Annotated in this window: 56 protein-coding genes and 1 riboswitch (2 of these 57 cut by a window edge); of the genes, 32 read left to right on the top strand and 24 right to left on the bottom strand. The window is 57.9% G+C overall.

Features of this window, described 5'->3' with window-relative positions:
- On the top strand, positions 1-1,189 hold the 3' portion of the coding sequence (locus tag AC1V0D_RS15335; RefSeq protein WP_033736842.1) for an MFS transporter. The gene continues 152 nt to the left of window position 1, outside the view; only the last 1,189 of its 1,341 coding nucleotides appear in the window; its start codon lies beyond the left edge, outside the window; it ends in the stop codon at positions 1,187-1,189.
- A gap of 551 nt (positions 1,190-1,740) precedes the next feature.
- Here AC1V0D_RS15335 and AC1V0D_RS15330 read toward each other — a convergent pair.
- Positions 1,741-2,691: a hydroxyacid dehydrogenase gene (locus AC1V0D_RS15330; protein WP_482907711.1), complete on the bottom strand. Its 951-nt coding sequence runs from the start codon at positions 2,689-2,691 to the stop codon at positions 1,741-1,743.
- Positions 2,691-3,383, bottom strand: a complete 693-nt coding sequence (locus AC1V0D_RS15325) for an RraA family protein (RefSeq protein ID WP_046102875.1) — start codon at positions 3,381-3,383, stop codon at positions 2,691-2,693. The genes AC1V0D_RS15330 and AC1V0D_RS15325 overlap by 1 nt, the downstream gene beginning before the upstream one ends.
- A 172-nt stretch (positions 3,384-3,555) precedes the next feature.
- On the opposite strand from AC1V0D_RS15325, the gene AC1V0D_RS15320 reads away from it, so the two are divergent.
- The 5 genes from AC1V0D_RS15320 (at position 3,556) to AC1V0D_RS15300 (ending at position 8,157) form a co-directional block, all read left to right on the top strand.
- Positions 3,556-4,266, top strand: coding sequence for an IclR family transcriptional regulator (locus AC1V0D_RS15320; RefSeq protein WP_009093107.1), 711 nt, complete (start codon positions 3,556-3,558; stop codon positions 4,264-4,266).
- A 337-nt stretch (positions 4,267-4,603) separates the two neighbouring features.
- Positions 4,604-5,587: a DUF1852 domain-containing protein gene (locus tag AC1V0D_RS15315; protein WP_482907710.1), complete on the top strand. Its 984-nt coding sequence runs from the start codon at positions 4,604-4,606 to the stop codon at positions 5,585-5,587.
- A 23-nt stretch (positions 5,588-5,610) separates the two neighbouring features.
- Positions 5,611-6,642 carry a methionine synthase gene (locus AC1V0D_RS15310; RefSeq protein WP_009093105.1) on the top strand — a complete coding sequence of 344 codons (1,032 nt, stop codon included), beginning with the start codon at positions 5,611-5,613 and terminating at the stop codon, positions 6,640-6,642.
- Between the two features lie 306 nt (positions 6,643-6,948).
- The gene (locus AC1V0D_RS15305) at positions 6,949-7,578 is read left to right on the top strand and encodes a LysE family translocator (protein WP_009093104.1); all 630 of its coding nucleotides are present in this window, start codon (positions 6,949-6,951) and stop codon (positions 7,576-7,578) included.
- Positions 7,579-7,719: 141 nt separating this feature from the next.
- The gene (locus AC1V0D_RS15300; RefSeq protein ID WP_046102879.1) at positions 7,720-8,157 is read left to right on the top strand and encodes a GFA family protein; all 438 of its coding nucleotides are present in this window, start codon (positions 7,720-7,722) and stop codon (positions 8,155-8,157) included.
- 42 nt (positions 8,158-8,199) lie between these two features.
- On the opposite strand, the gene AC1V0D_RS15295 is transcribed toward AC1V0D_RS15300, so the two are convergent.
- Positions 8,200-8,754 carry a P-loop NTPase family protein gene (locus tag AC1V0D_RS15295; RefSeq protein WP_482907709.1) on the bottom strand — a complete coding sequence of 185 codons (555 nt, stop codon included), beginning with the start codon at positions 8,752-8,754 and terminating at the stop codon, positions 8,200-8,202.
- Positions 8,755-8,971: 217 nt separating this feature from the next.
- On the opposite strand from AC1V0D_RS15295, the gene AC1V0D_RS15290 reads away from it, so the two are divergent.
- The 6 genes from AC1V0D_RS15290 to AC1V0D_RS15265 all read left to right on the top strand — a co-directional run bounded on the left by AC1V0D_RS15290 (position 8,972) and on the right by AC1V0D_RS15265 (position 13,646).
- Entirely contained in the window at positions 8,972-10,090 is a 1,119-nt protein-coding gene (locus tag AC1V0D_RS15290; protein ID WP_482907708.1) for an alkene reductase, read from the top strand.
- 16 nt (positions 10,091-10,106) lie between these two features.
- Positions 10,107-10,424 carry an ArsR/SmtB family transcription factor gene (locus tag AC1V0D_RS15285; protein ID WP_482907707.1) on the top strand — a complete coding sequence of 106 codons (318 nt, stop codon included), beginning with the start codon at positions 10,107-10,109 and terminating at the stop codon, positions 10,422-10,424.
- 107 nt (positions 10,425-10,531) lie between these two features.
- A riboswitch (TPP riboswitch) is annotated at positions 10,532-10,652 on the top strand.
- Positions 10,653-10,736: 84 nt separating this feature from the next.
- Positions 10,737-11,720: an FAD-dependent oxidoreductase gene (locus AC1V0D_RS15280; protein WP_482907706.1), complete on the top strand. Its 984-nt coding sequence runs from the start codon at positions 10,737-10,739 to the stop codon at positions 11,718-11,720.
- Complete coding sequence (gene thiS / locus AC1V0D_RS15275) at positions 11,710-11,907, top strand: sulfur carrier protein ThiS (RefSeq protein WP_140923545.1); 198 nt, start codon at positions 11,710-11,712, stop codon at positions 11,905-11,907. Before AC1V0D_RS15280 ends, thiS begins: the two co-directional genes overlap by 11 nt.
- Positions 11,908-11,909: 2 nt before the next feature.
- Positions 11,910-12,668: a thiazole synthase gene (locus AC1V0D_RS15270; RefSeq protein WP_140923543.1), complete on the top strand. Its 759-nt coding sequence runs from the start codon at positions 11,910-11,912 to the stop codon at positions 12,666-12,668.
- A gap of 9 nt (positions 12,669-12,677) precedes the next feature.
- A complete protein-coding gene (locus AC1V0D_RS15265; RefSeq protein WP_140923541.1) occupies positions 12,678-13,646 on the top strand; it encodes a HesA/MoeB/ThiF family protein in 969 nt (322 codons plus the stop codon).
- An 8-nt stretch (positions 13,647-13,654) separates the two neighbouring features.
- Here the strand turns inward: AC1V0D_RS15265 and AC1V0D_RS15260 are convergent, their stop codons facing one another.
- Together AC1V0D_RS15260 and AC1V0D_RS15255 are read right to left on the bottom strand one after the other, a co-directional pair.
- On the bottom strand, positions 13,655-14,068 hold the full coding sequence (locus AC1V0D_RS15260) for an ASCH domain-containing protein (protein WP_009093094.1): 414 nt from the start codon (positions 14,066-14,068) through the stop codon (positions 13,655-13,657).
- Positions 14,069-14,301: 233 nt separating this feature from the next.
- On the bottom strand, positions 14,302-14,844 hold the full coding sequence (locus AC1V0D_RS15255; protein ID WP_009093093.1) for a DsbA family protein: 543 nt from the start codon (positions 14,842-14,844) through the stop codon (positions 14,302-14,304).
- A 318-nt stretch (positions 14,845-15,162) separates the two neighbouring features.
- On the opposite strand from AC1V0D_RS15255, the gene AC1V0D_RS15250 reads away from it, so the two are divergent.
- From AC1V0D_RS15250 to AC1V0D_RS15225, 6 genes are all read left to right on the top strand, one after another.
- Positions 15,163-15,432 carry a hypothetical protein gene (locus AC1V0D_RS15250; protein ID WP_046102883.1) on the top strand — a complete coding sequence of 90 codons (270 nt, stop codon included), beginning with the start codon at positions 15,163-15,165 and terminating at the stop codon, positions 15,430-15,432.
- 454 nt (positions 15,433-15,886) lie between these two features.
- A complete protein-coding gene (locus AC1V0D_RS15245; RefSeq protein ID WP_482907705.1) occupies positions 15,887-16,477 on the top strand; it encodes a fimbrial protein in 591 nt (196 codons plus the stop codon).
- Positions 16,478-16,531: 54 nt separating this feature from the next.
- Positions 16,532-17,200, top strand: coding sequence for a fimbrial biogenesis chaperone (locus AC1V0D_RS15240; protein ID WP_482907704.1), 669 nt, complete (start codon positions 16,532-16,534; stop codon positions 17,198-17,200).
- 141 nt (positions 17,201-17,341) lie between these two features.
- Entirely contained in the window at positions 17,342-19,786 is a 2,445-nt protein-coding gene (locus tag AC1V0D_RS15235; RefSeq protein WP_482907738.1) for a fimbria/pilus outer membrane usher protein, read from the top strand.
- Positions 19,787-19,802: 16 nt separating this feature from the next.
- The gene (locus AC1V0D_RS15230) at positions 19,803-20,912 is read left to right on the top strand and encodes a fimbrial protein (RefSeq protein ID WP_482907703.1); all 1,110 of its coding nucleotides are present in this window, start codon (positions 19,803-19,805) and stop codon (positions 20,910-20,912) included.
- Between the two features lie 190 nt (positions 20,913-21,102).
- On the top strand, positions 21,103-21,630 hold the full coding sequence (locus tag AC1V0D_RS15225; protein ID WP_009093087.1) for a sterol desaturase family protein: 528 nt from the start codon (positions 21,103-21,105) through the stop codon (positions 21,628-21,630).
- On the opposite strand, the gene crtB is transcribed toward AC1V0D_RS15225, so the two are convergent.
- The 6 genes from crtB to AC1V0D_RS15195 form a co-directional block, all read right to left on the bottom strand.
- Positions 21,569-22,498, bottom strand: coding sequence for a 15-cis-phytoene synthase CrtB (gene crtB / locus AC1V0D_RS15220; RefSeq protein ID WP_046102888.1), 930 nt, complete (start codon positions 22,496-22,498; stop codon positions 21,569-21,571). The two genes, AC1V0D_RS15225 and crtB, sit on opposite strands and share 62 nt — an antisense overlap.
- The gene (locus AC1V0D_RS15215) at positions 22,495-23,973 is read right to left on the bottom strand and encodes a phytoene desaturase (protein ID WP_046102889.1); all 1,479 of its coding nucleotides are present in this window, start codon (positions 23,971-23,973) and stop codon (positions 22,495-22,497) included. The genes crtB and AC1V0D_RS15215 overlap by 4 nt, the downstream gene beginning before the upstream one ends.
- On the bottom strand, positions 23,970-25,130 hold the full coding sequence (crtY, locus tag AC1V0D_RS15210) for a lycopene beta-cyclase CrtY (RefSeq protein ID WP_482907702.1): 1,161 nt from the start codon (positions 25,128-25,130) through the stop codon (positions 23,970-23,972). Before crtY ends, AC1V0D_RS15215 begins: the two co-directional genes overlap by 4 nt.
- Complete coding sequence (locus AC1V0D_RS15205) at positions 25,117-26,409, bottom strand: glycosyltransferase (RefSeq protein ID WP_009093082.1); 1,293 nt, start codon at positions 26,407-26,409, stop codon at positions 25,117-25,119. Before AC1V0D_RS15205 ends, crtY begins: the two co-directional genes overlap by 14 nt.
- A gap of 9 nt (positions 26,410-26,418) precedes the next feature.
- Entirely contained in the window at positions 26,419-27,327 is a 909-nt protein-coding gene (locus AC1V0D_RS15200; protein WP_009093081.1) for a polyprenyl synthetase family protein, read from the bottom strand.
- Positions 27,328-27,547: 220 nt separating this feature from the next.
- Positions 27,548-28,078: a YtfJ family protein gene (locus AC1V0D_RS15195; RefSeq protein WP_482907701.1), complete on the bottom strand. Its 531-nt coding sequence runs from the start codon at positions 28,076-28,078 to the stop codon at positions 27,548-27,550.
- 171 nt (positions 28,079-28,249) lie between these two features.
- On the opposite strand from AC1V0D_RS15195, the gene AC1V0D_RS15190 reads away from it, so the two are divergent.
- Complete coding sequence (locus AC1V0D_RS15190; protein ID WP_009093079.1) at positions 28,250-28,477, top strand: hypothetical protein; 228 nt, start codon at positions 28,250-28,252, stop codon at positions 28,475-28,477.
- 94 nt (positions 28,478-28,571) lie between these two features.
- Here the strand turns inward: AC1V0D_RS15190 and AC1V0D_RS15185 are convergent, their stop codons facing one another.
- The 3 genes from AC1V0D_RS15185 to AC1V0D_RS15175 form a co-directional block, all read right to left on the bottom strand.
- Positions 28,572-29,249 carry a pirin family protein gene (locus tag AC1V0D_RS15185; RefSeq protein ID WP_482907700.1) on the bottom strand — a complete coding sequence of 226 codons (678 nt, stop codon included), beginning with the start codon at positions 29,247-29,249 and terminating at the stop codon, positions 28,572-28,574.
- A 126-nt stretch (positions 29,250-29,375) separates the two neighbouring features.
- Positions 29,376-31,106, bottom strand: a complete 1,731-nt coding sequence (locus AC1V0D_RS15180; RefSeq protein ID WP_482907699.1) for a DUF2534 family protein — start codon at positions 31,104-31,106, stop codon at positions 29,376-29,378.
- 69 nt (positions 31,107-31,175) lie between these two features.
- Complete coding sequence (locus tag AC1V0D_RS15175) at positions 31,176-31,568, bottom strand: DUF2946 domain-containing protein (RefSeq protein ID WP_033736836.1); 393 nt, start codon at positions 31,566-31,568, stop codon at positions 31,176-31,178.
- Between the two features lie 221 nt (positions 31,569-31,789).
- Here AC1V0D_RS15175 and AC1V0D_RS15170 point away from each other — a divergent pair, with 221 nt between their 5' ends.
- Together AC1V0D_RS15170 and AC1V0D_RS15165 are read left to right on the top strand one after the other, a co-directional pair.
- On the top strand, positions 31,790-32,728 hold the full coding sequence (locus AC1V0D_RS15170; protein WP_482907698.1) for a D-2-hydroxyacid dehydrogenase: 939 nt from the start codon (positions 31,790-31,792) through the stop codon (positions 32,726-32,728).
- 205 nt (positions 32,729-32,933) lie between these two features.
- Entirely contained in the window at positions 32,934-33,857 is a 924-nt protein-coding gene (locus AC1V0D_RS15165) for an Rpn family recombination-promoting nuclease/putative transposase (RefSeq protein ID WP_482907697.1), read from the top strand.
- Positions 33,858-33,978: 121 nt separating this feature from the next.
- On the opposite strand, the gene glsB is transcribed toward AC1V0D_RS15165, so the two are convergent.
- From glsB to fucO, 5 genes are all read right to left on the bottom strand, one after another.
- Entirely contained in the window at positions 33,979-34,944 is a 966-nt protein-coding gene (gene glsB, locus AC1V0D_RS15160) for a glutaminase B (protein WP_482907737.1), read from the bottom strand.
- Positions 34,945-34,996: 52 nt separating this feature from the next.
- Entirely contained in the window at positions 34,997-36,196 is a 1,200-nt protein-coding gene (locus tag AC1V0D_RS15155; RefSeq protein ID WP_111207313.1) for a CynX/NimT family MFS transporter, read from the bottom strand.
- Positions 36,197-36,366: 170 nt separating this feature from the next.
- Positions 36,367-36,537, bottom strand: coding sequence for a YdgH/BhsA/McbA family protein (locus AC1V0D_RS15150; RefSeq protein ID WP_167428668.1), 171 nt, complete (start codon positions 36,535-36,537; stop codon positions 36,367-36,369).
- A 103-nt stretch (positions 36,538-36,640) separates the two neighbouring features.
- Positions 36,641-36,814 carry a GhoT/OrtT family toxin gene (locus tag AC1V0D_RS15145; protein WP_009093071.1) on the bottom strand — a complete coding sequence of 58 codons (174 nt, stop codon included), beginning with the start codon at positions 36,812-36,814 and terminating at the stop codon, positions 36,641-36,643.
- A gap of 304 nt (positions 36,815-37,118) precedes the next feature.
- Complete coding sequence (gene fucO / locus AC1V0D_RS15140; RefSeq protein WP_482907696.1) at positions 37,119-38,267, bottom strand: lactaldehyde reductase; 1,149 nt, start codon at positions 38,265-38,267, stop codon at positions 37,119-37,121.
- 264 nt (positions 38,268-38,531) lie between these two features.
- Between fucO and AC1V0D_RS15135 the strand changes: the two genes are divergently transcribed.
- Positions 38,532-40,172: a dihydroxyacetone kinase subunit DhaK gene (locus AC1V0D_RS15135; RefSeq protein ID WP_482907695.1), complete on the top strand. Its 1,641-nt coding sequence runs from the start codon at positions 38,532-38,534 to the stop codon at positions 40,170-40,172.
- A gap of 110 nt (positions 40,173-40,282) precedes the next feature.
- Complete coding sequence (locus tag AC1V0D_RS15130; protein ID WP_482907694.1) at positions 40,283-40,831, top strand: YbhB/YbcL family Raf kinase inhibitor-like protein; 549 nt, start codon at positions 40,283-40,285, stop codon at positions 40,829-40,831.
- Between the two features lie 51 nt (positions 40,832-40,882).
- Here AC1V0D_RS15130 and AC1V0D_RS15125 read toward each other — a convergent pair whose 3' ends face one another.
- Complete coding sequence (locus AC1V0D_RS15125) at positions 40,883-41,749, bottom strand: alpha/beta fold hydrolase (protein WP_009093067.1); 867 nt, start codon at positions 41,747-41,749, stop codon at positions 40,883-40,885.
- 178 nt (positions 41,750-41,927) lie between these two features.
- On the opposite strand from AC1V0D_RS15125, the gene AC1V0D_RS15120 reads away from it, so the two are divergent.
- On the top strand, positions 41,928-42,518 hold the full coding sequence (locus AC1V0D_RS15120) for a CGNR zinc finger domain-containing protein (protein WP_140029233.1): 591 nt from the start codon (positions 41,928-41,930) through the stop codon (positions 42,516-42,518).
- 85 nt (positions 42,519-42,603) lie between these two features.
- Here AC1V0D_RS15120 and proP read toward each other — a convergent pair whose 3' ends face one another.
- On the bottom strand, positions 42,604-44,070 hold the full coding sequence (proP, locus tag AC1V0D_RS15115) for a glycine betaine/L-proline transporter ProP (protein ID WP_482907693.1): 1,467 nt from the start codon (positions 44,068-44,070) through the stop codon (positions 42,604-42,606).
- A 464-nt stretch (positions 44,071-44,534) separates the two neighbouring features.
- Between proP and AC1V0D_RS15110 the strand changes: the two genes are divergently transcribed.
- The 6 genes from AC1V0D_RS15110 (at position 44,535) to AC1V0D_RS15085 (ending at position 49,154) form a co-directional block, all read left to right on the top strand.
- Entirely contained in the window at positions 44,535-45,554 is a 1,020-nt protein-coding gene (locus tag AC1V0D_RS15110; protein WP_482907692.1) for an isopenicillin N synthase family dioxygenase, read from the top strand.
- 21 nt (positions 45,555-45,575) lie between these two features.
- Entirely contained in the window at positions 45,576-46,379 is an 804-nt protein-coding gene (locus tag AC1V0D_RS15105; RefSeq protein WP_033736835.1) for a MetQ/NlpA family ABC transporter substrate-binding protein, read from the top strand.
- A complete protein-coding gene (locus AC1V0D_RS15100) occupies positions 46,372-47,160 on the top strand; it encodes a methionine ABC transporter ATP-binding protein (RefSeq protein ID WP_482907691.1) in 789 nt (262 codons plus the stop codon). Before AC1V0D_RS15105 ends, AC1V0D_RS15100 begins: the two co-directional genes overlap by 8 nt.
- Positions 47,148-47,816 carry a methionine ABC transporter permease gene (locus AC1V0D_RS15095; RefSeq protein WP_336794160.1) on the top strand — a complete coding sequence of 223 codons (669 nt, stop codon included), beginning with the start codon at positions 47,148-47,150 and terminating at the stop codon, positions 47,814-47,816. Before AC1V0D_RS15100 ends, AC1V0D_RS15095 begins: the two co-directional genes overlap by 13 nt.
- A gap of 136 nt (positions 47,817-47,952) precedes the next feature.
- The gene (locus tag AC1V0D_RS15090; RefSeq protein ID WP_482907690.1) at positions 47,953-48,549 is read left to right on the top strand and encodes an NAD(P)H-dependent oxidoreductase; all 597 of its coding nucleotides are present in this window, start codon (positions 47,953-47,955) and stop codon (positions 48,547-48,549) included.
- The gene (locus AC1V0D_RS15085) at positions 48,546-49,154 is read left to right on the top strand and encodes a TetR/AcrR family transcriptional regulator (protein ID WP_482907689.1); all 609 of its coding nucleotides are present in this window, start codon (positions 48,546-48,548) and stop codon (positions 49,152-49,154) included. Before AC1V0D_RS15090 ends, AC1V0D_RS15085 begins: the two co-directional genes overlap by 4 nt.
- Before the next feature lie 81 nt (positions 49,155-49,235).
- Here the strand turns inward: AC1V0D_RS15085 and malG are convergent, their stop codons facing one another.
- From malG to malE, 3 genes are all read right to left on the bottom strand, one after another.
- Entirely contained in the window at positions 49,236-50,126 is an 891-nt protein-coding gene (gene malG / locus AC1V0D_RS15080; protein ID WP_009093054.1) for a maltose ABC transporter permease MalG, read from the bottom strand.
- Positions 50,127-50,232: 106 nt separating this feature from the next.
- Positions 50,233-51,759, bottom strand: coding sequence for a maltose ABC transporter permease MalF (gene malF, locus AC1V0D_RS15075; RefSeq protein WP_482907688.1), 1,527 nt, complete (start codon positions 51,757-51,759; stop codon positions 50,233-50,235).
- Between the two features lie 56 nt (positions 51,760-51,815).
- Positions 51,816-53,006 (bottom strand): maltose/maltodextrin ABC transporter substrate-binding protein MalE, encoded by a 1,191-nt coding sequence (malE, locus tag AC1V0D_RS15070; protein WP_482907687.1) that lies wholly within the window; start codon positions 53,004-53,006, stop codon positions 51,816-51,818.
- 362 nt (positions 53,007-53,368) lie between these two features.
- Here malE and malK point away from each other — a divergent pair, with 362 nt between their 5' ends.
- Entirely contained in the window at positions 53,369-54,478 is a 1,110-nt protein-coding gene (gene malK, locus AC1V0D_RS15065; protein ID WP_482907686.1) for a maltose/maltodextrin ABC transporter ATP-binding protein MalK, read from the top strand.
- A gap of 42 nt (positions 54,479-54,520) precedes the next feature.
- Positions 54,521-55,691: the 5' portion of a maltoporin gene (locus AC1V0D_RS15060; protein WP_009093047.1), read on the top strand. 131 nt of this gene lie beyond the right edge of the window; only the first 1,171 of its 1,302 coding nucleotides appear in the window; it begins with the start codon at positions 54,521-54,523; the stop codon falls past the right edge of the window.

Below are 55,691 nucleotides of genomic sequence, written 5' to 3'. Positions count from 1 at the left end.
GAACGAAGATCTGGGGTTGTCGAAAGCGGTGTTTGGCCTGGCGAGCAGCCTGTTTTTCGTCGGCTACTTCCTGTTTGAAGTCCCCAGCAACCTTGCGATGCAGAAGATTGGTGCAAAGATCTGGATCTCGCGCATCATGGTCTCCTGGGGCATCATCTCGGTCTGTACGGCCTTCGTCGAAAGCGCCAATACGCTCTATGTTCTGCGCTTCTTACTGGGTGCCGCTGAGGCAGGATTCTTCCCGGGCGTCATTCTTTATCTGACCTACTGGATCCCCGGCAAATACCGTGCACGCGTCATCGCGACCTTCATGGTCGCTATCCCTGCCGCGAACTTTATCGGCTCACCTATCTCAGGTCTGATTCTGTCACTCGATGGCTGGCTGGGCATGCGTGGCTGGCACTGGCTGTTCATCCTGGAAGGCATTCCGGCCGTGGTGCTGGGTGTGGCCGCTTTCTTCATGCTGAGCAACCGCCCCTCTGATGCCAGCTGGCTGAATCAGGAGCAGAAAGCCTGGCTGAATACCACGCTGGAAGCGGAAAACGCGAAGAAAAAAGCGATTGGACACATCTCCCTGTGGAAGCTGCTGCGCCATAAACATATCTGGGTGATGGCGCTGATTTATGCAGGTGCCTCGGCGGCAGGTTCAACGCTGAGCGTCTGGTCTCCGCAGTTGCTGAAATCTTTCGGTCTGGACAACTTCACAACCGGTTTAGTAAATGCGATCCCTTACGGTCTGGCTTCTGTTCTGATGATTGTCTGGGGCAGAAGCTCTGACCGCAGCGGCGAACGTCGCTGGCACACCGCGCTGACGCTGTTTTTAATCGCAGGCGGTCTGCTCTCTGCATTCCTGACCAACACGTTGACCGGCAGCGTCGTGATTCTGTCGCTGGTGCTGATTGGTGCTTACTCAATGAAAGGGCCTTTCTGGGCGCTGGCTTCGGGCTGGATGTCATCCACGACGGCTGCGGCGGGTCTGGCTGCTATCGGGGCAATGGCTAACCTGATTGGCGGAGGATTGATGGTTAACGTTTACGGCATCATCAATCAGGCCACCGGCAGTCACACCCTGGCAATGCTGCCACTGGCTGTGCTCTGCAGCGTCGGCGGCATCGCCGTGCTGGTTATGGGACGCACCAAAAAATTAAACATTGAAGTTGAGAATACCGCTTCACCCGTCAGTAAATAACGTTGTCAGCCCGGAGACGCTGCTCGCCGTGTCTCCGGGCTTCTCCCTTCACTCATCCTCCTGCCGCCTCTTTTTCCTGATCGATCTCTTTGTGTGCAACACCCCCTCGCTTACTCAACAGCCATGTTAACTCGCCCATCTTTTCACTGAGCCACGCCTGGCACTTCTGTAAGCCTGTAGCGGGCTGTCATCCCCTCTGAATGCCATCTGACGAAAGCGGGCCGTATGCAGGGGCTCACCCTCGGCTGGAGGAAGAGTGGTGTAAGGAGCGCTGGTTCAGCCAGAAGGGAGGTGCTGACAGTGAGTCTGGCCCTGCAGGGACAGGTGACGCTATCTGCGGGTGTTTAAAGCTGGAGTGCCGCGATGCGGCATCTGAATGCTGAGCGCGTCTGTCAGTGCATGGCAGGCCACAGGGAGGGCAGAGGGAAAGTTTCAGAGGACAGGGCGGTAAAGCGGCAAGGGCATAGCCTGAAAGCCAGGCAAAAGAGAGAACGCATAAAAAAACCGGCTAAACGGCCCAGGCGCCTGTTTAGCCGATCAGGAAAAGCCGATCAGGAAACCGGACTTTCGTCTTTCACCGGTTCTGCCAGCACGTTCAGCACGTTTGTGGCTGCCACGGTGCCCATTTTCACGTAGGAGTTATCACTGACGCCACCAATGTGTGGCGACAGAATCACGTTGTCGACATTCTGCCAGATATGCGGGGCGGTCAGCGGTTCTGTGGCAAAGCTATCCAGCGCCGCCGAGGCGATCGTGCCGTCATTCAGTGCCGCGATCAGGGCGTCATCATCGATCAGCCCCCCGCGAGCCGTATTCACCAGAATGGCGCCTTTTTTACACAACGCCAGCGACTCTGCGTTGATCATCTTTTGTGTCTGTTCCGTCAGCGGGCAGTGCAATGAAATCACATCTGACTGACGCAGCAGATCGTCCAGCGAGGAGGAGACACACTCATCCGGGAAAGTGCGCGCATAGGGATCATAGGCCAGGACGTTCATGCCAAAAGCGCGGCCGATTCGGGCCACGCGACCCCCTATCGCCCCCAGACCCACCAGCCCGAGGGTTCTGCCCTCCAGCTCCACGGATTTGTGGGTCGATTTATCCCAGTGTCCCTGACGCATGCGTTGATCCAGAGGGATCACCGATTTAGCGCAGGCCAGGATCAGCGCCCAGGCGTGCTCTGACACGGCAGCCGCGTTGGCACCCGGAGCCGACTGAACACTGATATGACGCTCAGCGGCGGCTTTCTGATCGATGACATCGATGCCACTGCCGTGTTTGGAGATAACGCGCAGAGCGGGGGCGGCGTCCATGATGCGGGCGTTAATCTTGCCGTAGCGGACGATGATCCCCACCGGGTTGTGCTGCTGGCAGAGCTGAACCAGGGTCTCTTCACCCGGCTGTTTGCCTGCATACACAATGGTGAAATCGTCGAGCAGGCTCACTGCCTGCGGTGCCAGATCGCTGGCGGTGACCAGAATGACAGGAGAAGAGGTCGTCATTACAGCACCTCCCCGTCAACCAGCATGCCAGCCGTAAGCAGCGCTTTCTCTAACCAGGGCGCGCGGAGATCACCATCGCGAATGGCGGCGATGCGGCTGGTTTCGAAATCCAGTTTTTTCTGCGCCAGTTCGATCAGGGCCGGAACGGCTTCACGAGGCAGCACAACCACGCCATCGATGTCGCCAATCACCAGATCGCCCGGCTGAATTGCTGCGCCTGCTACTGAAACAGGGAAGTTAACCCGTCCCGCCACCGATTTGGTCGGGCCGCACGGGTTCAGGCCCGCGGCAAATACCGGGAAGCCATTGGTGCTCAGTGCATCGGCATCACGAACCGCGCCATCGATAATAATCCCGGCAATGCCAGAGGCCTGCGCCTGAGTAGACATAATTTCGCCGATTAATGCGCAGCTGATGTCGCCTTTGCCATCAACCACAATCACATCGCCCGGCTGGGCAATAGCCAGTGCGGCGTGGATAGCGAGGTTGTCACCCGGTCTGACTTCAACGGTGATAGCGGGGCCGGCAACTTTCATGGTGTGGGAAAGCGGTTTTACGCGTCCGTGCAGCGTTCCGCGTCGCCCGGCAACATCTGCCAGTATCGCGGCCTGAAACTGAGCAGCCTGTTTTACGAGCTCTGGCGCGATACGGGTAATGTCGCGATTGATGAAGGTATTATCTGCATGTGGCATAGATCATCCTCTTTCGTTTTACCAGGTACAACTTTGTTGTACAATATAAAACTACTATATCTATGTTAATTTGGATCACACCAGTGTTAAGCATTCATTTGTGATGTAAATACGATGTGAATCACAAATTACAGGGTAAACTGCCTGCCGTCGCAAACAGGAGAACCTGCTAATGGGGAATGAAGGCGTAATTGCCGTAGAAAAAGCGCTGGCGCTACTGGATTGTTTCAGGCCTGGCGAAGAGTCACTCACGCTGACCGCGCTGGCCCAGCTTTCCGGGTATCACAAAACGACGGTTTATCGCCTGATGAACTCACTGGAACGCATGAATTACGTTATCCGGCGCGACAACGGGGTTTATACCCTGGGACCGAGACTGCTCTATCTGGGCAAGCTCTATGAACAATCCTTTCATCTTGCCACTATCGTCCAGCCTGAGCTTCATGCCCTGGCGACGGCCACGGGTGAAAGCGCCACCTGGTATGTCATCGAGAAGGATCAGCGACTCTGTCTGTTCCGCGCGGAACCGTCAGAAGGCTTGCGGGAAACGCGTCTGCCCGGAACGTTTCTGCCGCTGGACAATTCAGCCATCGGAAAGGTGCTCCGCTGCTGGGGACGCAGAGAACCGCTGTTTGAGACTCAGCCGGAACTTCCGTTGTTTACCTCCGGTATCCGCGATCCGCATATCGCGTCCTTGTCACTTCCGGTGTTTGGTGAGGGCGACAATATGCTCGCGGCCCTGGCCCTGACCGGGCCCGCTTCACGCCTGACAGAGGCGAAGCGCGACGGTGGTCTGGGTAAACTGATGAAAGAGGCGGCGCACAGGCTTTCCCTGAAATCGGGTGCGCGAAAAGCATTCTGCGATGATTTTTATAAGATCTAGCGCAGCGCACCAGCGGTAACGTTACCGCTGGTGAGATAAGCCCGGCACCCGTGCAGATTTGCCGCGACGCCGGGTTCTGTGCGAAGGTGACAGGCCCGCGCACGGGGGCGGGTAAATGAATGTCCCGCCCGATCGTGAAAAATCCCCCGCTTTCCCGTCTCTACATGAATTTCCTTCATGTTCGTTGAAATTTAATCACTTTTTTTCACCCGCCCGTTGAGGCATAAAGTAAGAATTGTTAATAACTTTGAGAAATATGAATGCTTGTTAAGGGATAGCAAAGCTGCATAACCCTCTCAGCAACAATTCATATCAGCGACCAGGATACCCGATAGCGATGAACAACGATTTTGCCTTTACCATCAAGCGTATTCGTTTCGACGAAAACTATAACCCTTCAAAAAATACGCGCGCGACGACGAACTTTGCGAATTTAGCGCGTGGCGAAAAGCGTCAGGAAAATCTGCGCAACGCCCTGGTGATGATCGATAATCGTTTTAACTCGCTGGCGCACTGGGACAATCCAAAGGCTGACCGCTATTCCGTTGAACTGGAGATCATTTCTGCGGAGCTGAATCTGCAGGGTGGCGCTGACGGCGAAGCGTTTCCGGCTATCGAAATTTTAAAAACCTATATCGTGGATCATCACACCGGTGAGCGCAGCGAGGGCATTGTGGGAAATAATTTCTCATCCTACGTGCGTGATTATGATTTCAGCGTGGTGCTGGCAGATTTCAATAAAGGGCAGACTGAATTCAGCACCCCATCGGATTTTGGCCAGCTGCACGGCAACATTTTTAAAAGCTTTGTTAACTCAGCGGTCTATAAAGAGAATTTTAGCAAATCACCGGTTATCTGCCTGAGCGTGTCCAGCAAAAACACCTATGTGCGCACCGGCAATCAGCATCCCATCCTGGGCATTGAATATCAGCAGGATGCGCCTTCACTGACCGACTTCTACTTCGGGAAAATGGGCCTGAAAGTGCGTTTCTTTATGCCGCAGGGCAGCGTTGCGCCGCTGGCATTCTATTTCCACGGGGATCTGCTCAGCGATTACACCGACCTTGAGCTGATCGGCACTATCAGCACCATGGAAACGTTCCAGAAGATCTATCGCCCTGAAATCTATAACGCGAATTCCGCTGCCGGTCACTGCTATCAGCCGACGCTGCAGCATCAGGATTATTCTTTAACCCGGATTGTTTACGATCGTGAAGAGCGCAGCCGGCTGGCTGTTGAGCAGGGGAAATTTACTGAGGCCCATTTCATTAAGCCTAACCAGACCCTGCTGGCGAAATGGTCCGCTGAATCCGTTCTTTAATTAAAATTAAAAGGTCACCTGCTATGAAAACCTTATTACCGACATCCACCGCTGGCAGCCTGCCAAAACCCTCATGGATTGCACAGCCAGAGGTGCTCTGGTCACCCTGGAAACTGCAGGATGATGAGTTAGTGGCGGGTAAATTAGATGCGCTGCGTCTCTGCCTGGACGATCAGGTGCGGGCGGGGATCGATATCGTCAGTGATGGTGAGCAAACCCGTCAGCACTTCGTCACGACCTTTATCGAACACCTCAGCGGCGTGGATTTTGAAAAGCGCGAAGTGGTGCGTATCCGTAATCGTTATGATGCCAGCGTCCCGACCGTGGTGGGTGAAGTCTCCCGTCAGAAGCCGGTCTTTGTCGAAGATGCAAAGGTTCTACGTAAGCTGACCGATCGTCCGATTAAATGGGCGCTGCCGGGGCCGATGACCATGATCGATACCCTTTACGACAACCACTACAAAAGTCGCGAAAAACTGGCGTGGGAATTTGCAAAAATCCTCAACCAGGAGGCAAAAGAGCTGGAAGCCGCAGGCGTGGATATTATTCAGTTTGATGAGCCGGCTTTTAACGTCTTTTTCGACGAAGTCAACGACTGGGGCATTGCGGCACTAGAGCGCGCTGTCGAAGGGCTGAAGTGTGAAACCGCCGTGCATATCTGCTATGGCTATGGCATCAAAGCGAACACTGACTGGAAGAAAACGCTGGGAACCGAGTGGCGCCAGTATGAAGAGGTCTTCCCGAAACTGCAGCGCTCATCGATCGATATCGTCTCGCTGGAGTGCCAGAACTCGCGGGTGCCGATGGATTTGATCGAGCTGATTCGCGGTAAAAAAGTGATGGTCGGCGCCATTGATGTGGCAACCCATAATATTGAGACGCCGGAAGAGGTCGCCAGTACGCTGCGCAAGGCGTTGCAGTTTGTGGATGCCGAAAATCTCTACCCTTCGACCAACTGCGGCATGATCCCGCTGCCGCGTCATGTTGCCAATGGCAAGCTCAACGCGTTGAGCGCAGGCGCAGAGATTGTCCGCAGAGAAATTCTGGGCAAATAAGCGCTTCCTGAGCCCGTTCAGTCCGGCGAATGATTTCATTTTCACAATGCGATCGGCCGGACTGACTCTTAATTCTGCTTTTGCCCGTCTCATTTCCCGCTAAACCTCTTCAGCACTGCGCCCGTGCGCGATGACAAATGCGCATATAAACCGCTCAACCTGCCGGATTTCATCCGGACTCTCATCCGACCTGATCTTTATCCCCGCTGAATGAGATTCCGCCCATCAGGCGGACGACAGCATCACTGGTAAATGTTCGCCACAACCGATATAACAGATTGATAACAATCAATCTCAGAGGCAGTTATGGCGCTTTCGCATGAATTACTCCTGATTTTCACCACCTACTTTGTCGCCACGGCCAGCCCGGGTCCCAGCAATATGGCGATAATGGGAACGGCGATGAAAAAGGGCAGGGGAGCCGCCCTGGCGCTGGCAGCAGGTGTGGTGAGCGGCTCGATGATCTGGGCGCTACTGGCCGCCTGTGGCGTGCTGACGGTGCTGGCCACCTTCGCAAAGTTGCTGATTGTATTGAAGGTTGGCGGCGGGTTATATCTGCTCTGGCTGGCATTTAAAGCGGGTAAATCGGCCCTGCGCCGCACGGAAGCGACAGACATTGATGCCAGCACTGAGCGGGTCGCCTGGGGCAGACTGTTTCGCCAGGGAATACTCATGCATGTCGGCAATCCCAAGGCGATTCTCACCTGGGTGGCGATCATGTCTTTTGCCCTGAAGCCCGATATGGCTGCCTCCACGGTACCGCTGATCATCGCTGGCTGTGCAACGATCTGTCTGCTGGTGTTCGGCGGATATGCGCTGCTCTTCTCGACGGCGGTGATGAGCGCGTTCTATCGCCGCATCCGTCGCGGACTGGAGGCGCTGTTAGCCTGCTGCTTTGCGCTGGCGGGGCTGAAACTGGTGTTCAGTCGCCACTAAGTCGGGGATGGCCGTTCGCGACTTCTGCATGAAAATGGCACACCCTGTGCTGATGCAAACAACGGTTTCGCCAGGGTGTCACTGCGATCAGGGGGGCATCCGCAGCGGTGGCCTCTCTCATTACATCAACAAGGCGGTGAAATGAAAGGCTCGTGCTTGTGTGAAACGGTGGTTTTTGAGCTGGCAGCGCCACCCACGCTTTACTACCGTTGTCACTGTTCGCTGTGCAGAAAGCAGAGCGGAACCGGTTATAACCTGGCGACGCTGGTGAAAGCGGGGGAGTTCCGCTGGACTGGCGGAGAAGATCACCTGGCGTCATGGCAAAAAGCCAGCGGTTATCGCAACGATTTCTGCACCCGCTGTGGCTCCACCGTGCCCAACCCGTTGCGGGACAGGCCTTATGTCTGGATTCCGGTGGGTTTACTCAATGAGGCGTTGGATATGCAGTGTGTCGGCGACTTCTGCACTGATGATGCGATGCCCTGGGACACGACCCGCTCAGCAACCACCCATGCCGGACCGGTGCCGTCGCTGACGGCGCTGTTGACCCATCTGAAACTTGCTGATGAATCGCCATAGTTTCTCTGAGGGTTTCTGTCTGCATTCCTGGCCGTTGGCTGGTTATGTTCCAGGGTGTTTTAGCTGAAGTCCCCACTCTTCCGCGCAGATATTCATGGCGCGAGGAGAACTGAGCAGCAGTTTTGGCAGCGTGAGCGAGTCATAGAGCTGCCTGTGCCGCTTCCGGTTCTGAGGGGCGATGCGGGCAATGTAGTTTATCATCGCCAGGCTTACCGGCTCTCTGTGAGTCCTGAGTCCCCCGATCCTCGGGGTGGAGGAGTAGCATCGCCGGACATAGCGCAGCAGCGCTAAGGGCACGCTGACATCCAGAAGAATCAGTCCGGTTGCCCGGGCGAGTCGTGCTTCAATACACTTGGTGTAGTTGCCTTCCATGATCCATCTCTCCTGACTGACTGCTTCGGCGTGTAAACGCAGGAACACGTCCGGCTCCCTGGGCACCCACTGACTGCCTGGAATATGATGCAACTGATCCAGGTGCACCACAGGCAGACCTGTTTTGCGTGACAGGGCCTCAGCCAGCGTGGATTTTCCGCTGTTAGAGGGCCCGAGAATACAGATGCGTGGTCCCAGCGCGTCTGACGAGATTAGCCTGTTCACAAATAGCTCCCTGTTAATTCCGATAGATGCGCTATGAGGGTAATTGCGTCTGCATCCGGAACAGCAATCCTACCCCACAGGTTCATCGCCTGGCGATAAGTCTCTCATAACCTGATAAAATCGGGCACAGGACAAATAAAAATCCCACAAACACATTTACAAATTTAAATGTGTAAATATAATGTCGCCTCTTCAAACACCAGAGGATTTTTTAGTCATGCCATCACTTTTTACCCCCCTGAGCCTGGGCGACCTTCAGCTCCGTAACCGCATCGTTCTGCCGCCGCTGACCCGCTGCCGCAGTGAGCAGCCAGGCAATGTTCCCGGTCCGATGATGGTGGAATATTATCGCCAGCGCGCCGGTGCCGGACTGATGATCACTGAAGGCACCCAGATTGAGCCTCGCGGGCAGGGCTATGCATGGACGCCGGGGATACACAGTGAAGCGCAGATTGCGGGCTGGAAAAAAGTCACCGAAGCAGTACATCAGGAAGGTGCCACTCTTTTCTGCCAGCTCTGGCACGTGGGGCGGGTGTCCCATAATGAGCTTCAGCCAGGAAAAGAGGCCCCGGTTGCGCCGTCAGCGATAGCCGCCGATAACGTCCGGGTCTTTATTGAAACCGGACCGGGTGCCGGAATGTTAACCGCGCCCAGCGAGCCGCGGGCACTGACGAACGCGGAAGTAAAAGAGATTGTGGCGCTTTACCGGCGGGCGGCGGAAAATGCCAAAGCGGCCGGGTTCGATGGCGTTGAGCTTCACTCCGCCAACGGCTATCTGATTAATCAGTTTATTTCTGAGCACACCAACTTCCGCACGGATGAATATGGTGGCTCGCCTGAGAATCGTCTGCGTTTTCTGCGTGAAGTGGTTGAAGCGGTAAGTTCGGTCTTTGGCAGTCATCGTGTCGGCGTTCGGTTTGCCCCGCTTTTCAGCAGCACGGACGAAGATCGTGTCTATCTGGGCCTGGTCGAAAGTGATCCGCATGCGACTTATATCCGCGCCGCGCAGCTGCTCAATGAGCTGGAAATCGGTTATCTCTCTATCGCCGAGGCGGACTGGGATAACAGTCCTGACCTGCCGGAGAGCTTCCGGATTGCGCTGCGGGAAACCTTCCGCTCGCCCATTATCTACTCAGGCCGTTACACCGCCGAAAAAGCACAGCGGATGCTGGATAAAGGCTGGGGTGACCTGTTTGGTTTTGGCCGCACCTTTATCGCCAACCCCGATCTGCCCGCGCGGATTAAAGCAGGCAATCCGCTGAATCCTGTGGATCACGCCTCCCTGTATGGCGGAACGGAGAAAGGGTATACTGACTACCCTGTTTATCCATCCTGATGTTTTGTGAGGCGGCATGTCACCCGAAGAGGCCCTGAAGTTACTGGCCAATCCCACCAGAATGGCCGTGCTGATGTGGCTCAAAAACCCTGACGAAGCGTTTGCAGGCTATGCCCAGCTCTATCCCTTCGACCAGTATGGCGTCTGTGCCAGTCTCATCCAGAACAAGGCGGGCTTATCGCAGCCCGCCACCTCGTTATGCCTGAAAGCCCTGCAGGGTGCCGGACTGGTGGAAACCAGCAAAGTGGGTAAATGGACCTACTATCGCCGTGCCGAACCGCGTATTCGGGAAGTCACCGACGCGGTGACGCACTCCCTGCAGGCGCTGCTATAGACGTCGCCGCGCGCCTCTGATCCGGTAACGACATCTTTCCTTGTTTCTCTCTTTCTGCGTCGCGCCCCTGCACACTGCTTGACGAAGCTGTTCGCTTCACTTACAACTAAACCCGTCAGGGGAGTCTCGCCGGAGAGACTGAGAGGCTGATAGCGCACCCGCGCGGCTCAGCGACCCTTAGAACCTGACCCAGTTGATACTGGCGTAGGAAGACGGGTATCGCATCAGATACTTGCCGCAGGAGCGCATTCGCGTCGCTTCTGCCTATTCCCTCTGTATCACGGGTCTTCGTTAACGGATAACGAGGCGAATGTGACCCACTCAATCCTGAATCTCTCTTCTTCCGGAGCACGCAGCCAGGGCCGCTGGTCGGTGCTGGGCAGCGGTGTCGCCGGACTCTGTGTCGCCACCCTGCTGGCGGAACGGGGAGAAGCTGTCGAAATTATTACTCAGCCTGACTGCCGGGCAGCCTCGCACTGGGCGGGCGGCATGCTCGCGCCCTGGTGCGAGGCAGAAAGTGCACCGCCAGAGGTGATCGAATGGGGCCAGCATGCCGCGGGCTGGTGGGCAAAGCGTGTGGATGGTGTGGTGCAGCAGGGCACGCTGGTGGTTGCACCGCCGCGTGACAGCCGTGAGCTGACGCGTTTTGCCAGCATGACGCAGCAGCATCAGTGGGTGGCCCCCGGCGACGTTGAACCGGCGCTGGAAAACCGCTTCGCTCGCGGCCTTTTCTTCGCCCGGGAAGCGCATCTCGACCCGCGTCGGGCGCTGCAGCAGCTGCAGGATACGCTCAAAGAAGCGGGCGTGCCGTTTCACAGCGGTCAGCCCGGCGGAAAGATTATCGACTGTCGCGGCATCCATGCCGCCGATCAGCAGCCCGCGTTGCGTGCCGTGCGCGGCGAAATGGTGATCCTCCATACCCCCGATATTTGCCTCTCCCGTCCCGTCCGGCTGCTCCATCCGCGCTTTCCCTGCTATCTGGTGCCTCGTGCCAATGGGCACTTCATGCTGGGTGCCACCATGGTCGAAAGCCATGACAGCAGCCCGATTAGCGCGAAAGCGATGATGGAGCTGCTGAGCGCCGCTTACAGCCTGCATCCGGCGCTGGCTGAAGCACGGATCGTCGAGAGCGGTACCGGGTTGCGTCCTGCTTACCGGCAGAATCTGCCGGAGGTGCGCTACGAAAATGGCCGCTTCTCGCTCAACGGCCTCTACCGACACGGCTTTTTACTGGCCCCGATAATGGCTGAAAACCTTATGCGGCGACTGACTCAGGAGACACCCCATGCGAATTGAACTCAACGGACGCGCGATTGAAACCGACGCAACGACCCTGGCGGAGCTGATGCAGGAGCAGCAGATCGATCCGCGCACCGTCGCCACCGCCCTGAACGGTGAGTTTGTGCCGCGCACCCGGTACGCCAGCCAGCGACTTGAGGCCGGGAATCAGCTGGAAATTCTGTCCCCGATGCAGGGAGGTTAATCATGTTCTATCAGTTTGCACCGACATCCCGTTTTCTGCTCGGCACCGCCGGTTATCCCTCGCCGGAGATTCTGCATCAGGCGATCGACGCGTCAGGCGCGGAGATCATTACCGTCAGCCTGCGACGGGAGGGGCAGGAAGGCGCGGCCTTTCGCACGCTGCTGCAACAGCTCAACAAACGCATTCTGCCGAATACGGCCGGCTGCCATTCGGTAAAGGAGGCGGTCACCACGGCGCAGATGGCGCGTGAACTGTTTGATACCCCCTGGATCAAGCTGGAGGTGATTGGTCATGCCGATACGCTGCAACCCGACCCCTTTGCGCTGGTGGAAGCCGCCCGCATTCTCTGCGCTGACGGATTTCAGGTGTTTCCCTACACCACGGAAGATCTCATTGTTGGTGAAAAACTGCTGGAAGCCGGCTGTGAAGTGCTGATGCCCTGGGGGGCGCCGATTGGCTCCGGCCAGGGACTGCGCAATATTGAGGGGCTGCGCGCCATGCGTGCCTGGTTTAAGGATATTCCGCTGATTATTGATGCGGGGATCGGCGCGCCGGGCCAGGCGGCTCAGGCGATGGAGATGGGCTTTGATGGCGTGTTGCTCAACACGGCCGTAGCAAAAGCTCGCGATCCGGTCCGGATGGCCGGTGCCTTTGCCGCCGCGATCCATGGGGGACATGAGGCGTTTCAGGCCGGGCTGATGGAGCAGCGCGATATGGCGTCGGCCTCCACGCCCCTGTTTGGTCTGGCACAGTTCAGTTAAGGAGCGACAATGGATCGTTATCAGCGACAGACGATGTTACCGGAAATTGGTGATACGGGGCAGCAGCGACTGAGCAGGGCGCGGGTGCTGGTTGTGGGCGCGGGCGGTCTCAGTGCCACGCTGCTGCCCCTGCTGGCAGGTGCCGGGGTAGGGTTCATTCGTCTTTACGACGGCGATCGGGTTGAACTGCACAACCTTCACCGGCAGACGCTGTTTGGCGTGGACGATGTCGGGCAGCCAAAAGCGCGCTGCGCGCAGCGGGCACTGGCGCAGCGAAACCCTGAGTGTGAAGTCGACGCGCATCCGCAGTCACTGAGCGCCAGTCTGCTGCCGCAGGCACTGGCGGAGATTGATGTGGTGGTGGATGCGGCGGATAACTTTGCCATTACCTATCAGCTTTCGGACGCCTGTTATCCGCGCGGCCTGCCGCTGATCTGCGCCTCAGTGCTGGGGCGTAAAGGCTATGTCGGCGGATTCTGCGGCGGTGCGCCCGGCTATCGCGCGCTGTTTCCGCACTTGCCCACTGCATCGGCTGACTGTAACACCGCGGGCGTTATGGGGCCTGCGGTGGCCACGCTGGGGGCCATGCAGGCACAGATGGTGCTCACGGTATTGCTGAAACTGACGCCTTCACCGCTGGGTTGTATGATCCACTGCGACCTGGCCTCGTGGCATATGCGACAGTTCCGCTTTGACGATGCCCCGGAACCGGAGGCGCCGGGCACGCCGTTCATCGACCAGGCCATGCTTACCGGTGAGGACTGCATTGTGGAGTTGCGCAGCGCCGAAGAGGCCCCGGTCAGCGTGGCGGAAGGGGCGTTGCGCATTCTGCCAGAGCAGATCGCCGGCTGGCAGCCGCCTGCCGATCGACGCGTGGTCCTGGTGTGCGCCAGCGGAATGCGGGCCGCGCGTGCGGCTGAAAATCTTGCCGCACGCGGGGTCACGCGTCTGGCGCTGATGGCGGCAAAGGCGCTGTAACTGCCGGTTCAGATCACCTCGACCAGCTGGAACGTTTCGAAAATCAGCTCCATCTCAGGGTGAAAAGAGCCTTCCCGCTGAAAGTATCGCTGATGTTCCTGACGCCAGTAGTCGAGGCTGAGATCGCCTTCACCTTCAAGCATCGCCATCTCCGGCGTCACCCGGTCAAAGCGCGTCAGGAACAGCCCGGTGGTGCGGATCACGCAGACGGGCTGCTGTTCACCGTTGAGAACAATGCTGTAACCGCCCGGCTGGGGCAGTTTTTCCTGATCCTGCCAGTTGGCTGCCGACCCACAGGTGGCCACTTTTTTACCCGCAATAATCAGCGTACTTAACGCGTTCGCCAGCTCGGGTGAATCACCGAATGCATCGACCATCGCATCCGGATATTTTTCCTGCAGTTGTTCCAGCGTCATCGCCATCAGCAAATCCTTATGAAAGTGGGTGCGTGCCTGCATCATTGCAGAGGCACCGAAAAGGTGTGCAGCCGTTCTCTCTGCAACAGCGCTATCTGCGGAGCAGGCTGCTTGTCGCCGAACAGCTTACCCGGCATTCCGGCAGGAAAACAGGCGAATCTCCGGGATAAGCCGTTTTGCCCGCCGATGTCGTGCACAAGCGCCGCTGTCAGGCAAAGCAGTGACTCAGGAGAGACGAACTAGCGTTTCAGGAAGCTCGCCCACTGCTCAATGTCATCACCGCTGCTAATCTCAGGCTGCACCAGGCCGTTAACCATAAAGGTAGGAGAGACGTGAATGCCATTCTGGCGGGCGTATTTGCAGTGCCACTTGATGGCATTCTGCAAATCGGGCCGATCAAATGCCGCCATGGCGTCGACGCCACTGTAGGTTTTCAGGCGTTCTAGAATCTGATTCGGGGTGGCATCGCGGTTCGGACCGGTGCAGTGGTCGGTAAATTCAAACTCTTCGCGGTGATCGGCAACGGCCTGCATCACCTGTCTGGCGGCCGTTTTACTTTCGCAGGCCGCGGCGAGGATATAGCGCACAATGAGACCCGAATAGAGGTGCCACGGCTGGGACTGCAGACGGATCTTCAGAGTGATGTTCTCTTCGCCTGCGTGCGCCAGTAAGGCGTCGAATTTATTGAAAGCGCGAACGGAAAACGGACAGGTAGGTTCCAGAAAGACTTCGAAGACCGCAGGACCCTGACCCCAGACCAGAACATCAGCGTGCTGATTCATTAACCACTCCTTAAGTTTAAACGTAACGGGAAGTCGTTTTACTCTGGCAAATCCGCGGCACAGCAGCCAGTTAAGAATGGGGCTCAATTGTTACAAAAATCGGCAATCAGAAGCGGAGCCGCAGGTAACAGGCGACAGGCAGGCCTCTGAATCGTTAGAATTATCCGTTCTGGCAATCTTCGCCGCGGGTTCTGGACGGCCGCTGGCAAGTCGCTATAGTTAATCAGCAGCGTTCATTCGCCTGAATGAGAAGATCCTTTCTGTGACTTCCCTGTCGGGGATACACGGGAAGCGGATACGTGTTAGAAGAGGCTAAATTTGTATACCGATCTCACCTGGAAAACACTCTATCGCATTATTAACCAGACGATCGCGGACATGCTGGATGAACAGCAGACCCTGGATGTCCTGTCACTGCGCGCCCGTCTGCTTGAACGGGCGGAAAAAGAGGAGGATGAGGTGATGGTGCTCTGCTACTGGCAGGCCTGCAAAATACTGAGGCGTTTACCTGCCACCGTGACTGCCAGCCAGTTAATGCTGGCTGCCCGCCATGCTTTTCGTGCGCCGCTGGATAACGATCTGCCCTGAGTGAAGCGGACTGGTGCGCGTCAGCCGTGAACATGACAGAAAGGGCGACGCCTGAACCGGAGAGAGATCCCTGCGGGTCATAGCGCAGAGCGCCCATTCATACCTGATTTAACGATGGACTGCTTAAAGATCCCCATTCTGGAATTCATAAATATTTTTTGAAAATATAATGGGTAATTAAAGTGATCATATTATTCATCACATCCTGTCTTTTATTTTCCGACTATTTAAGTCGGGATTGCTGGAATTGATCCTGCTCAATTAACCTCCTCAATATTAAATCTCAGCCCCGGATAAATCTGCTCGTTTAAGTTTCGTCTACCTTTGTTTAATTAATATACCCGCAACATAATAAACAGTGCGTTATTATGTTGGCGCATTCTTATTGGTGCATATTTATCCATCAGGTGGTTGGTTGCGGCCACTTTGCATGTTCTGAAAAGAGAAACAGTTGATGAATATCAGAAAACGTATTCTGCCAGTGGCGCTGGCGGGCCTTATGATTTCCGGATCAGCATTCGCCACCCCGACTGAAGGCCCATCCCCTATTAATACGAATCCGGGAACGGCAGCGGGAACGCAGGGAGCCGGTGGTGAAGTTAAATTTACCGGTGAAATTACCGATGTATCCTGCAACGTGACAACCGCCAGTAGTAAGCAGAGTATTGATTTAGGTAAGTGGGCCAAATCCTATTTCGAAAGCCGTACGGAAACCACTGAAACGCCGTTCACTATTTCAGTCACCGACTGCCCGACATCCGTCAAAAAAGTGGCGGTGCTGTTCGATGGCGATAAAGACAGTGGCGACAGTACCCTGCTTAAAGTTGCCAGCGGCGGGGCGTCCGGTGTCGGCGTGAAACTTTATGAAGCTGACCGTCAGACTCAGGTGGCTATCGGCGCCGTCTCCAAAAACGTTGATGTAGTGGCAGCCAGCACGGGGGGGCACGCCGATTTAAAATTCTATGCTGATTATAAAAGTGACGGTGCCGCTATTAATGTGGGCGCGGCCAATGCTGTATCAAATTTTGTGATGGTTTATAACTGATTTATAGCAGGGGCAACCCTGCTTTCCCTCCGTAATTCAATGGCGTAACGCTCTATGATTAAGGTAATAAGAATTATTTCGTTCATTTCGGCGTGTCTGCTTCATCTCGCGGCGCATGCAGGTGTGGTGATGGGAGGGACCCGGGTTATTTTTGCTGAAGGAAAAAAGGAAGCCACGCTGTCGGTAACAAATCAGGATAAAACGACACCCTATCTGATCGAATCCTGGATCGAGAATGCCGATAAAAATAATCACACCCGCGTCCCTTTTATTGTGACGCCCCCGCTGTTTCGCCTGGATGCCAATAAAGAGAACCTGCTCAGGATTAATTATCTGGGCATGCCACTGCCGAAAGATCGGGAGTCTGTTTTCTGGCTGAATGTCAAATCGATCTCACCCACACCGCGCGATAAAAGCAATCAGCTGCAGGTCAATATTAAATCGAAATTTAAACTCTTTTTCCGGCCAAAAGGGCTGGCGGGAAATCCGGCTGACGCCTGGCAGGACATCGCGTTTCGCCAGCAGGGCAACCAGCTGATTGCGCATAACCCGACGCCCTATTTCGTCTCCTTTTATACGCTGAGCGTGAATCATCAGGCGATCAACGATCCCGGCATGATTGGTCCGGATGAAGATCGTCACTGGACGGTCAGCCATGCCGGCCCGGTGAGCTGGTCTGCCATCAATGACTATGGCGGCGTTACTGAAGAACGTACACGCTGATGGATTTTGTTGTGGTTTTACTGATCTGATGCCGGGGCCTTAACCGTGAAAGTGACGCAGCACGCGCAGTTAAAGAAGAGAAAATATGCAAAGACGAAGCATGCCTCTTCATGGCTGGCGGGTGTACCGGGAGTGATACTGATGGTGTTCTGCCCGTTGCGGGCTGCCCGCGCCGACGACTACTTTAATCCGGCGGCGCTGGAGTTTTCATCCGATCAACACACGGCCGCCGATCTGCACTATTTCGCCCGTGAGGGCGGCCAGCAGCCCGGCACCTATCATGTCTCGCTGTTGCTCAACAACAAAGTGATTGATAGCCGTGATGTCTCTTTTGTTGAGGGCAAAAACGGGCTGATTCCACAGCTGACGGTAGCCGATCTCTCCGCGATGGGGGTAAACGTTGAGGGTTTCTCTGCATTCAGCCACCTGAAGAAAGATGAGGCGATTGCTGAGCTGGGCGATTACATTCCCGATGCCTCAAGTGACTTTGATTTTGCGCACCAGCAGTTAAACCTTTCCATTCCCCAGATTGCCCTGAAGATGAAAGATCGTGACTATGTCGATCCCGCCAGCTGGGATGAGGGCGTATCAGCGGCTTTCGTGGACTATAACCTCTCTGGCAGCAGCGGCCGCAATCAGAATGACCGCTGGAACTCGACGCTGCTGAGCCTGCGCAGCGGGGCTAATCTTGGCGCATGGCGTCTGCGTAACACGTCCAGCTGGCGTTACGATCTGGTCAGTCACTGGCAGTCTCAGACGACCTGGCTGGAGCGGGATCTTAAGACGCTGAAAAGCCAGTTCCGGGTCGGTGATACCTACACCTCGGGTGACGTGTTTGACAGCGTGCAGTTTCGGGGGGTGCAGATGATGTCTGATGACACCATGCTTCCCGAAAGTCAGCGCGGCTTTGCCCCGGTGATCCATGGCATCGCCCACAGTAATGCGCGGGTGACGGTGAGTCAGCAGGGTTATGTGATTTATGAAACCGTGGTCGCACCGGGTGCTTTCGAGATTAAAGATCTCTATCCCACCGCTCAGAGCGGCGATCTTGATATCACTATCCATGAAAGCGATGGTTCGGTGCGCACCTTCACCCAGCCTTACTCTGCGGTGCCTTATATGCTGCGTCAGGGACATCTGAAATATAGCGTCAGCGGTGGTCGTTATCACTATTCAGGCAGTCACAATCTGCGCTCACCTGAATTTGTCCAGTCCACGCTGTTTTACGGACTGCCGCATGACTTTACCGCCTTTGGTGGCGTACAGCTCGCGCAAAACTATCATGCTGTGGCGGCGGGGCTGGGCAAGAGTCTGGGTGATTTCGGCTCGCTGGGAATGGATGTGACCTTCGCCAGCACCCGGTTACCGCAGGGGCTGAGCCGAAGTGGTCAGTCCGTGCGCGCGCAGTATCAGAAAAATTTTGCCTCCACGAATACCACTTTCAGCATGGCCAGCTATCGCTACTCCTCCAGCGGATTTTATGCCTTCAGCGAAGCCAATGCGCTCACCAGCCCGGCGAGCTATGTCGATAACAAGCGCAGTCGTTCAGAAATTGCCGTCTCCCAGGGTATCGGTGACGCTGGCAGTCTCAGTGCGTCTGCCTATATGCAGCGCTACTGGCGATCAAACAGAAACGACCGCACCCTGCATCTGGGTTTCTACAGCAATTATAAAGCCATCTCCTGGGGCGTGGCCTGGTTTTACACCGACTCGACCCAGGCCCGGAAAGCTGACCGCGCTATCTCCTTCAATATTTCGGTTCCACTGAGTGCCTTACTGCCGGACAGTTCGGTCAGTTACAGCATGAATGCCAGCAATCGCGGGGATGTCTCGCAGCAGGTCGGCCTGTCAGGCCGTGCATTGCAGAACAATAACCTGTACTACACCCTGCAGCAGGGCCACGACAGTCAGGGGCAGAATGTGAACAGTAGCGGCTCGCTGGACTATCGCGGCAGTCAGGGCAGCGTCAGTGTCGGAGTTGGTCATGATCGTCACAGTACGCAGTACAGCTATGGTCTCTCGGGCGGGATCGTGGCCCATGTGCACGGCGTGACGCTAAGCCAGCCGCTGGGGGATACCTTCGCGATTGTCCGGGTTCCGGATACCGCCAATGTGGGCATCCAGAGCGGCAGCAATGTGTTCACGGACGGCCGCGGCTATGCAATTGTGCCTTCACTCTCGCCGTATCATGAAAATGCCATCGAGCTGGAAACTGAAACGCTGCCCGACAATGTAGACGTGGAACTGGATGGGCAAACGGCTATCCCGACCCGCGGGGCGATTGTGCTGGCTGACTACGCGACCCATGTGGGGAACCGGGTGCTGTTCACGCTTACCTGGCAGCATACCTTCCCGCCTTTTGGTGCCACAGGGCAGATTGCCATCCATGCCGGGGGGAATCAGAGCAGCACAAGCGGCATTGTCGCAGAAAAGGGCGAACTCTATCTGAGCGGTGTGCCCGCTCAGGGGACGGTTGAAGTGAAGTGGCAGGAGGAGGGGAAACAGAAAAGCTGTCGCGCGCCGTTCCGCCTGTTTGACGCCAGCGGCACGAATCCGGTCAGACTGGTCTCTGCGGTTTGCCAGTAATTCACAGGAGTTTCAGATGAAATCAGTTCAGCGTGTCATTAAAGGGATCGTGCTGCTCATCCCGGCACTGGTCTGCTGGCCCTCTCTGGCCCAGGAGTCGTGTCAGGGGGTGAGCCAGGTGGTCGTGCAGGTGCATAACGTCAATTATGTGCCGGGCGCCGCTGACGGCACCCCCATCTCTGCGCAGATGCCCGTGCAAAGTACCAATGCGTTTACCTGCAATAAAAACAGCGGTGAGCAGGGCTATGCCTGGAAAGATATGGGGTTTCAGATTAATGCTGAAGAGTCGGGATTACAGACCTCAATTGCGGGAGGGCACACGACGCCAATTTATCGCGTACCGGGTGTTGAGAGCATCGGATTCGCGATTGGATTTAAAGAGCTTTCATATTGCAACAGCGGCTTTTTCGATACCACCGGCAAAGGCAAAACCAGTTCGATCTGTAACTCGCAGGTCAGTCCACAGTTCAACGCGGCACACGACATCAAACTGCAGTCCTATGTGGTGTTTTACAAAATTCCGGGACAGCATTCCCCGCTGAATCCAGGCAACCAACCCGCGAATGTCGGTGAGGTAAACATCGGTAATGCCAGCCTGAAGGTGGGGAACAGTGCGGCCAGCAGCCAGCCGATCAACGACAGGCCACAGCTCTTTCTCTCCAGCTTCACGGTGCAATATGGCAGCTGTGCCGTTGTCACATCCCAGTCTGCGATTAACGTGGAGATGGGAAAAGTGAGTAAGGCGGAGTTCACCGGCATCGGCAGCCGGGCGGGAAGCGAAAAAAGTTTCCGGATTCAGGTGATGTGCGAACACAGCGCCGCAGTCAAAGTCGGCTTTTTTGGCATGGCGACCGCTGGCGACAAGGATGCCATCAGCCTGACACCACAGAGTAACGCCGCGTCAGGGGTGGGCATTGCCTTGACCTATGGGCCCGGTCTGCAGGTTGCAGAAGGCCAGCGCGTGCCGCTGAATGTGCCGACCGATCAGCTGCCGGTGCTGACTACCGTTTCCTCACCCGATCAGGCGAAGTCGATGTCGTTTAACGCCCAATATATTCAGACCGACAGCCAGGTGACGGCGGGCAAAGCGGACGGGACCGTCACCTTTAATCTGGTGTATAACTGAGCCGTTGCCGCTGACGCGGATTCCCCGGTTATGGCGACCGGTTTCCCTTCCGGGTCCGGCTACCTGGGTTATCCGCTTTATCATCTGCAGTAATTGTTAAAACCCGCCAAACCCGCCCGGCTGTTTCTGCCATTCTCTGTTAAAATTGAACCTCTGCGCCACTTTGCAGGATGCATGTTCGGGAGAAGCTATGTTGTGGATTTGGAATGCCCTGATTGTTCTGGTCACCGTGATCGGCATGGAGATAACGGCTGCGCTGGCGCACAAATATATTATGCATGGCTGGGGCTGGGGCTGGCATCTGTCGCATCATGAGCCGCACAAGGGCTGGTTCGAGGTTAACGATCTTTATGCGGTGGTGTTCGCGGGCCTGTCGATTTTACTGATCTGGCTGGGCAGCACGGGCGTCTGGCCGTTGCAGTGGATCGGCGCCGGGATGACGCTTTATGGCCTGCTCTACTTTATTGTTCATGACGGCCTGGTTCACCAGCGCTGGCCCTTCCGCTATGTTCCGCGCCGGGGCTATTTACGTCGGCTCTATATGGCGCACCGGATGCATCACGCGGTGCGCGGAAAAGAGGGGTGTGTCTCGTTTGGCTTCCTCTATGCGCCACCGCTGTCAAAACTGCAGGCGACGCTGCGTGAACGTCACGGCGTTAAACGGGGCGCTGCCAGAGGTGAGCGGGGCGTGGAGCAGGACGCGCCATCCGGGAAGTAACCGCCTGACCTGACGCCGCCATCAGCATGACCAGTTTCTCGGGCGTGCTGGTGGACAGGCGCTGATCCCACGCCGCTGGCCCTGCCTGAATCACTTTCATGCCGATTTTACGATAGACCTGCTTCGCGGTTGCGATTGCCCATGCCGATCGCAGCGGCAGGCCTGGCAGACCTGCTGTGGCCGAGTGATAGTAGGGCTCCGCCGTTTCAACCAGGCGACGGGCGACGCGGCTCAGCGCCTGACGATGCTGTGGCGCGGCCAGAGTTTCCCGTGTAAGCCCCTCTTCAGCCAGCCACGCTTCAGGCAGATAACAGCGGTCTGCGGCCGCATCTTCGACGATGTCGCGGGCAATGTTGGTCAGCTGAAACGCCAGACCGAGATCGCAGGCGCGATCCAGCGTGGCCCTGTCGCGCACCCCCATGATCTGCGCCATCATCAGACCGACCACGCCCGCCACGTGATAACAGTAGCGCAGCGTGTCGTCCAGGGTCTGATAGCGCGTCTCACGCACATCCATCGCAAAACCGGCCAGATGAGCAAAGGCGTAGTCAGGCAGAATATCGTGCGCCATCGCCACCTCCTGAAAGGCCGCAAAGGCAGGCTCATGCATCTGCAACCCGGCATAAGCCTGGCGGGTTTTTGTCTCCAGCTGCGCCAGACGCTGTTCGGCGGAGAGTCGCGACGGCGTATCGTTGCTGAAGCCCAGCACCTGATCGTCAATCACATCATCACAGTGACGGCACCAGGCGTAGAGCATCAGCACACTGCGTCGGGTTTTGGCATCGAACAGTTTCGATGCCGTGGCAAAGCTTTTTGAACCCACTTCCATGGTTTCTACAGCATGATCGAGCAGTGACGGACTGTTCAAGCCAGATCCTCCAGCATCAATCCTGCCGTGGCTTTCGCCGAGCCCACCACGCCGGGAATGCCTGCGCCAGGATGCGTGCCTGCGCCGACCAGGTAGAGGTTACTGAGGTGTTTGTCGCGGTTATGTGGCCGGAACCAGGCGCTCTGGGTCAGGATGGGTTCAACCGAGAAGGCGGAGCCCTGATAGGCGTTCAGCTCATCGCGGAAATCGAACGGCGTGAAGATGCGGTGCGTCACCAGCTGACTGCGCAGGCCCGGCATGTAGTGCTGTTCCAGATAGTCAAAAATACGGTCGCGCAGGCGCGGACCTTCAACCGCCCAGTCGATATCAGCCGTGCCGAGATGCGGCACCGGGGCCAGCACGTAGTAGCTGCCGCAGCCTTCCGGAGCCAGTGAGGGATCGGTGACACAGGGGGCGTGCAGGTAGAGCGAGAAGTCCTCGGCCAGACCATCACGATTGAAGATCTCATCGATCAGTTCACGGTAGCGCGGGCCGAAGCAGACGGTGTGGTGAGCCAGCTGGTCATGATGATGATTCAGGCCAAAATAGAGCACAAACAGGGAGTTGCTCATGCGCTTGTTCTGCAGTGTCTTTCCCTGAGCCACAGAAGGGGGATGCTGACGCAGCAGATCATGGTAGGTGTGCACCACGTCTGCGTTGGAGGCGACGGCGCGGGTCGGGAGTACCCGGCCATCTTCGAGATGGACGGCCGTAATCCGGTTTTCCTGCGTTTCCAGCCGGGCCACGCTGGCATTCAGTTCCACTTCGCCACCCAGATCCTCGAACAGTTTCACCATGCCCTGCACCAGTGCGCCCGTGCCGCCGCGCGGGAACCAGACTCCCCATTCACGTTCCAGCGCATGAATCAGCGTGTAGATGGAGGAGGTGGCAAAGGGATTGCCGCCGACCAGCAGCGAGTGAAAGGAGAACGCCTGACGCAGGTGTTCATCCTCAATGTAGCTTGCCACCTTGCTGTAAACACTGCGCCAGGCCTGCAGTTTTGCCAGCTGCGGCGCGGCGCGCAGCATGTCGCGGAACGAGAGAAACGGCACGGTGCCCAGTTTCAGATAGCCTTCGGCGAACACGGCGCGGGAGTAAGCCAGAAAACGGCGATAGCCTTCGACATCACGCGGATTAAAGGCGGCGATCTGCGCTTCCAGTTCGGGCTGATCGTTGTCATAACTGAAGACCCTCCCTGACTCCCAGCAGAGACGATAAAAGGGCCTGACCGGCAGCAGCTCAACATAGTCAGCGAGCTTTTTGCCCGCCAGCGTAAATAACTCTTCAATCGCGCTGGGATCGGTGATCACCGTCGGGCCGGCATCAAAGGTGTATCCCTGATCCTGATAAACATACGCCCGGCCGCCTGGCTTATCGCGCTTCTCCAGCAGTCGGGTGGGAATGCCTGACGCCTGAAGGCGAATCGCCAGCGCCAGACCACCAAAGCCTGCGCCAATTACTGTCGTTCTGTTCATTGCATCGCCTGTTGACGGTGAGGAGTCATGATAGCCTGTAACGCCGCCAGTACGGGGACCGGGGGCTTGCCGCTTAAAATACGCAGCCGATCAGGCAAAGTAAGTTTTCCCGCATAAAAACGGGCGATCAGACCTTCGGGAAGGCCATAAAAACGTTGCATCACCTGCCAGCGCTGCCCGGCTGGCCCCGCCAGAAACAGCATCCGGTTCAGCATGCGAAAGAAGCGCTGCTGCTGCCAGGCCTGGGAGGCCACCTGTCTGATAGTGGCGTTGAGTGAGGCCGATGTCATTACGGGCATCTCCGCCAGCCGATCAGCCAGCGCCACTGCCAGCGGCAGTGAGTAGCCGGTGGTGGGATGAAACAGCCCGGCGCGTAAGCCGCTGCACGGCAGGTCACGCTTTTGCCAGAATGCGTCAACGTCGCCTGTCAGCGTGATGGGCAGGGCACCCTGTTCTTCGCGCAGCAAACGGGCCAGCTGCCAGCCCTGCTGCGCCGCATAGTCACGAATATTCTGGCGGGCGCGCTCCCCGTCCAGCGTGGCGTGGTCGATATAATGGGTGTCTTCAATCAGCAGCGTATCGGCCGAAAAGGGCAGGCTGTAGACAAAGCGATAGCCGGCCTGCTGGTCAACCGTGGCATCCATAATAATTGGCGCGGTCAGCCCGTGTGGAGCACCCAGCTGCCACTCCTGGCCGACAAACGACTGGAAGCCCATGCGCAGCGCGCCATCGGGCTGGTAGCCCCGGCCATCAATCACGGCATCCGCTTCCACTACCCGCCCATCCTCCAGCGTAACCGAGTGTGAATCGAGCGTTGCGACACGCGTATTCAGCAGCAGGTCAGCGGCAAAGTGATCGCGCATTACCTGAGCGAAGCGCTCTGCGGTGACACAAAAATAGCCACTGTTCAGATGGCGCTGACGTTGCGGAAAGCGCACCTCATAACCGGGCCAGTGATGCACCACCAGCGGGGCGATCCAGCGGTGCTGCGCTTCAGTCAGGTCGTCTGCATGAAAGGACCAGGTGTGATGGGCGCCAGGCTGACTCTCCGCGTCAATCAGCAGTATGCGCAGCGACGGGCGCTGCTGGCGGAGGCGCAGCGCAATCAGCCCGTTGGCCAGCCCCGCGCCCACCAGGATCAGATCATACCGTGGCATAGGCACTCCCGTTCAGCACGGGCTGGCGGGTCAGCATCGCCTGCTCGACGATGTCCGCTGCCAGCGAGGCGCCACCCGCCTGACGAAGCGCGGCGCGCAGGGGCTTCATCTGCTGAGCATAGTGCGTATCCGTCAGTAAGGTCTGAAGCTGGCGGGCCATGGCGTGACTGGTGGTAAAGCGTGAGGCGCGGCGGCCGATACCGTGCCAGACCACCCTGGCGGCCACGCCCGGCTGGTCAAAGGCCAGCGGGATTGTCAGTAGTGGCGTCAGATGGTTAATCGCATCCAGCACGGTGTTCATGCCGCCGTGGGTAATGGCCAGGTCGGCCTGGGCCAGCGCGGCGGCCTGGTCAGCAAAATCGACAACCTGAACATGGCTGGCCTGCGCCAGTTTCTCCGCCTGAAACGGCGACAGGCGGCCACAGTGGGCCAGCAGTAACTGCGCGTCGATCTCCTGACAGGCGCGGACGATCGTTTTAAACAGGCCGTAACGGTGTCCCTGCAGGGTGCCGAGGGAAGCAAAAATGCGCGGCCTGTTGCCATGCGGAAAATAGCGCGGCTGTGCGGCCTGGGGCGCGTCCGGGGCGCGCAGCGGGCCAACAGCATGAAAATGGTCGGGCAGCGCCTGACGGGGAAAATCCAGCGCCGGGATCAGCTGGCTGATCTGTGCCAGCGGAGAAAAACAGTGGTGCAGCTTTTCCCGCGGTGACAGCCCCATCGCATGGGCGTTACGGGCGATTACCCTGTCGTGGCGGCGCATCAGCCAGTCGTAGATTTTTTCACTGGCACGATAACGTTCGCGCGCCTGGTCGCTGGTGCCATAGTCAAACGGCATCACTGCCAGCGGGAAATCCGCTTCACGGTTAAGCGGCAGGGCACAGGCCACCGAAACATAGGGCAGATCGAGTGCTTCAGCGGCCAGCGCGCCGGCCGGCTCCATCTGATCGACAATCACGCCATCCACTGCCAGCGTATTCAGCACCACCGGCAGTTCGCGACAGAGCATATCGCTGCTGCGCGCCATCTCACTGATCAGTTTCAGCATCGACGGGCCAAGGGGGTGTGCAGCCAGCTGCAGGGTATGCGCCAGACTCCCGGCAGGATGCGAGGTTAAGCCCAGCGGAAAAAAGCCGATGCGGCGGTCGGTGAGCAGTGCGCTGACGTCCGTCTGCTGAATAAAGGTGATACGGTGTCCGCGTGCTATCAGGGCCTGGCTGAGATGCTGAAGCGCCTGCACATGGCTATAGAAGGGCGGTGCAATAACCGCAAAGTGGCTCATGCAGCATCCTTAACTGACGGCAGCGAGTTTTTTCTCAAACCAGGCCTGAACAAAATGATGGGTGGCGTAACCGTCGCGGCAGGCGGAGAGCAGGTGTTCTCCGGCGCAGCGCAGATGGTCGCGCAGTTGCGATTCCACCGCTTTTGCGCCGAGAAGATTCACCAGCGTCGATTTTCCCTCATCCTGATGGGCATCTTTACCGGTGTCACTCATACCGTCAGTGAGATCGTCCAGCAGCTGAAACGCCTGACCGAGATTCAGCGAAAAGCGGTGCAGCTGTTCGCGGGCTTCTTTGGGGGCTTCCGCCACGATAGAGGCCATCTGCATGGAGGCGCAGAACAGGGTGCTGGTTTTGAAGTGATTGGTCATCAGAATGGCGTCGGCGCTGCGGGGTTTATCTCCCTCCGAGAGATCCTTGAACTGCCCCTGCACCAGCCCCTGCATCCCAACCGCCTGAGACAGCTCTGCAACCGCGTCCGTTCTGGCGCTGGCGGTTAAGCCCTCTGCCACGGCGACCAGACCAAAGGCCTTACTCAGCAGGGCCACGGCAGCAAGGATGGCGACATGTTCACCATACTGACAGTGGATGGTAGGTCGTCCGCGCCGCAGCTGCGCATCATCCATGCAGGGCATATCGTCCAGGATCAGCGAAGCGGCGTGCACCATCTCAACCGCGCAGGCGAGATCAAGCAGACCGGCTGCGCTGGCATTGCACCCCAGATCGCGCGCGGTCAGCAGCAGCAGCAGCGGACGAATACGTTTTCCCGGCGCCAGCGCGCCGTCGCGCATTGCCGCGCCGACCAGGTCACGTTCACTGTCGACCGGTAAAAGCTGATCGAGCCGTTGCTCGATATCGTTCAACAGAATCGCTGCATCGCTGTGTATGACATTGACGTGTTTTTCTGCGCAGACCGTCATCAGGGCTGTCCTTATCTACAGAGGAAGTCACAGCAGGTCGAAATGATTCGATGCCATCTTCAATCATCGTCCCCGGCTGCCCCGGTATAGTGGGCAGGTTTTCAAAGAACGGCGGGTAAATCCATTACAACTAAGCGTAGCTTACGGTAATAAAAAATGTCGGGAAATTCAGGAGCATTCCGCGATTTGCGGTGACAGCCGGGTGAAAACTAAGCGGTTATCAGCCCAGCAATGCCCGTAGCTGTTTCATCACGCTGGCGACGTTTTCAGCAGATAATGCGCCATCTTTAGCGAAGCGCACAATACCTTGCTGATCAACGACCACGACGGCTGCGCTTTCTGGCTGAAGATGCCAGCTATGCGCCGTCACGCCGCTGCTGTCGATGATGAATTGCTGCCAGGGAGCGGCTTTTTTGCTGGAGGCGATGCTGCGCACCACAAAAATGGCGCTGCCGGGCAGGGCGTCGTCGGTATTCACGATGGTGGTGGTCTGAAAGCGGTCGCGCGGCAGACTGGCCTGCTGAACGGCCTCAATCAGGGCAGCACTCTGCTCTTTGGCTGAAAGACGGCCCGCGACATGGATCACCAGCCGCACTTTGCCGGTCAGCGCCTGACTGTTCCAGCGCTGGTAGCCGATATCGCCCTGATTCAGCATCATTTCGCCTTTATCGGCCACAAAGACCGGCGGAACCGGCTGGCCGGGTGTCAGGGTGTGGGCGGAAGCAACGCCGGAAAACAGCAGGGCTATCATCAATCCATAATGGCGCACAGGTTCCTCACTTCTTTCTCGGTTTGCGGTGGGCGAGGCGAGCTTTCTCATCAGCAGGCAGAAGATTAGTACCACATCCATGTTTCAGATCAATAAAAGCAGTAAAGAATTAGCCTGAGAATGCAGAGGAAAGTTAATTGCCGGAGGTGGAAGATGAGTGCTGCACTGATGACGTTGCCCGAATTTGCCCGTTACATTGGTATTGCCACGCCGACCCTGGCGCGCGCCTTTTGCTGTCGGGGTTCACTGGATGGGGTGCCGCTGCCGCAGGCACTGGATGATGCGCCGCTGACGCAGCGCCACTGGTTACTCGACGATGTGCGTCAGTTTGACCACGTTTATAAACGGGTTCAGGCGAAGCAGCCCCGTAACCGGGAGTAAGGACAAAGATCGCCGCACGGGAATCGTCCCGCGCGGCGCTTTTAAGTTACGCGTGGCGCTGCCTGCGACCTCACCGGGAAAGGCAGCGCGTTTTTTATACAGCGTGATCGGGCCTGATCAGGAAGCAGACCAGATTGGCATCCCGGTCACCCGTGATTTCACTCCCGGCCGCCAGCCCGCTGACCGCATCACCCCGACCCAGTCGCGCCTCGCCGATACGAATGCTGCCTTCCAGCACGACGAGATAAGCCACAAAGCCCGGCAGAGCGGGCACGTCCAGCGTGTGGTTGCGCTCCAGTAGGGTGTCATAGATATAGGCAGCCTGACGCAGTTCCAGCGGGGCGTCTGACTCCTCCGGCCCGGCCAGTTCGGTCCAGCCATTACTCATAATGCCCTGATCGCGCTCCAGCACCTGGGTCATCGCTTCACCCCCGGGCTGGGCGGGACGGATAACCGCCTGTAACAGTTCCGCTTCAAACAGAGGCACCGACTCTTCGTACTGAACGCCGTCACCCGCATTGACCACCATCACCCGCTTAGCGGAGAGCTGGGTCCGCTCGCCGTTACTGTCCTGATGCTGCATCGATCCCCGCCACAGATAGGTAAAAACCTCTTCATTCCAGTGCTGCTGCATCGGGATCCGGGCATCCAGTTTCAGCGACATCAGATCAACGCTGACCAGCGGGCTTAGTGCCTCGCCAGGTCGCTGACGGCGGACGGTAAAGGGGCCGTACTCAAACAGCTGTTCAGGATTAGCACGCAGGATGTTCATGATTTGCCTTTAAACAGAAGGGTCAGTGACAACGATCATAGCCTTTAGTGAGAGAATGAAAAGCCGGGAAATTTGCCCGGCTTCGTCAGTTATGTTGAAGAAGAGACTGCCAGCGGAGGCGGCAGCCTATTTGCCCTGCTCATCGCTTTCACCCAGGAAGAAATACCAGAGTGGAATCGACAGCAGTCCGGTAAAGACCGTCGAGTAGAGCAGAATCATCATCGCCTGCGTGATATACATCGTCAGCGACCAGTGGCTGAAGGGGATCTGATACTGATCAATCACGCCGCCTATCATCGCATTCGCCATCACCGAAATCACAATCAGCGCCAGAACCGTCACGCTGCGCAGAAAATAGCGCATCTCTTTGCGCTTCACGGCGAAGCGGGACTGCACGATCGCCAGCGGCGACTGCTTGTCGGGTGCAATCTCGGTGCGGGCCTGGCTGCGACGCCGGGCGCTGCGCCAGCGCTGAATATCCAGCAGCAGAAACAGCAGCAGGCTGATGCCCATGACCGGCAGGGCATAACCGAGCGCCAGCATCACAATCAGGCTGGTGCCCTGCGCATAGCGTGGCAGCGCCAGCCAGGCGGTTAACAGCGTCTGTGATGGGTTAAGCTGCGGCACCGCCGGACGACGAATCCACCACATGCGGTAGCCCAGCACAATCATCGTGCAGAGTCCGAAGCCAAAGAGGGCCAGAATCAGCTGATTAGGCAGGCCGAACAGCACACCCATGTGCGCATCGACGCCCCAGCGGGTCAGTTTTGCCACCAGCGGAAAGCTGGCGAACGCCACTTTGTCGACCACGGTGAAGTCGGCCGGATTAAGTGAAACGGCATCCACCTGACTTGGCCAGCTGCGGTCAATCTCCGAAACCGTCCATGCCTGTCCGGCGTTTTTAGGCTGGCGCAGTTCGAGTTTTGCCGCCTTCAGTCCTGCGTGACGGGCGGCAGACAGGGCCTGATCCCAGCGGGCATCCGGCTGATTAGGAATGACCCGCGCGGGAGTCTTAGCGGGCATCGTCATGCCCGACATGGTCATCCCTTCCATTGCGCCGCGATGCTCTGCGTGGGGATCGGCAGATTCAGCCGGGGCGTTACCGTTCAGCGCGGTTTTCACCTGCGGCGTTTTCCAGTTCAGGTCGCTGCGCATCTTTTCAATGTTGCTGCCCGCCCACTGCGACCAGGTCAGCCCGGTCACCGAAAAGAAGATCAGGCCCAGGGCCAGCAGCAGTCCCAGCGTGACGTGCCAGTGACGCACGGCGGCAAACCCGCTGCGGACGTTCTTTCGGGTACGGGGAGGGCGGGTCCCGGCCCACAGGATAAGCCCGCCCAGCGCGGCGACCCAGAGCCAGGACGCGGCCAGTTCACTGTAGTTACGGCCGAAATCGCCCAGTAACAAGCCACGATGCAGCTGATCCAGCCACATGCGCAGCGGCAGCACGCCGCTGGTGCCATATACGGTCATATCTCCCCTGACCTGCAGGGTATAGGGATCGATAAACACCGAGCGTGACTTAGAGGGACCCGCATCAGCGGCAGTGAACTGTATCCGCGTCGTATCCCCGGGACCCGGCGCGGGACGCACAGCGTAGATGTGCGCTGACTGGCCTGCCCAGGCCCGTGCAGCGGCAACCTGCGCGGAGAGCGGCTGCGGCTCGCCCTGCGCACGGGTCGTCAGGGCATTGTGATAGATCGCCTGTTCCAGCTGCGGAGTCAGAACGTAGAGCGTTCCGGTGAGGGCCGCGATGAAAATGAACGGCGCAATAAACAGACCAATATAAAAATGCAGGCGGCGTAGCAGATTGAACAGCGTGCCGCGTGGTGCAGGGGATGTTTCCTGATAAGAGGACATAGCATTCCACACTTTTCAAAAGACAGGGGCGATTGGGTGACGTTGTCACGCAATCGAAATGTTATGGCGTCAGTGTGATGCGTAACAGGGCGGTGCCCGGGGGCGATGAAGGCGCAGCGTTCGCCGCCGCCGGAGCGGCGTGACCGCACGGGGCGGCGGGGCGCGACTGATGAGGCACATCCACCAGATGAACGGGACAAAGTTCCAGAGCATCAGGGGGACATGCACCAGTAAATCACAGTATCCGCAGGCAAAGCCTGCATCGGACATCATCACAGGGTCCATCATGGACATCTCGCCGTGATGATGCATCATCGGCATCTCTGCGCTCATGCTGACGTGCTGCATCCTGGCATGATCTGCCGCAAGGTTTTTAGAGACCATCGGTGCAACAAACAACAGCAGCACGGCCAGTATCGCAATACCGGCTGTGAGTCGTTGTCTGAATAAGCATTTCGGCATCATTTACACAGGCACAATGGGACAAATTTCCGGGCGGCAGTGTAACGCGAAGGGAATAAAAGGGTTAAATAAAGTGGCTGCTGAAGCAAAGAAATTCGCACTCTTTGAACATATTCACTTTAATTTCAGCTTCATTTAACTTAGTTGTTACCCGCTGAACACATACAGGTAACATCACGGCTGAGCCTGTGGATGACACTCTGAGCAATTAAGGACAGATAATGAAAATAGTTATGCTGGATGGCGATACGCTGCCGCTCTCACTGCCGATCGAACAGCTCCAGGGTGAGTGGGAGATCCGCACACACACGCCGGTTAATGAGATCGTGTCTGCCCTGCAGGGGGCGACTATCGCGATCACCAATAAAGTTCCGTTACGCGCCGCCACACTCAGGCAACTGCCGGATCTGCGCTTTGTCTGTGTTGCCGCAACCGGCTATGACTGTATCGATCTCGACGCCTGTCGCGAACGCGGGATCACCGTCAGCAATGTGCCCGGCTACTCCACGCAGAGCGTCTCCGAGGCGGTAATTGCAGCCCTTTTCGCGCTGCGCCGGCAGTTATTTGACTATGCCAGCACCACCCGCCGGGACTGGCCGCAGGCGCAACACTTCTGTCTGCATCGTCGGCCGATTCAGGATATCGGCGGGGCCATGCTGGGTATCGCGGGCCGGGGCGAAATCGGTCAGGCGGTAGGAAGGCTGGCGCAGGCGCTGGGGATGCAGGTCCAGTTCGCCGAGCGCAAAGGGAGTCAGACAGTACGTGACGGCTATGTCAGCTTTGAGCAGATGCTGGCCACCAGCGATGTGATTTCACTGCACTGTCCGTTAAGCGATCAGACCCGACAGATGATTGATCGTGAGGCGCTGGCTAAGATGAAACCGCAGGCGCTGCTGATCAACACCGCGCGTGGCGGATTAATCAATGAAGCCGATCTGGCGGCTGCCCTGGCGCAGGGCGTTATCGGCGGAGCGGCGCTGGATGTGCTGAGTAGCGAACCGCCTGCTGCCGATAATCCGCTGCTGGCGGATCTGCCGGGTCTGCTGCTGACACCGCACATTGCCTGGGCAAGCCGAAGTGGCGCAGAGAATCTGGTGAAAGGCGTGATGAAAAATATCGCCGCCTCTCTTCAGGGCGAGCCGATTAACGTGGTGAGCTGAACCTGGTCTGAGTGGGGGCATCTTCGGCATGGGGCAGCGCATGACGCTTTCTGCACTGAAAAGCGGGCCACCTCGTAAATATAAAGCGTGTCGTTTTACCTGCATTGTCCGGAGTGATATTCCCGTCATAGCCTGATTCATTACCGCGAAACAAAGAGCAGGTGGATCAGGTTAAGGGGATCAGGAACAGAGCCAGGATGGCACGATGAAAAAGAAGAACGGCACGCCTGCGCCTCATGATGCAACATTCCGGCAGTTTCTGACGCAGCCTGAAATTGCCAGAGATTTTATGGCGCTGCACCTGCCGCCAGACCTGCGGGAGATCTGTGATCCCGACACGCTGAAGCTCGAATCGGGGTCGTTTGTGGAAAAGGCTCTCAGGCAATATTTCAGCGACGTGCTTTACAGTCTGAAAACGACTTCAGGTGAGGGATTTGTCCATGTTCTGATTGAGCATCAGTCTGCACCAGACAAACACATGGCGTTTCGGTTACTTCGTTATGCCGTTGCAGCGATGCAGCGCCATCTGGAGAATGGACATAAGCGGTTACCGCTGGTGATACCGGTGCTTTTTTATACCGGTAAACGTAGCCCCTATCCCTATTCTAACCGGTGGCTGGATGAGTTTGACGATCCGGTACTGGCGGGAAGGCTTTATCATCAGGCTTTCCCATTGGTTGACGTCACAGTTATACCTGATGACGAAATTATGCAGCACCGTAGCATGGCTGCTCTGACCCTGCTACAGAAGCACATCCATCAGCGGGATGCGGCTGAGGTCATGGAGAGGCTGGCTACCGTTTTGATGGCCGGTTATCACTCTTCATCGCAAGTAGTATCACTGGTAAACAATCTGCTGCAGGCTGGCGAAACGGCGGACGCGAAAGCCTTTGTACGGGAACTGGCACGGCGCGTGCCGCAGCATGGGGATTCACTTATGACGATTGCACAACAGCTGGAACAAATAGGCATTGAGCAGGGTATCCGGCTCGGTATGGTAAAAGGTGAACGTGCAGCAAAATTTAAGATCGCCCGCGCAATGCTGCAAAACGGTATGGACCGCCATACCATTCTGCAAATGACCGGGCTGAGCGAAGCGGAACTGGCGAATATCCGTCAAACAGACTGAGACATGCTCTCAGTCTGTTATGCAGACTATGATCCCACTCCCCGGCGTCCGGAGTCGTCGTGCCTGTGCATCATCAAACCGCCTTGCACAGATGACTACTCTACTTCGTCGGGTCCCAGGGTCAGAAAATAGAGCGGCCCAGTTTTTCCGTCAGTAACTCCAGCACCGCCGTGCCCGCCAGGGAATTGCCCGCGCCATCGAGTCCGGGTGACCAGACGGCGATGCTCATCTCACCAGGAATAATGGCAATGATCCCGCCACCTACCCCTGACTTTGCCGGCATGCCGACCCGCCAGGCAAATTCGCCCGCGCCATCGTACATCCCGCTGGTGATCATCAGCGCGTTAATCTGGCGCGCCTGACGCGCGGTAATCATCTGGCTGCCATCCAGCGTCCGGCCCTGATTCGCCAGATAGATAAACGTGCGTGCCAGTTCAACGCAGCTCATTGACAGTGAGCAGTAGTGAAAATAGGTCTGCATCACGCTGGTCACGTCGTTATCGAAATTCCCGAACGACTTCATCAGCCAGGCAATCGCCGCGTTGCGGGCCGAGTGTTCAAACTCGGAACGGGCAACGTGACGGTCATAGTTGATGTCCGGCTGCTGACTCAGCTGCCGGACAATCTCCAGCATACGCTGACGCGGCGCGGTCAGCCGGGTTTCCAGCAGGTCGCAGATCACCAGGGCACCCGCATTGATGAAGGGGTTACGCGGTTTACCCTGTTCCAGTTCGAGCTGCACCAGCGAATTAAAAGGCTGACCCGACGGCTCTTTTCCGACCCGCTGCCAGATTTCGCTATCGTCATAGCGGGTCAGCGCCACGGTCAGGGACAGCGCTTTAGAGATCGACTGAATCGAAAAGCGCGTTTCAGCATCGCCCGCCTGAAAGAGGGTGCCGTCAGGCAGGCAGACAGCGATAGCCAGCCGGTCTGCGGCCACATCGGCCAGCGCGGGGATATAGTCCGCCACTTTTCCCTGATGAACCAGCGGACGCACCTCATCCAGGATCGCCTGCAACAGCGCATTATTCAGTTCAGACACACTCGCTTCTCCTGTCGCTTCCCGCCGGTCGCTGATGCTGTGCATCAGCGACCGACAGATCATATTGTTAAGGTCCGATGGCGGCATGGCCGCACGTTCAGCTGATGGGTTTTGACTGTGCTGCCAGAGGGGCCAGCAGCATCTGAAGCAGGCTCAGCAGCACCAGTACGCTGAAGGGGATCGTCCAGTTTCCGCTCTGCTCATGGAGCACGCCAAACAACAAAGGACCGAGCGCGGCCAGCGCATAGCCGACGCACTGGGCCATACCGGAGAGCTGTGAAGCCTGACGATGATTGCTGGCCCGCAGATTAAAGAGGGAGAGGCAGAGCACCAGTGAGGCGCCTGCGCCCAGACCGGCCAGGGTCAGCCAGATCGCCGCCCACAGCGGGTTAAGCAGAAGCCCCAGCATGCCGAGAAAGATAGCCGACGAGGCGATGAAGGCGGTGAGGCGGGCATCCTTCACCCGCTTCAGCGCCATCATGCAGCCAAGATTGGCGACAATTGCGATGGCCTGATACCAGAACAGCAGCCAGCCCGCCGTGGCCTGACTGAAACCCTGGTCCTGGGCGAACAGCGTAAACCAGTCTATCAGGGTATAAAACGCCAGCGACTGCAGCGCCATAAACAGGGCAATCTGCCAGCCGCCTGCCGAGCGCCACGGATGGCGATGGAGGACTGTCGTCTCGCCGGATGCCTGCTTTAACGGACGCTGGCGTAGCAGTGGCAGCCAGGCCAGCAGCGCAATCAGCCCTGGGATCGCCCAGACCACCAGCGACAGTCGCCAGCCTGCGGAGGAGAGCTGGCTCAGCGGAACGGCAATCCCGGAGGCCAGGCTGGCAGTAATCGACATGGTGGCGGCGTAAAGCCCGATATAGCGGGCAGTATGGGCGGTAAAATCGCGTTTAATCAGCGGGGGCAGCAGGACGTTGGCGGCAGCAATCCCGGCGCTGAGCAGCAGGGTCCCGCCCCATAACGCCGCCTCCACAGGCAGCCAGCGCAACAGGGAACCCGCGGTCATTAAGCAGAGTGCGCCCCACAGGCTGCGTTCGAGTCCGATGCGATTGCCGAGCCAGGCGGCTGGTGGCGCAAGCAGGGCAAAGAGGATCAGGGGAATAAAGTTGAACAGACCCGCTTCACCGGCACTCAGTCCAAAGGTCTGACGGATATCCTGCAGAACCGGGCCGACCACAGTCACCGGTGCGCGAAGGTTGGCCGCGGTCAGCAGCAGCACAAATAAAAAAAATGAGGCGCCGGAGAGCGCAGCATGAGGTTTAACACTAAGTTGCAGAGGCTTCATGGCAGGGATCATCACAGGCAGCAGCGCTGCGGGGGCGTTGGTTGACGTTAACGCTTACGCATCAGAAATGATGTCTGGGCGCTACTTTACTGACCGGCCATCGGCGTGTAAAGCCTTGTTATGCGATGAAATAGCGCAAATGCGATCCCGTAACACAGTGTGCGGGTGTGTCAGTGAAATTCCGGTTCGGGAAAGTGACCGCAGTCATTCTGGCTGGGATTGGTGCCAGGCTGGCAGGTCTGCTGACGGGTTTCTGCCGCCGGGACCGGTTTTTCGGCGCCCCAGGGTCCGCTGCAGGCACTGAGAAGGGAAATCAGAATCGCCACACTGATTACGCGCATATCCGCTCCTTATATGAGTGATGAGCAAGCCGACATCAGCGATCGGCGCAGAGCGGGTCAGTGACGTCTAATCTGAGTGTGGTCGGTAAGGCGAAAATGTCAATTAAAACAGCGCGAACATCAGCGCGACGGGAAAACTCATCGGCCAGGTGGCACCCACCAGAAAGGCGCTGAGCAGTTTAATGCTGAGCTTATCTTTGGCGATGAAGAAGGTGATCAGCGTAGCGAACAGTGCAACAACGGCATAAAAAATCAGCATACCCTGGTACAGTGTCATCAATATCTCCGCAGCATCGTAAAGGTTTTCGCTGCGCATGATGCGGATTTTTGTGATCCAGATCAAGTGACTCAGGGTTTAGCATCTAAAGAAATTGTCCGGTCAGGTGGCTCATGCACCGGAACCTGCAGAAAACTCGCGGGCGATTTCAGGCTGAAACGGGCATCAGAAAATCGAGAAAACCCCGGCCGTCACCGCGCTGACTGGCTTTATCCGCCCTGGCGAATCGCGACAGATCCAGCGCGATAAAAAAGCCCGCTGGCGTGAGCGGGCCTGACGTCAGCGGCGGATAAGCTGGCGCGCGTTAACTCTGACGGTAGAGCGCCATCACCGCCTCAAGATCGGGCGTGCGCGGGTTGCCACCGGTACAGACATCATCCAGCGCGGCCTGCGCCAGGGCCGGGATATCAGCCTGCTGTAAACCCACTTCACGTAAGGAACGCGGGATGCCCACATCCCGACAGAGCTGACGAACGGCATCAACCGCGGCCTCCCGCGCCTGCTCCAGCGAGAGGGTGTCGACCTGCTTCACGCCCATTGCGCGCGCAATGTCGCGATACTTTTCGCCGGTCCAGGCGGCATTCCACGCCATCACCTGCGGCAGCAGAATGGCGTTAGCAATGCCGTGTGGCACATCATAAAAGGCGCCCAGCGGATGGGCCATGCCATGAACCAGCCCGAGTCCGACACTGGAGAAACCCATTCCGGCGACATACTGTCCCAGCGCCATCTGCTCCACCGCGTCGGGATCCCCCGCCACCGACTTGCGCAGTGACCGGCTGATAATCTCAATGGCTTTGAGATGCAGCATATCGGTCAGCGTCCAGGCGCCACGCGTGATATAGCCCTCAATCGCATGGGTCAGCGCATCAATGCCGGTTGCGGCTTTCAGTGAGGCGGGCATGCTCGCCATCATTTCCGCATCAACAATCGCGACTTTCGGAATGGCATGCGGATCGACACAGACAAACTTACGGCGTTTCTCTTCATCGGTAATAACGTAGTTGATAGTGACTTCAGCGGCGGTGCCTGCGGTGGTCGGGATAGCGATAATCGGAACGCAGGGATGGCGGGTGGGGGCCACGCCCTCCAGGCTGCGCACATCTTCAAATTCGGGATTGTTGATAATCATACCGATCGCCTTGCTGGTATCCTGAGGTGAACCGCCCCCGATCGCTATCAGATAATCTGCGCCCGATGCCCTGAAGGCCGCCACGCCCTGCTGCACCACCCGAATGGTGGGATTGGGTACCACCTCATCGTACACCGTCCAGGCAAGCTGGTGGCTGGCCAGCCGATCGGTCACCCGCTTCAGCGCACCGGCTGCCACCAGTGCACGGTCAGTAACAATCAGGGCTTTGCGCATTCCACGACGCTCTACCTCTTCCGGCAGATGGCGTAACGCGCCGGCACCAAACCAGGCCGTTTCATTCAGAATCATACGTTGAGTCATAAAAACATCCTCTGTTTGTGAATGCGCTCTAACTTCCACCATTCCCTATCAGGGTTCTGCGCAGAACCTCTCAGTTTCGGATAAAAATATTTGATAGAAATCAATAAATTAGTCCGTAATGGCGCGATGCTTTTGCCAGATGCCGCGCCAGGCGCTGAACGAGACGGGCTGATACGCCGGGTTTCGCAGTGGATTTCTCCCCGTATGGCGGTTATGTGCAACACTTGTTTACTTCCCCTTCGCACGCCCATGAGGAATGAAGAGATGACCCGATTTGTACTGAATAACAAGGACGACCTTGTCGACAGCGCGTTAGATGGCATGATTTACGCCAGCCCGTTGCGCAATCTGGTGCGGCTACAGGTCGCGCCGCGAATCCGCATTGTCATGCGCAGGGACTGGCAGAAACAGCAGGTGGCGCTGATCTCCGGCGGGGGAGCCGGACATGAACCGGCGCATGTCGGATTTATCGGTAAAGGGATGCTGACGGCCGCCGTTTGTGGCGATCTCTTTGCTTCACCCAGCGTAGACGCGGTGTATCACGCCATCGTCAATCTTACCGGGGAAGCCGGATGCCTGCTGATTGTAAAAAACTACACCGGCGATCGGCTTAACTTTGGCCTGGCGGCAGAGAAGGCGCGTAAGGCGGGATACCGCGTCAACATGGTGATTGTCGGTGATGATGTGGCCCTGCCGGAGAATCCTCAGCCGCGCGGGTTGGCCGGTACCCTGCTGGTACACAAGGTGGCGGGCTTCGTCGCCGAACGGGGTGACGACCTGGCGGCGGTCACCGCGGCCGCGCAGGCGGCCAGCCAGGCCATCGCGTCGATGGGCGTGGCGCTTTCCGGCTGCCATCTGCCGGATGAGCCGGTCAGCCAGCGGGTGCCGGAAGGCAGTGTCGAAATGGGACTGGGCATTCACGGGGAACCGGGCGTTGAGGTGATGCAGAGCCAGAACAGTCAGCAGATTGTTCAGCAGCTGCTGGAGAAGGTGATGCCGGAGAATGAGGAACCCTGCGCGCTGCTGGTGAATAATCTGGGCGGCATGTCCGCGCTGGAGATGAGTCTGGTGACGCGGGATCTGATTGCGTCGCCGCTCAGCCGTGGCAGTAACTATCTGATGGGGCCTGCGCCGCTGATGACCGCACTGGACATGAAAGGGTTTTCCGTGACCTGCATGAGGCTGACTCCCCTCTTCGAAGAGGCCCTCTGCGCGCCGGTTGAGGTCACCGGCTGGGTAACCCCGGTGAGAATCGCACCACTGGAACCGGTAAGTGCCGCCACTCCGGCTTCAGCCCACCCGGTCCAGCCCTCTGCAAACCCCCAGGTTGCCGCCTGCGTGAACACTATCTGTGAAACCCTGATGGCCTGCGAAAGTGAGCTGAACCGGCTGGATGCGCAGGTCGGGGACGGTGATACCGGTTCGACCTTTGCCGCGGGCGCGCGTCAGATCCAGCGCGAATGTGCCGATAATCAGCTGCCACTGGATGCTTTACCCGAGCTGCTCGCGGTCACGGGAGAGCGGCTGGCGACGGTGATGGGCGGCTCAAGCGGCGTGCTGATGGCGATCTTTTTTACCGCTGCCGCCCAGCAACTGGCGGAGGGCGATACCCTGCCTGTCGCCCTGCAGCAGGGGCTGGAGAAGATGAAGGAGTATGGCGGGGCAAAGCCGGGTGACCGGACACTGATCGATGCACTGCAACCGGCCATTGAGGCGCTGGTGGCGGGCCAGTCACTGGAGGCGGCAGCAGAAGCGGCGCAGCAGGGCAGTGAGGCGACGGCCACCATGGGAACTGCAAAAGCGGGTCGCTCCTCCTATCTGAACAGCACAAACCTCAATGGTGTGCCCGATCCGGGGGCCGTCGCGGTCGCACGCGTCTTTGCGGCCCTGAACAAGGTGCAGTGAAAATGCTGACGCTGCTGTGCGGCCTCTGTCGCGCAGCCGTCAGAGTAAGCAGGCAATGACAAAATGTAGCGGGACAATTTTCTCAGGTGCTATCTGATAAGGAGTGACGGTTGAAAAAATTACTCTGCGCGGCGGCGCTGGCCGTTCTGCCCATGACCACGCTGGCGGCATCCGTATTTACGTTGCAATCCCGGGACTTCAGCGACAATGCGCTGCTCGATAAAAAGTTTGCCGGTGCCAATAAAAGTAATCCCTCCTGTACCGGGGAGAATATCTCTCCTGAACTCAACTGGTCGGCTATTCCGGCGGGCACCCGCAGTCTGACGCTGCTGATGACCGATCCGGTGGGGGCCAGGGGGCTTGGCGTCACCCACATGGTGGCTTACAACATTGCCCCCACGCGTTCATCGTTTGCTCAGGGCGCCCTGACGGAGGGGAAAGGGTATACCGGCGGAAAGAATACGCCGGGAACCACACACTATTATGGCCCCTGTCCGCCAGCGGGTAGCGGTCTGCACCACTATAACTTTGTGCTGATCGCCACCGATTTGCCGCCGGGCCAGTTAAAAGCGGGTTTAACCCAGGCGGAACTGATTGCACAGCTGAAGGGGCATGCGCTGGGCGCGGCCAGTACGGTCGGCCGGTTCAGTAATGAATAAAGGAAGGGAGAGGCACAGAGGCGGTATCGGATAGCTTCTGTGCCCCTTTTGTCAGTCGCCGCTGAACATCTCCCGGATACGCGTTGCAATGTGCTGAGTATGGGTCTCCAGCGCGAAATGCCCGCTATCCAGCATCTCAACCACCGCCTGCGGATTGTCACGCTGCCAGGCTGCTGCCCCCGGCGGTATAAAGAAGGGATCGTGTTTCCCCCAGATCACCAGCGTCGGCAGCTGCTTTTGACGGAAAAAGGCCTGAAATTCCGGGTAGCGCTGCAAATTACTGGCGTAATCGAGAAACAGCGCCTGCTGAATCGCTTTATTACCGGGTCGCTCCATCAGCAGGGTGTCCAGCGTATACGTCTCCGGCGCAATTAACTGCGGATCGCTGACGCCATGCGTGTATTGCCACTTGATCGCTTCCGGCGTCAGGACGGTGTCGCGCACCACCTGACCCTTAGCTTCGCTGGGGTCGTCCCAGTAAGCACGCACCGGCGCCCAGGCTTCTCCCAGTCCCTCCAGATAGGCATTGCCGTTTTGCGATATCAGTCCGCTGACACGCTCAGGCCGGGCGAGGGCCAGACGCAGACCGGCAGGGGCACCATAGTCGAAAACATACAGGGCATAACGTTTCAGACCCAGCGCATCCACGAAAGCGGTCAGCGTCTGACCGAGTGCGTCGAAAGTCCAGCTGTAGTGACGCTCAGCGGGAACGTCAGTAAAGCCAAAGCCGGGCAGATCGGGCGCGATAAGGTGAAACCTGTCAGCCAGCAGAGGAATAAGGTGACGAAACTGATGTGACGAGGTGGGAAAGCCATGCAGCAGTAACAGTACCGGGTGGGAAGGATCGCCCGCTTCCCGATAGAAGATATTGACCCCATCGGCCTGCAGATAGCGATGTTGAATAGCGTGGTCGGTCATAGCTGACACTCCTGTAACTGGTAAATTCGCTTATTAGGGGTTACTGATGCTGATTATGCTGCCTTTTGGTAACCTGTCAATGATGATTTAAGTGGTTACACGGTCTGTTTGTAACTGTATAATGCGTCTTTTATCGGTGACACTGTTGTCAGGCGAGACTCCCAGGAGAGGCATTAACATGGCAGAAACACAATCATCCACCGCGCAGGGGCCGTGGTTTCTGGCCGATCATCCGGCGCTGGACTTCATTAATACCGTCGCCATCGTGGACGGTCAGCCGCACGATTTCTGGCAAACCGATGAGGATGTTGACGCATGGCTTCAGCAGGCCGGACTGGCTACAGACGGCCCGGCAGCGCACTCTGAAGCTGGCACGCTGTTGCAGGCTGCCCGTCAGTTGCGGGACAACATTCGCGACATGGTGCAGCAACAGAAGGCGGGTGAAGCGATAGATGTGCGGGTGCTGAATGCCTGGCTGGGCGAGGCGATCAGCCATATGCAGCTCGTCACAGAGCAGGGGACGTTGCAGATCCGCCGGATTTATCCTGCTCAGAGCGCAATGCAGCGACTGGGGCGGGTTGCAGAACAGGCTGCCAGCCTGCTGGCCCAGGCGGATTTCAGCCGGGTACGCGCTTGTGAACATCCCGCCTGTAACCTGTGGTTTTACGATCGTACCAAAGCGCATCGCCGTCGCTGGTGCAGCATGGCGCTGTGCGGTAATCGGGCGAAAGTGGCGCGTTTCCGGCAGGGCGTGAAGTCAGAGGGATGACGACTCCGGGCGCTGAGGTGATGCCGGAAAAAGAGGAAGAGGCGACAGATAAAAAAACACCCTGCAGAGCAGGGTGTTTTCAGGCTTAATGCGCGGCGGGCGCTGAAGGTTTTGAGCGCTTGCGCAGCTTATCAATCAGGCGATGCGCTTCCGCTGTGGTCGCCACCGCTGGCGATGAACCGGTCAGCGGCTGCCGGGCGGTTTCACGGACGGTCAGAATAGTCAGCAGACCGATGATACCCGCACCCATCATGTAGTAGGCCGGCATCATGGTGTTTTTACTGGTATCGACCAGCCACGCCGTGATCAGCGGTGTGGTTCCGCCAAACAGGGAGACCGACAGGTTAAAGCCAATGGCCAGCGCACTGTAACGGATATCGGTCGTGAACAGCGCAGGCAGCGTTGAAGGCATGGTGCCGCTGAAGCAGGTGTGCAGCACGCCCAGAATCAGCAGGCCGCCGAATACTGCCCACATGTTACCGGAACCGATCAGCATAAAGCTCGGAATCGCGAGCAGGATCAGACCCACCGCACCAAAGCCAATCACCGGTCGACGCCCGATGCGGTCCGTCCAGCGGCCCCACAGCAGCGTCAGCGGCATCATCACAAACATCGCCACCATCACCAGCAGCAGGCCACTCAGTTCAGGCAGACCCAGTACGCCGGTCAGATAACTAGGCATATAGGAGGTCAGCATGTAGTTAGAGACGTTAAACAGCAGCACCAGACCGATACATTTCAGCATTGGCGCACGGTATTTGCTCAGCATCTGCATCAGGGTCAGGCGCGGTTTGCTCTGCTCCAGCGCCTCCTGTTTTTCCATGTGCTGCTGGAAGGCCGGAGTCTCTTCCAGCTTCAGTCGCACATAGAGACCAAACAGACCCAGCGGCGCGGCGATAAAGAAGGGCACGCGCCAGCCCCAGGACATCATCGCCTCGTTTGACATCAGGGTGGTCATCACCGTCACCAGGCTGGCACCCAGCAGGTAACCACCAATGGTGCCGAACTCCAGGAAGCTGCCCATGAAGCCACGGCGTTTATCGGTGGAGTACTCCGCAATAAAGGTCGCTGCGCCGCCATACTCGCCGCCGGTCGAAAAGCCCTGGATCAGACGCGCCACCAGCAGCAGGATCGGTGCCATGATGCCAATAGAGGAATAGGCCGGGATCAGGCCGATGCAGAATGTGCCGATCGACATCATGATCATCGTCATCGCCAGCACTTTCTGTCGGCCGATGCGGTCACCCAGCGGGCCAAACACCAGGCCGCCAATCGGACGGACCAGGAAGGCCGCTGCGAACGTACCAAAGGTGGCGATAAGCTGCACGGCGTTGTTGGCGTCCGGGAAGAAGACCTTGCCGATGATAACGGCGAGGTAGCTGTAAACGCCGAAGTCGAACCATTCCATCGCATTACCTAACGCGGCTGCGCCAACGGCACGCTTCAGCATGTCGTTATCGATCACGGTAATGTCATCAACAGTCAGCTCTTTTTGCTTCCTGTTCCAGAAATGTTTCTTTGCGTGGTCAGACGATCTGTTTCTGGTGTCCATAAACTCCTCAACTGCTGAATGAAGGAGTCTTATAGCTTTCGCAGCCGAAAATAAGGGTCAGAAGAAACCGTGGAAATGAAAGCTATAAGAAGCCGAATAAGTTTTAAGTGAAGCGGCAATTAACCGCAGGGGCAAACCTTAGACCACAATTGTAAGGTATTGCAAGTTTTCAGCGGAAATAACTACTTTTACTGACAAAGTCAGCATAGTAATCTTATTCATCTCTGCTTACGGCCATAAACATTTCGTAACATCCAGCGCAGGATGATTCCGGCCAGCAGGCGTCGCCAGGCCTGACGCCCGCCAGAATGTGTCATCCGGCAACCAGCGTAATCTGCGGATCATTTGACTGGGGTGCAGCGCGATATTTCCGTTCGCCGCATATCCATAGCAGGATTAGTTGGTAGTTAACGCATAAATGCAGTGGCAGTGTACTGCTATTCCAGACCAACAGAGTGTTAAACATGGGCGCGTTAACATCAGCAGAATTACCGGTTATTGATTTCGCACTGTTATCGGGAGATCAACAGCAGCAGCAACAGTCACGCGAGAAACTCAGCCAGGCGGCGCGTGAGGTGGGTTTCTTCTATCTGATCAACCACGGGATTGACCGCGCGTTATCCGATGAGGTTCAGCAGGTGGCACGCCAGTTTTTTGCCCTGCCACAGGCGGACAAAAGCGCCGTCAGGATGGCCAATTCGCCTCATTTTCGCGGTTATAACCTGGCTGGCGTGGAGATAACCCGCAGCCAGCCCGATTTTCGCGAGCAGTTTGATATTGGTGCTGAACGCGAAGCGCTGCCCGTGACCGCCGACTCGCCCACCTGGCAACGGATGCAGGGCCCAAATCAGTGGCCTGAAGCCCTGCCAGAACTGCAAACCGTCGTCACCCGCTGGCAGCAGCAGATGACCGCCGTTGCGCTGGAGCTGCTGCGCGCCTTTGCCGAAGCGCTCCATCTGCCGCGCAACGCCTTTGACAATCTCTATGGCGACTATCCCAACGAACATATCAAGCTTATTCGCTACCCCGGCCGTAGCGCGGGCGAATCCTGCCAGGGCGTCGGCGCGCACAAAGATTCCGGCTTCCTGACGATGCTGCTGCAGGACGATCAGCCGGGTCTTCAGGTGGAAGTGACGCCGGACAACTGGATCGACGCCTTACCCAAACCGGGCGCGTTTGTGGTGAACATTGGCGAGCTGCTGGAGCTGGCGACCAATGGCTATCTGCGCGCCACCGTTCATCGGGTGGTATCGCCCCCGCAAAGCCGCGAGCGCCTCTCTATCGCCTTTTTCCTCGGTGCGCAGCTCGATGCCGTTGTGCCGATCTACCCGCTGCCCCCGCAACTGGCCGGGCTGGCTCAGGGACCGGCCAGCGATCCGCTCAACCCGCTGCTGCGTGAAGTCGGCTGGAATTACCTCAAAGGCCGGCTGCGTTCGCATCCGGAAGTTGCAGAGCGTTTTTATCCTGAACACACCTCCCACTAAAACCATAAGAGATAAATGATGATGATTAAAAAGCGCGTTCTGGCTCTGGCCGGTCTTTCACTGCTGATTGCTCAAAGTCTGCAGGCTGCGCCGCTGCGTGTGGCTGCGGATCCGGTGCCGCATGCCGAAATTCTGGAGTATGTTAAAACGCTGGATCCCAAACTCGACATCAGGATCGTGGAGCTGAGCGGTGGGGTAAACGCCAATGAACTGCTCGCCTCCGGGGATGTGGATGCGAACTACTTCCAGCATCTGCCCTACCTGAAAGATCAGGAAAAGGCGCTGGGTAAGACCTTTGCCGTCGTCGCCAGTGTGCACATTGAGCCGCTGGGCATCTACTCGCGCAAAGTGAAGTCGCTGGCGGCGTTGCCAGAGGGGGCCAGCATTGCGGTACCCAACAACACCACCAACCTGAGCCGTGCGCTGTGGCTGCTGCAGGATAAAGGGGTCATTAAACTCCGGGCGCAGGGTGAAGCGGGCTCCACGCTGGTGACGCCGAAAGATATCAGCGAAAACCCTAAGAAAATCAAAATCATCGAGATTGAATCGCCTCAGTTGCCACGCTCGCTGGATGATGTTGATGCCGCGATCATCAACGGCAACTATGCGCTGGAAGCGGGGCTGAATCCGGCCAAAGATGCGCTGGGTCTGGAGTCCGCTGCGCATAACCCGTATGCCAACCTGCTGGTCACCACCCCGGCACTGGAAAAAGATCCCCGCGTCGTGCAGCTGGCAAAGGATCTGCGTTCGCCGCAGGTGGCCGCATTTATCCGGAAAAACTACCAGGGCTCCGTGATTCCGGTCGCGGATAATCAGCATGATTAATATCCGTCACCTCAGCAAACACTATGCTGGCGCACCCGCGCCAGCGTTAGACGATATCTCTCTCACCATCAGTGAAGGGTCGATCTTCGGCATACTGGGGCGAAGCGGGGCGGGGAAAAGCACGCTGCTGCGCTGCCTGAACCGGCTGGAGAGTCCCTCCAGCGGCCTGATTGAGATCGATGGGGAAGATATCTCCCGACTGAGTCTGGCGCAGCTCCGTCAGCAACGGCAGCAGATGGGGATGATCTTTCAGCACTTTAATCTGCTCCATTCCCGCAACGTGCGGGACAATATTGACCTGGCGCTGGAGATTGCCGGGATACCCAGGGCCGAACGCCACGCCCGCGTGTCTTCGCTGCTGGATCTGGTGGGACTGACAGCCTTTGCAACGGCCTGGCCATCACAGCTCTCCGGGGGACAGAAACAGCGTGTCGGCATCGCCCGCGCGCTGGCAGCCCGTCCCCGCTACCTGCTGTGCGATGAGGCGACCAGCGCCCTGGACCCGGAAACCACTCTCTCCATTCTTGATCTGCTGGCAGATATTCAGCAGCAGCTGAATATCACCATCGTCCTGATCACGCATGAGATGGCGGTCGTGAAACGTATCTGTGACGGTGCCGCGCTGCTGGAGAAGGGGCAACTGGTGGAAAGCGGCACCCTCAGCCAGATCATGGGACGCGAGGAGGGCCGTCTCCGCACGATGCTGCTGAAGGATGGCGAGGCGGACAGGGCGTTTATCGAAAAATATCAGCGGGAGGCTCTTACCCGATGCGTAGCATGACCCGCGATCGTTTTCAGGAACTGCTGCTGAATGCCACGGGTGAAACGCTCTATATGGTGCTGCTGGCAGCGCTTTTTACCGTCGCTATCGGATTGCCGGTGGGCGTCCTGCTGTTTCTGACCCGCCCACAGGGTATTCTGCCCAATCGCGCTATCTCTCTCCTGCTGAATACGCTGGTGAATACCGGACGCGCGCTGCCGTTTGTCGTGCTCCTGATCGCGCTTATCCCCTTTACCCGCCTGCTGGTTGGCACCACGCTGGGCAGTACCGCTGCGATCGTACCGATTACCCTGGGGGCGTTTCCCTTCTTTGCGCGCATCGTGGAGAACGCGCTGGATGAAGTCGATCGCGGCCGCATTGAGGCGGTGGTGTCGATGGGGGGCAATCTGTGGCATATCGTCAGCCGCGTGCTGCTGCCTGAGGCGTTGCCTGCGCTGGTGGCAGGGATTACCCTGACGATAGTGATGCTGATTGGCTTCTCGGCGATGGCCGGCGTGGTAGGCGGCGGCGGACTGGGGGATCTGGCGATTCGCTACGGCTATCAGCGCTTTGATAATCAGATCATGGCAGCGACCATTGTCGTGCTGCTGACGCTGGTGATGCTGATTCAGAAACTGGGCGACTGGCTGGTGCGCTCGCTGGCTTATCGTCGTTAACGGCTGGCCGCAGGGCGATGACCGGGTTTAACCCTGAATGCGGTCAGCAGAATCACTGCATACGTTGCCACTTGCTAACCTACTAACCGCAACCTACCTTTAGTAGCTTAATGGCTAATCAGGTAAGGTGACGACGATGCATGCACTCATAGTAACTGCCCATCCCAATCATGATGCTCACACCCACCGCATTGCGGACCAGCTTGCGCAGGGGGTTCTGGCGTCAGGCCACCATACGGTTGAACAGGCCGATCTCGCCGCTGAGGGGTTCGACCCGCGTTTTACGCTCAGCGATCACCAACGTTTTAACGGTGAGGCTGCAACTCCGCCGGATGTGCTGGCCGAGCAGCAGCGGCTGGATCGCGCTGATGCGCTGGTGCTGGTCTACCCGATTTACTGGTGGTCATTTCCGGCGCAGCTCAAGGGCTGGATCGATCGGGTCTTCATTGCAGGCTGGGCCTTTGATGAGCAGGATGACCGGATAGTGAAGCGCCTCGGGCATCTTCCCGTGCATCTGATCGCGCTGGGTGCAGCCGATACGCGAACTTTCATGCGCCGCGGCTATTTCGGCAGCATGCGGAATCTGATCGATCACGGCATCTTTGATTATTGTGGCGCGCCGGTGGTTACCAGCGAGCTGCTACTGACCAGCGACGAGGGATTTCCTGAGTCACACTATCAGCGGGCGCAGCAAAGGGGGCAACGGATTTTTGCCCGTGAGGAAAGCGCATGACCGCGAAAAAGTCTGCCCCTAAACGCCTGTCACGCGAGGCGCGTCGCAGACAGCTGTCCGAAGTCGCCTGGCAGATCATGCAGGCCGAGGGCAGCGAGGCGCTGACGCTGGCCCGGGTGGGTGAGGCAGCGGGCGTCAGTAAGCCCGTCGTTTACGATCACTTCACGACCCGTCATGGTCTGCTGGCGGCATTGTATGACGATTTCGACCGTCGCCAGACCGATCGGATGGAAGCGGCCATGGAGGCTGCGCCGCTGCAGATGCAGCAAAAAGCGGCCGTGCTCGCAGCCTGTTACGTGGATTGTGTGATGACGGAAGGACGTGAAATTCCTGAACTCCTTTCCGCGCTCAGCACCACGCCTGAACTCGCTGCGGTAAAACGTCACTATCAGCTCGACTTTATCGCCCGCTGTCAGCGCTGGTTTGCTCCGTTTACGGGCAGCAGCGGAATGGCCGAAGCAGGCATGTGGGGCTTGCTGGGGGGCGCGGATGCTATCGCAGGCGCGGTGGCACGGGGCGATATCGATAAACAGGCAGGCGAGCAGGCGATAACCGCGCTTGTCGTGGCGCTGGTGGCAGGCAGCCGTCCGGCAGAGGAAGCGTAAAAAAAGGCGGCCCACAGGCCGCCGAATCCTTCAACCACAACAGAGGTTGTGTAAGCAGTGGCAACGTACAATGATGATCGTTTAGCCTTTCACCCCGCCCGCGGTTAAGCCGCTGACCAGCCAGCGCTGGGCCAGCAGGAAGACCAAGGTAATCGGAATCGCAGAGAGCACCGCGGCGGCGGCAAAGTCGCCCCACAGATAGTTCTGCGGATTGAGATACTGCTGCATCCCGACCGCAAGGGTGTAGCTGTTAACATCGCGCAGCAGCAGCGAGGCGACCGGCACCTCTGTCACCGCCGCGATAAAGGCCAGAATAAACACCACCGCCAGAATCGGCACCGACAGCGGCAGCAGCACCAGCCGGAACGCCTGCCACGGGGTGGCACCATCCAGCGCCGCCGCCTCTTCCAGCGAACCGTCGATGGTTTCGAAATAGCCTTTTATCGTCCAGACATGCAGCGCAATGCCGCCAAGATAGGCGAAGATCACGCCGCCGTGGGTATTCAGCCCGATGAACGGGAGATACTGGCCGAGCCGGTCAAACAGCGCATAGAGCGCCACCAGCGACAGAACCGCCGGGAACATCTGGAAAATCAGCATCCCCTTCAGCAGGCTGGCACGGCCGGTAAAGCGCATGCGGGCAAACGCATAGGCGCAGGTGGTAGAGAGCGCCACGATGCCCAGCGCACTGATGGCCGCGATCTTAACCGAGTTCCATAACCAAAGCAGTACCGGGAAGGGCGGCGGTGTGACCCGCCCATCCGCATGTTCCACACTGAAACCCAGCGCCAGACGCCAGTGCTCCCATGAGATCTGCTCCGGGATGAGGCTGCCGGTGGCGAAATTACCGGCGCGCAGCGAAATCGCCACCACCATCAGCAGCGGAAACAGAATCGCCGCGATAAATAACAGCAGCAGCAGATGCGTGGTCAGCAGACGCAGCCGTTGCGATTTGGGTTGTACCATAGCCATAACAGCTCCTTAAACCTGGTCCCTCAGGCGATTTGATTTGTCAGTCTGAACCCGGATCGTGCTTATCATCCTCACGGTCCGGGTCTGCGCCTGTCGGGCCAGACGCTTAGTCGAATTTCATCCGCGAGGCTTTCAGGTTAATTACCGCCAGCGCACCCACCAGCAGGAAGATCAGGGTGGCAATCGCCGCCGCCAGACCAAAGTCCTGCCCGCCGCCGCCTTCAAAAGCGATACGCCAGGTGTAGTTCACCAGCAGATCCGTATACCCGGCTGGCGTGGTGGTACCGAGACGATCGGGCCCGCCGTTGGTCAGTAACTGCACCAGCACAAAGTTATTAAAGTTGAAGGCAAAGCTGGCAATCATCAGCGGCATCAGTGGTTTCAGCAGCAGCGGCAGGGTGATCAGGAAAAAGTTCTGCAATGGGCCTGCGCCATCCATCGCCGAGGCTTCATAGAGATCGTCCGGAATCGCCTTCAGCAGCCCCATGCAGAGGATCATCATGTAGGGGTAGCCCAGCCAGGTATTCACAATAATCAGCATGGTACGCGCCAGCGTCGGATCGCTGAACCAGGCGGGTTTCACACCAAACAGCGCGCTGAGCATCACGTTGATCTCACCGAAGCTCTGGTTAAACAGCCCTTTAAAAATCAGAATCGAGATAAACGCGGGCACGGCATAGGGCAGGATCAGCATCACCCGGTAAACGGCTTTGCCGCGCAGCGCCTCCCACTGCACCAGACAGGCGAGCACCATGCCGACGGCGACGGTGAGCACCACGGTGATCAGCGAGAAGAAGAGCGTCCAGCCAAAAATCGCCAGGAACGGTTTCTGAATCCCTTCGTCAGTAAAGACCCGCGCGAAGTTTTTCCAGCCGGTATTCACGGTGAAGCCGGGGCTCAGCGTTTCGTTGTCCCATTTGTTCGCGGCGTTGACGGCCTGATAAAAACCGGTCTGCGGATTGGCGCGATAGTGCACGCCACTCTGCTGATTGATCAGCTCATCCGGCGCGCCCACCCGGTAGAGCGGCTGAGTTCCGGAGAACTGGCGCAGCGAACTCATCCGCAGCTGACGGCCATCCGGCAGTTCAGCACGGATCTGGCTCAGCGCCTGGCGATTGGATGTGATGACCCTCAGGGTCGCCCGCTCACCCGCTGGCGGCGTCGCGGGGGCCATTTTCAGCGTCTGTTCAGCGCCAAACTGAAACGGCGGCGAGACAAAGTCTGCTTTGCCATCGTTCAGCACCAGCTGCCAGCGGTCGCCTGCCGGGAAGAGTGAGAAACTGACGGCGTCCCCCGACTGGAAGGTGCGGCTCAGCAGTACCTGTTGCGCGCGCTCAAAGGTCAGCTGATTGGTGCTGCTGTAGTTGGTGAACGCAATGGCCACGGTGCAGGCGAGGGGGAACAGGACAAACAGCGCCATCCCGGCCACGCCGGGATAGACATAACGCCACGCATAGGCGCGACGGTTGGCGTAAATCCACAGCCCGGTCGCACTGAGGATCAGCGTCAGCAGCGCAAAAAGATATTCGCCCTGCGCATACATCAGCACCAGCAGATAGCCGACCAGCAGACAGCCCATTCCGATGAGAACGCCCTTTAACAGCAGACTGTGCGTTTTCGGTTTTCCTGACATGATGCGGTTTTCCTTAACGGTCACTCAGGCCGGGTTGCCCCGGCGGCAGGGAAAAATTATTTCTTCAGACGCGCCTGGGCATCTTTCAGTGCGGCGTCAACGCTCTGACGACCGCCCAGGGCATTCAGCGTGGCGGTGCGCATCGCGTACCAGAATGCGGCCATCTGCGGGATATTCGGCATGATGTCACCCTGACGGGCGTTGGTCATGGTGGCGGCGATACGGGAATCTTTCTCCAGCGTCTGCTGGAACGATTTCAGCGCCACCGCGCCCAGCGGCTTATCTTTATTGACCGCATCCAGGCCGGCGTCGGTCAGCAGGTAGTTCTCCAGGAACTCATTCGCCAGCTCTTTATTGGGACTGGCGGCGTTGATCCCGGCACTCAGCACGCCGACAAACGCCTTAGAGGGTTTACCGTTCAGCGTTGGCAGCGTGGTCACGCCATAGTCGATCCCGCTCTTGTCGATGTTGCTCCATGCCCAGGGGCCGTTGATCGTCATCGCGGTTTCCCCTTTGTTAAAGGCCGCCTCGGCAATCGAATAATCGGTATCCGCATTCAGGGTTTTAGCTTTGACCTGATCGACCAGGAACTGCATCCCGGCTTTCGCGCCCGCGTTATCCACGCCGACATCTTTCACGTCATAGCGCCCGTCGGTCAGCTTAAAGGCGTAGGCCCCGCCAGCGGCCAGCAGTGGCCAGGTGAAGTAGGGTTCCTGCAGGTTGAACATAATGGCGCTTTTGCCCTTAGCGCGCAGTTGCTTATCGAGGCCGGCCATCTCTTCCCAGGTTTTGGGCGGATTAGGCAGCAGCTTTTTGTTGTAGATCAGCGAGAGTGACTCGACCGAGATCGGGTAGCCAATCAGCTTGCCGTCAAAGCGAACCGCATCCCAGGTGAAGGGGAAAATCTTCTGCTGGAAGCTGGCGTCCGGGCTGATTTCCGCCAGCAGGCCTGACTGCGCATAGCCGCCAAACCGATCGTGCGCCCAGAAGATAATGTCCGGACCATCGCCCGTCGCCGCTACCTGCGGATACTTCTCTTCCATTTTGTCAGGATGTTCAACGGTGACTTTGATACCGGTCTCCTGCTCGAATTTCTTACCCACTTCAGCAAGACCGTTATAGCCCTTGTCTCCGTTGATCCAGATGACCAGTTTACCTTCTTCAATCTTTGCCATCGCGCTGGCCGAAAAGAGCACGGCAGAGAGGGCCGAGAGGGCCAGAATTCTTGCTCCGGTTTTCATCGTCATAAATTCATCCTGTTAGCGGAAGTGGTGAAGACTCTGTCGGCATCATTGTGCGTATCCACACCGGCATCTCATCCTCCTCTGCTCTACGCCCCGCCGCCCATCACTGTGATCGCGCTGGCAAAAAGCGTTCGGAGCGGGAGATGGCGCGGCAAAAAATCGTGCAGGTCTGCGTGAACGATCACAAAAAACCGCGGCGGCGCGCTGGCTGCCTCGTCGGTCGCGGTTTCTCCTCCTCCCGTCTCCTCCCCCAGTGGATTGCGCTGCGGTGGAGGATGTGACCGCCGGTTTCCTCTCGCATAGTGAGCCCCGGAACCCGTCTGCCGCTGAGCAGACACGAATGTGCAGCTAAGAGGGAAGGGATCATGGCGAGCGTTGTGCTACGCAATGTCACAAAAGCCTGGGGCGAAACGGTGGTGTCGAAAGAGATCGATCTCACCATTCGTGAAGGGGAATTTGTTGTTTTCGTCGGCCCGTCGGGCTGTGGCAAATCGACGCTGCTGCGCATGATTGCCGGACTGGAAACCATCACCAGCGGCGAGCTGCTCATTGGCGACCGGCGCATGAATGAGGTGCCGCCTGCCGAGCGCGGCATCGGCATGGTGTTTCAGTCTTATGCGCTCTATCCGCACCTGTCCGTAGCGGAAAACATGTCTTTTGGCCTGAAACTGGCCGGGGTAAAAAAGGCTGAAATCCATCAGCGGGTCAATCAGGTGGCCGAAATTCTGCAGCTGGCGCACCTGCTTGATCGCCGGCCAAAAGCCCTCTCGGGAGGGCAGCGTCAGCGCGTCGCCATCGGCCGCACGCTGGTGGCGGAACCGTGCGTCTTCCTGCTGGATGAACCGCTGTCCAACCTTGACGCAGCCCTGCGCGTTCAGATGCGCATTGAGATCTCTCGTCTGCATAAGCGCCTGAAGCGCACCATGATTTACGTGACCCACGATCAGATTGAAGCGATGACGCTGGCTGACAAAATTGTGGTGCTCGATGCCGGGCGCATCGCGCAGGTCGGCAAGCCGCTGGAGCTCTATCACTATCCCGCCAACCGCTTTGTCGCCGGATTTATCGGCTCACCCAAAATGAATTTCCTGCCGGTCAAAGTGACCGCCACCGCCCTCGATCAGGTTCAGGTCCGTCTGCCGAATCAGCAGCTGGTCTGGCTGCCGGTTGACAGCGCCGGCGTACTGGTCGGCAGCAATATGTCACTGGGCATTCGCCCGGAACATCTGCTCTCCAGCGATATCGCCGACGTCACCCTTGAAGGGGAAGTGCAGGTGGTGGAACAGCTGGGGCATGAAACACAGATCCACATCGAGATTCCCGCAATCCGTCAGAACCTGGTCTACCGCCAGGAGGACGTCGTGCTGGTAAAAGAGGGCGCGATCCTGGCGATTGGCCTGCCGCCCGAGCGTTGTCACCTGTTCCGCGAGGACGGGAGCGCGTGCCGCAGGCTGTACCAGGAGCCGGGTGTGTAGCCCTGCCAAAACAATAAAAGCCATGACCTCAGGAGATAGAAAATGTTAACTCTGCGCAAACTTCCCCTTGCCGTTGCCGTCGCGGTGGGCACGCTCTCCGCCCCGACGATGGCGGTCGATTTCACCGGCTATGCCCGTTCCGGCATCGGCTGGACGGGCAGCGGTGGTGAACAGCAATGTTTTCAGGCCACCGGTGCTCAAAGTAAATACCGTCTGGGCAACGAATGTGAAACCTACGCCGAACTGAAGTTAGGTCAGGAAGTGTGGAAAGAGGGCGACAAAAGCTTCTATTTCGACACCAACGTGGCTTACTCCGTAGCCCAGCAGAACGACTGGGAAGCCACCTCACCGGCATTCCGTGAAGCCAACGTAAAAGGGAAAAACCTGATCGATGCGCTGCCAGGATCGACCCTCTGGGCCGGTAAGCGTTTCTATCAGCGTCATGACGTTCATATGATCGACTTCTACTACTGGGATATCTCCGGACCGGGTGCCGGTCTGGAAGATGTCGATCTCGGCTTCGGTAAACTCTCCTTCGCGGCAACCCGCTCCTCGGAAGCGGGCGGCTCTTACACCTTCTCCAGCGATCGTATCCGTGACTTCGCCACCAGCACCGCGAATGACGTGTTTGATGTGCGCCTGGCGGGTCTGGAAACCAACCCGGATGGCGTGCTGGAGCTGGGGGTCGATTACGGTCGTGCCAATGCCCGTGACGACTATCGTCTGGAAGATGGCGCCTCAAAAGATGGCTGGATGTTCACCGCCGAACATACCCAGAGCATGCTCAAGGGCTACAACAAGTTTGTACTGCAGTACGCCACCGACGCGATGACCTCGCAGGGCAAAGGGGTGCCGCAGGGCACCAGTCTCAATAACAACGGGGACATGTACCGCATCCTCGACCACGGAGCGATCTCGCTGGCAGAACGCTGGGACCTGATGTACGTCGCCATGTATCAGAACATCGATCTGGACAACGACCGTGGCACCGAGTGGTACACCGTCGGCGTGCGTCCGATGTATAAATGGACGCCGATCATGAGTACGTTGCTGGAACTGGGCTATGACAATGTGAAGTCACAGCAGGCCAGCGAGCGCAACGGCCAGTACAAAGTGACGCTGGCACAGCAGTGGCAGGCGGGTGACAGCATCTGGTCACGTCCGGCGCTGCGTCTGTTCGCTACCTACGCCAAATGGGATGAGAAGTGGGGCT

The sequence above is a fragment of the Pantoea sp. PA1 genome, from assembly GCF_056856975.1.
Note: the sequence above shows the minus strand (reverse complement) of the source record. Positions and strands in the feature narration are given on the sequence as shown.

Excerpts from the sequence above, each read along its gene's own strand:
- thiS (WP_140923545.1), top strand. The coding sequence starts at position 11,710 with ATGCGAATTGAACTCAACGGACGCGCGATTGAAACCGACGCAACGACC.
- AC1V0D_RS15330 (WP_482907711.1), bottom strand. The coding sequence starts at position 2,691 with ATGACGACCTCTTCTCCTGTCATTCTGGTCACCGCCAGCGATCTGGCA.
- AC1V0D_RS15245 (WP_482907705.1), top strand. The coding sequence starts at position 15,887 with ATGAATATCAGAAAACGTATTCTGCCAGTGGCGCTGGCGGGCCTTATG.
- AC1V0D_RS15090 (WP_482907690.1), top strand. The coding sequence starts at position 47,953 with ATGCATGCACTCATAGTAACTGCCCATCCCAATCATGATGCTCACACC.
- AC1V0D_RS15190 (WP_009093079.1), top strand. The coding sequence starts at position 28,250 with ATGAGTGCTGCACTGATGACGTTGCCCGAATTTGCCCGTTACATTGGT.
- AC1V0D_RS15125 (WP_009093067.1), bottom strand. The coding sequence starts at position 41,749 with ATGACCGACCACGCTATTCAACATCGCTATCTGCAGGCCGATGGGGTC.
- AC1V0D_RS15290 (WP_482907708.1), top strand. The coding sequence starts at position 8,972 with ATGCCATCACTTTTTACCCCCCTGAGCCTGGGCGACCTTCAGCTCCGT.
- glsB (WP_482907737.1), bottom strand. The coding sequence starts at position 34,944 with ATGCACAGCATCAGCGACCGGCGGGAAGCGACAGGAGAAGCGAGTGTG.
- AC1V0D_RS15325 (WP_046102875.1), bottom strand. The coding sequence starts at position 3,383 with ATGCCACATGCAGATAATACCTTCATCAATCGCGACATTACCCGTATC.
- malE (WP_482907687.1), bottom strand. The coding sequence starts at position 53,006 with ATGACGATGAAAACCGGAGCAAGAATTCTGGCCCTCTCGGCCCTCTCT.
- malF (WP_482907688.1), bottom strand. The coding sequence starts at position 51,759 with ATGTCAGGAAAACCGAAAACGCACAGTCTGCTGTTAAAGGGCGTTCTC.
- AC1V0D_RS15270 (WP_140923543.1), top strand. The coding sequence starts at position 11,910 with ATGTTCTATCAGTTTGCACCGACATCCCGTTTTCTGCTCGGCACCGCC.
- AC1V0D_RS15230 (WP_482907703.1), top strand. The coding sequence starts at position 19,803 with ATGAAATCAGTTCAGCGTGTCATTAAAGGGATCGTGCTGCTCATCCCG.
- AC1V0D_RS15135 (WP_482907695.1), top strand. The coding sequence starts at position 38,532 with ATGACCCGATTTGTACTGAATAACAAGGACGACCTTGTCGACAGCGCG.
- proP (WP_482907693.1), bottom strand. The coding sequence starts at position 44,070 with ATGGACACCAGAAACAGATCGTCTGACCACGCAAAGAAACATTTCTGG.
- AC1V0D_RS15180 (WP_482907699.1), bottom strand. The coding sequence starts at position 31,106 with ATGTCCTCTTATCAGGAAACATCCCCTGCACCACGCGGCACGCTGTTC.
- AC1V0D_RS15195 (WP_482907701.1), bottom strand. The coding sequence starts at position 28,078 with ATGATAGCCCTGCTGTTTTCCGGCGTTGCTTCCGCCCACACCCTGACA.
- AC1V0D_RS15225 (WP_009093087.1), top strand. The coding sequence starts at position 21,103 with ATGTTGTGGATTTGGAATGCCCTGATTGTTCTGGTCACCGTGATCGGC.
- AC1V0D_RS15205 (WP_009093082.1), bottom strand. The coding sequence starts at position 26,409 with ATGAGCCACTTTGCGGTTATTGCACCGCCCTTCTATAGCCATGTGCAG.
- AC1V0D_RS15095 (WP_336794160.1), top strand. The coding sequence starts at position 47,148 with ATGCGTAGCATGACCCGCGATCGTTTTCAGGAACTGCTGCTGAATGCC.
- AC1V0D_RS15145 (WP_009093071.1), bottom strand. The coding sequence starts at position 36,814 with ATGACACTGTACCAGGGTATGCTGATTTTTTATGCCGTTGTTGCACTG.
- AC1V0D_RS15305 (WP_009093104.1), top strand. The coding sequence starts at position 6,949 with ATGGCGCTTTCGCATGAATTACTCCTGATTTTCACCACCTACTTTGTC.
- AC1V0D_RS15315 (WP_482907710.1), top strand. The coding sequence starts at position 4,604 with ATGAACAACGATTTTGCCTTTACCATCAAGCGTATTCGTTTCGACGAA.
- AC1V0D_RS15105 (WP_033736835.1), top strand. The coding sequence starts at position 45,576 with ATGATTAAAAAGCGCGTTCTGGCTCTGGCCGGTCTTTCACTGCTGATT.
- AC1V0D_RS15150 (WP_167428668.1), bottom strand. The coding sequence starts at position 36,537 with ATGCGCGTAATCAGTGTGGCGATTCTGATTTCCCTTCTCAGTGCCTGC.
- AC1V0D_RS15240 (WP_482907704.1), top strand. The coding sequence starts at position 16,532 with ATGATTAAGGTAATAAGAATTATTTCGTTCATTTCGGCGTGTCTGCTT.
- AC1V0D_RS15085 (WP_482907689.1), top strand. The coding sequence starts at position 48,546 with ATGACCGCGAAAAAGTCTGCCCCTAAACGCCTGTCACGCGAGGCGCGT.
- AC1V0D_RS15155 (WP_111207313.1), bottom strand. The coding sequence starts at position 36,196 with ATGAAGCCTCTGCAACTTAGTGTTAAACCTCATGCTGCGCTCTCCGGC.
- AC1V0D_RS15300 (WP_046102879.1), top strand. The coding sequence starts at position 7,720 with ATGAAAGGCTCGTGCTTGTGTGAAACGGTGGTTTTTGAGCTGGCAGCG.
- AC1V0D_RS15100 (WP_482907691.1), top strand. The coding sequence starts at position 46,372 with ATGATTAATATCCGTCACCTCAGCAAACACTATGCTGGCGCACCCGCG.
- AC1V0D_RS15215 (WP_046102889.1), bottom strand. The coding sequence starts at position 23,973 with ATGAACAGAACGACAGTAATTGGCGCAGGCTTTGGTGGTCTGGCGCTG.
- AC1V0D_RS15320 (WP_009093107.1), top strand. The coding sequence starts at position 3,556 with ATGGGGAATGAAGGCGTAATTGCCGTAGAAAAAGCGCTGGCGCTACTG.
- AC1V0D_RS15310 (WP_009093105.1), top strand. The coding sequence starts at position 5,611 with ATGAAAACCTTATTACCGACATCCACCGCTGGCAGCCTGCCAAAACCC.
- AC1V0D_RS15255 (WP_009093093.1), bottom strand. The coding sequence starts at position 14,844 with ATGAATCAGCACGCTGATGTTCTGGTCTGGGGTCAGGGTCCTGCGGTC.
- AC1V0D_RS15200 (WP_009093081.1), bottom strand. The coding sequence starts at position 27,327 with ATGACGGTCTGCGCAGAAAAACACGTCAATGTCATACACAGCGATGCA.
- AC1V0D_RS15285 (WP_482907707.1), top strand. The coding sequence starts at position 10,107 with ATGTCACCCGAAGAGGCCCTGAAGTTACTGGCCAATCCCACCAGAATG.
- crtY (WP_482907702.1), bottom strand. The coding sequence starts at position 25,130 with ATGCCACGGTATGATCTGATCCTGGTGGGCGCGGGGCTGGCCAACGGG.
- AC1V0D_RS15120 (WP_140029233.1), top strand. The coding sequence starts at position 41,928 with ATGGCAGAAACACAATCATCCACCGCGCAGGGGCCGTGGTTTCTGGCC.
- malG (WP_009093054.1), bottom strand. The coding sequence starts at position 50,126 with ATGGCTATGGTACAACCCAAATCGCAACGGCTGCGTCTGCTGACCACG.
- AC1V0D_RS15110 (WP_482907692.1), top strand. The coding sequence starts at position 44,535 with ATGGGCGCGTTAACATCAGCAGAATTACCGGTTATTGATTTCGCACTG.
- fucO (WP_482907696.1), bottom strand. The coding sequence starts at position 38,267 with ATGACTCAACGTATGATTCTGAATGAAACGGCCTGGTTTGGTGCCGGC.
- AC1V0D_RS15235 (WP_482907738.1), top strand. The coding sequence starts at position 17,342 with ATGGTGTTCTGCCCGTTGCGGGCTGCCCGCGCCGACGACTACTTTAAT.
- AC1V0D_RS15185 (WP_482907700.1), bottom strand. The coding sequence starts at position 29,249 with ATGAACATCCTGCGTGCTAATCCTGAACAGCTGTTTGAGTACGGCCCC.
- AC1V0D_RS15170 (WP_482907698.1), top strand. The coding sequence starts at position 31,790 with ATGAAAATAGTTATGCTGGATGGCGATACGCTGCCGCTCTCACTGCCG.
- AC1V0D_RS15265 (WP_140923541.1), top strand. The coding sequence starts at position 12,678 with ATGGATCGTTATCAGCGACAGACGATGTTACCGGAAATTGGTGATACG.
- AC1V0D_RS15260 (WP_009093094.1), bottom strand. The coding sequence starts at position 14,068 with ATGGCGATGACGCTGGAACAACTGCAGGAAAAATATCCGGATGCGATG.
- AC1V0D_RS15175 (WP_033736836.1), bottom strand. The coding sequence starts at position 31,568 with ATGCCGAAATGCTTATTCAGACAACGACTCACAGCCGGTATTGCGATA.
- AC1V0D_RS15165 (WP_482907697.1), top strand. The coding sequence starts at position 32,934 with ATGAAAAAGAAGAACGGCACGCCTGCGCCTCATGATGCAACATTCCGG.
- malK (WP_482907686.1), top strand. The coding sequence starts at position 53,369 with ATGGCGAGCGTTGTGCTACGCAATGTCACAAAAGCCTGGGGCGAAACG.